The sequence below is a fragment of the Niallia endozanthoxylica genome (assembly GCF_008710145.1).
In the GTDB taxonomy this organism is placed as follows: Bacteria; Bacillota; Bacilli; order Bacillales; family Cytobacillaceae; genus Bacillus_BD; species Bacillus_BD endozanthoxylica.
In genome coordinates, this window is sequence record NZ_VYKL01000015.1 from 634,386 (window position 1) to 692,056 (window position 57,671).

The 57,671-nt window shown below is 37.6% G+C and carries 63 protein-coding genes, 3 pseudogenes and 1 riboswitch (2 of these 67 cut by a window edge); of the genes and pseudogenes, 9 read left to right on the forward strand and 57 right to left on the reverse strand.

Annotated elements, in window-relative coordinates; all coding sequences use genetic code 11:
- The 21 genes from ahrC to F4V44_RS10350 all read right to left on the reverse strand — a co-directional run.
- A protein-coding gene (gene ahrC, locus F4V44_RS10250) for a transcriptional regulator AhrC/ArgR (RefSeq protein ID WP_150439892.1) crosses the window boundary here: on the reverse strand, nt 1–11 show its 5' portion. 439 nt of this gene lie to the left of the window's left edge; only the first 11 of its 450 coding nucleotides appear in the window; its start codon is at nt 9–11; its stop codon lies beyond the left edge, outside the window.
- Between the two features lie 87 nt (nt 12–98).
- Nucleotides 99–944 carry a TlyA family RNA methyltransferase gene (locus F4V44_RS10255; protein WP_150439893.1) on the reverse strand — a complete coding sequence of 282 codons (846 nt, stop codon included), beginning with the start codon at nt 942–944 and terminating at the stop codon, nt 99–101.
- Nucleotides 945–947: 3 nt separating this feature from the next.
- Nucleotides 948–2,840 carry a 1-deoxy-D-xylulose-5-phosphate synthase gene (dxs, locus tag F4V44_RS10260; RefSeq protein ID WP_150439894.1) on the reverse strand — a complete coding sequence of 631 codons (1,893 nt, stop codon included), beginning with the start codon at nt 2,838–2,840 and terminating at the stop codon, nt 948–950.
- 270 nt (nt 2,841–3,110) lie between these two features.
- Entirely contained in the window at nt 3,111–3,998 is an 888-nt protein-coding gene (locus tag F4V44_RS10265; RefSeq protein WP_150439895.1) for a polyprenyl synthetase family protein, read from the reverse strand.
- A gap of 3 nt (nt 3,999–4,001) precedes the next feature.
- Entirely contained in the window at nt 4,002–4,235 is a 234-nt protein-coding gene (locus F4V44_RS10270; protein ID WP_150439896.1) for an exodeoxyribonuclease VII small subunit, read from the reverse strand.
- Between the two features lie 6 nt (nt 4,236–4,241).
- Nucleotides 4,242–5,585, reverse strand: coding sequence for an exodeoxyribonuclease VII large subunit (gene xseA / locus F4V44_RS10275; protein WP_150439897.1), 1,344 nt, complete (start codon nt 5,583–5,585; stop codon nt 4,242–4,244).
- Nucleotides 5,586–5,624: 39 nt separating this feature from the next.
- Nucleotides 5,625–6,014, reverse strand: coding sequence for a transcription antitermination factor NusB (gene nusB / locus F4V44_RS10280; RefSeq protein ID WP_150439898.1), 390 nt, complete (start codon nt 6,012–6,014; stop codon nt 5,625–5,627).
- Between the two features lie 184 nt (nt 6,015–6,198).
- Nucleotides 6,199–6,606, reverse strand: a complete 408-nt coding sequence (locus tag F4V44_RS10285; protein ID WP_150439899.1) for an Asp23/Gls24 family envelope stress response protein — start codon at nt 6,604–6,606, stop codon at nt 6,199–6,201.
- A 17-nt stretch (nt 6,607–6,623) separates the two neighbouring features.
- Entirely contained in the window at nt 6,624–7,979 is a 1,356-nt protein-coding gene (gene accC, locus F4V44_RS10290) for an acetyl-CoA carboxylase biotin carboxylase subunit (protein WP_150439900.1), read from the reverse strand.
- Nucleotides 7,980–7,995: 16 nt separating this feature from the next.
- Complete coding sequence (gene accB / locus F4V44_RS10295) at nt 7,996–8,508, reverse strand: acetyl-CoA carboxylase biotin carboxyl carrier protein (protein ID WP_150439901.1); 513 nt, start codon at nt 8,506–8,508, stop codon at nt 7,996–7,998.
- Between the two features lie 223 nt (nt 8,509–8,731).
- Nucleotides 8,732–9,322: a SpoIIIAH-like family protein gene (locus F4V44_RS10300; protein ID WP_150439902.1), complete on the reverse strand. Its 591-nt coding sequence runs from the start codon at nt 9,320–9,322 to the stop codon at nt 8,732–8,734.
- Nucleotides 9,323–9,997 carry a stage III sporulation protein AG gene (spoIIIAG, locus tag F4V44_RS10305; protein ID WP_150439903.1) on the reverse strand — a complete coding sequence of 225 codons (675 nt, stop codon included), beginning with the start codon at nt 9,995–9,997 and terminating at the stop codon, nt 9,323–9,325. It abuts the gene before it with no gap.
- On the reverse strand, nt 9,994–10,620 hold the full coding sequence (gene spoIIIAF, locus F4V44_RS10310) for a stage III sporulation protein AF (RefSeq protein WP_150439904.1): 627 nt from the start codon (nt 10,618–10,620) through the stop codon (nt 9,994–9,996). The genes spoIIIAG and spoIIIAF overlap by 4 nt, the downstream gene beginning before the upstream one ends.
- 12 nt (nt 10,621–10,632) lie before the next feature.
- Nucleotides 10,633–11,832, reverse strand: a complete 1,200-nt coding sequence (gene spoIIIAE, locus F4V44_RS10315) for a stage III sporulation protein AE (protein WP_150439905.1) — start codon at nt 11,830–11,832, stop codon at nt 10,633–10,635.
- Nucleotides 11,833–11,928: 96 nt separating this feature from the next.
- Complete coding sequence (gene spoIIIAD, locus F4V44_RS10320) at nt 11,929–12,318, reverse strand: stage III sporulation protein AD (RefSeq protein ID WP_150439906.1); 390 nt, start codon at nt 12,316–12,318, stop codon at nt 11,929–11,931.
- Between the two features lie 14 nt (nt 12,319–12,332).
- A complete protein-coding gene (gene spoIIIAC, locus F4V44_RS10325) occupies nt 12,333–12,539 on the reverse strand; it encodes a stage III sporulation protein AC (protein WP_009794945.1) in 207 nt (68 codons plus the stop codon).
- Nucleotides 12,540–12,556: 17 nt separating this feature from the next.
- Nucleotides 12,557–13,072, reverse strand: a complete 516-nt coding sequence (spoIIIAB, locus tag F4V44_RS10330) for a stage III sporulation protein SpoIIIAB (RefSeq protein ID WP_150439907.1) — start codon at nt 13,070–13,072, stop codon at nt 12,557–12,559.
- Nucleotide 13,073: 1 nt separating this feature from the next.
- On the reverse strand, nt 13,074–13,997 hold the full coding sequence (spoIIIAA, locus tag F4V44_RS10335; protein ID WP_150439908.1) for a stage III sporulation protein AA: 924 nt from the start codon (nt 13,995–13,997) through the stop codon (nt 13,074–13,076).
- A 359-nt stretch (nt 13,998–14,356) separates the two neighbouring features.
- Nucleotides 14,357–14,914, reverse strand: a complete 558-nt coding sequence (efp, locus tag F4V44_RS10340) for an elongation factor P (RefSeq protein WP_150439909.1) — start codon at nt 14,912–14,914, stop codon at nt 14,357–14,359.
- A gap of 28 nt (nt 14,915–14,942) precedes the next feature.
- Nucleotides 14,943–16,004 carry a M24 family metallopeptidase gene (locus tag F4V44_RS10345; protein WP_150439910.1) on the reverse strand — a complete coding sequence of 354 codons (1,062 nt, stop codon included), beginning with the start codon at nt 16,002–16,004 and terminating at the stop codon, nt 14,943–14,945.
- 169 nt (nt 16,005–16,173) lie between these two features.
- Nucleotides 16,174–16,695: a YqhR family membrane protein gene (locus F4V44_RS10350; protein WP_150439911.1), complete on the reverse strand. Its 522-nt coding sequence runs from the start codon at nt 16,693–16,695 to the stop codon at nt 16,174–16,176.
- Nucleotides 16,696–17,150: 455 nt separating this feature from the next.
- Between F4V44_RS10350 and F4V44_RS10355 the strand changes: the two genes are divergently transcribed.
- Nucleotides 17,151–17,540, forward strand: coding sequence for an SA1362 family protein (locus F4V44_RS10355; RefSeq protein WP_396897490.1), 390 nt, complete (start codon nt 17,151–17,153; stop codon nt 17,538–17,540).
- Between the two features lie 145 nt (nt 17,541–17,685).
- On the opposite strand, the gene F4V44_RS10360 is transcribed toward F4V44_RS10355, so the two are convergent.
- The 5 genes and pseudogenes from F4V44_RS10360 to F4V44_RS10380 form a co-directional block, all read right to left on the reverse strand.
- Complete coding sequence (locus F4V44_RS10360) at nt 17,686–18,591, reverse strand: patatin-like phospholipase family protein (RefSeq protein WP_150439913.1); 906 nt, start codon at nt 18,589–18,591, stop codon at nt 17,686–17,688.
- 125 nt (nt 18,592–18,716) lie between these two features.
- Nucleotides 18,717–19,838 (reverse strand): annotated as a pseudogene (locus tag F4V44_RS10365) (vitamin B12-dependent ribonucleotide reductase); the annotation flags it as partial.
- 252 nt (nt 19,839–20,090) lie between these two features.
- Nucleotides 20,091–20,711 (reverse strand): annotated as a pseudogene (locus F4V44_RS10370) (vitamin B12-dependent ribonucleotide reductase); the annotation flags it as partial.
- Nucleotides 20,712–21,040: 329 nt separating this feature from the next.
- Nucleotides 21,041–21,859 (reverse strand): annotated as a pseudogene (locus F4V44_RS10375) (ribonucleotide reductase N-terminal alpha domain-containing protein); the annotation flags it as partial.
- Nucleotides 21,860–22,218: 359 nt separating this feature from the next.
- On the reverse strand, nt 22,219–23,058 hold the full coding sequence (locus tag F4V44_RS10380; RefSeq protein WP_150439915.1) for a lipoate--protein ligase family protein: 840 nt from the start codon (nt 23,056–23,058) through the stop codon (nt 22,219–22,221).
- 303 nt (nt 23,059–23,361) lie between these two features.
- Here F4V44_RS10380 and F4V44_RS10385 point away from each other — a divergent pair, with 303 nt between their 5' ends.
- Entirely contained in the window at nt 23,362–23,733 is a 372-nt protein-coding gene (locus F4V44_RS10385; RefSeq protein WP_396897496.1) for a rhodanese-like domain-containing protein, read from the forward strand.
- A gap of 65 nt (nt 23,734–23,798) precedes the next feature.
- Here the strand turns inward: F4V44_RS10385 and gcvPB are convergent, their stop codons facing one another.
- From gcvPB to gcvT, 3 genes are read right to left on the reverse strand one after another with little or no spacing between them, the layout of a single operon-like run.
- Nucleotides 23,799–25,262, reverse strand: coding sequence for an aminomethyl-transferring glycine dehydrogenase subunit GcvPB (gene gcvPB / locus F4V44_RS10390; protein WP_150439917.1), 1,464 nt, complete (start codon nt 25,260–25,262; stop codon nt 23,799–23,801).
- Nucleotides 25,255–26,601, reverse strand: coding sequence for an aminomethyl-transferring glycine dehydrogenase subunit GcvPA (gene gcvPA / locus F4V44_RS10395; RefSeq protein ID WP_150439918.1), 1,347 nt, complete (start codon nt 26,599–26,601; stop codon nt 25,255–25,257). The genes gcvPB and gcvPA overlap by 8 nt, the downstream gene beginning before the upstream one ends.
- Before the next feature lie 20 nt (nt 26,602–26,621).
- Complete coding sequence (gcvT, locus tag F4V44_RS10400) at nt 26,622–27,722, reverse strand: glycine cleavage system aminomethyltransferase GcvT (RefSeq protein WP_150439919.1); 1,101 nt, start codon at nt 27,720–27,722, stop codon at nt 26,622–26,624.
- 270 nt (nt 27,723–27,992) lie between these two features.
- Nucleotides 27,993–28,083: riboswitch (glycine riboswitch) on the reverse strand.
- Between the two features lie 148 nt (nt 28,084–28,231).
- On the opposite strand from gcvT, the gene F4V44_RS10405 reads away from it, so the two are divergent.
- Nucleotides 28,232–29,920, forward strand: a complete 1,689-nt coding sequence (locus F4V44_RS10405; RefSeq protein WP_150439920.1) for a DEAD/DEAH box helicase — start codon at nt 28,232–28,234, stop codon at nt 29,918–29,920.
- Entirely contained in the window at nt 29,898–30,683 is a 786-nt protein-coding gene (locus tag F4V44_RS10410) for a YqhG family protein (RefSeq protein WP_150439921.1), read from the forward strand. Before F4V44_RS10405 ends, F4V44_RS10410 begins: the two co-directional genes overlap by 23 nt.
- A gap of 179 nt (nt 30,684–30,862) precedes the next feature.
- Here F4V44_RS10410 and F4V44_RS10415 read toward each other — a convergent pair whose 3' ends face one another.
- From F4V44_RS10415 to comGA, 8 genes are all read right to left on the reverse strand, one after another.
- Nucleotides 30,863–31,066, reverse strand: coding sequence for a YqzE family protein (locus F4V44_RS10415; protein ID WP_150439922.1), 204 nt, complete (start codon nt 31,064–31,066; stop codon nt 30,863–30,865).
- Nucleotides 31,067–31,221: 155 nt separating this feature from the next.
- On the reverse strand, nt 31,222–31,611 hold the full coding sequence (gene comGG / locus F4V44_RS10420) for a competence type IV pilus minor pilin ComGG (protein WP_191090620.1): 390 nt from the start codon (nt 31,609–31,611) through the stop codon (nt 31,222–31,224).
- On the reverse strand, nt 31,598–32,068 hold the full coding sequence (gene comGF, locus F4V44_RS10425) for a competence type IV pilus minor pilin ComGF (protein WP_223881847.1): 471 nt from the start codon (nt 32,066–32,068) through the stop codon (nt 31,598–31,600). The genes comGG and comGF overlap by 14 nt, the downstream gene beginning before the upstream one ends.
- Nucleotides 32,031–32,357, reverse strand: coding sequence for a hypothetical protein (locus F4V44_RS10430; RefSeq protein WP_150439925.1), 327 nt, complete (start codon nt 32,355–32,357; stop codon nt 32,031–32,033). The genes comGF and F4V44_RS10430 overlap by 38 nt, the downstream gene beginning before the upstream one ends.
- A complete protein-coding gene (comGD, locus tag F4V44_RS10435; RefSeq protein WP_150439926.1) occupies nt 32,341–32,817 on the reverse strand; it encodes a competence type IV pilus minor pilin ComGD in 477 nt (158 codons plus the stop codon). Before comGD ends, F4V44_RS10430 begins: the two co-directional genes overlap by 17 nt.
- On the reverse strand, nt 32,795–33,106 hold the full coding sequence (gene comGC / locus F4V44_RS10440) for a competence type IV pilus major pilin ComGC (RefSeq protein WP_150439927.1): 312 nt from the start codon (nt 33,104–33,106) through the stop codon (nt 32,795–32,797). Before comGC ends, comGD begins: the two co-directional genes overlap by 23 nt.
- 27 nt (nt 33,107–33,133) lie before the next feature.
- Nucleotides 33,134–34,165, reverse strand: coding sequence for a competence type IV pilus assembly protein ComGB (gene comGB / locus F4V44_RS10445; RefSeq protein WP_150439928.1), 1,032 nt, complete (start codon nt 34,163–34,165; stop codon nt 33,134–33,136).
- Nucleotides 34,152–35,222: a competence type IV pilus ATPase ComGA gene (gene comGA / locus F4V44_RS10450; protein WP_150439929.1), complete on the reverse strand. Its 1,071-nt coding sequence runs from the start codon at nt 35,220–35,222 to the stop codon at nt 34,152–34,154. Before comGA ends, comGB begins: the two co-directional genes overlap by 14 nt.
- 311 nt (nt 35,223–35,533) lie before the next feature.
- Between comGA and F4V44_RS10455 the strand changes: the two genes are divergently transcribed.
- Entirely contained in the window at nt 35,534–36,235 is a 702-nt protein-coding gene (locus F4V44_RS10455) for a helix-turn-helix transcriptional regulator (RefSeq protein WP_150439930.1), read from the forward strand.
- Between the two features lie 222 nt (nt 36,236–36,457).
- A complete protein-coding gene (locus tag F4V44_RS10460) occupies nt 36,458–36,703 on the forward strand; it encodes a DUF2626 domain-containing protein (protein WP_150439931.1) in 246 nt (81 codons plus the stop codon).
- A 208-nt stretch (nt 36,704–36,911) separates the two neighbouring features.
- Here the strand turns inward: F4V44_RS10460 and F4V44_RS10465 are convergent, their stop codons facing one another.
- Nucleotides 36,912–37,970, reverse strand: coding sequence for a class I SAM-dependent methyltransferase (locus tag F4V44_RS10465; protein WP_150439932.1), 1,059 nt, complete (start codon nt 37,968–37,970; stop codon nt 36,912–36,914).
- 341 nt (nt 37,971–38,311) lie between these two features.
- The gene (locus F4V44_RS10470) at nt 38,312–38,926 is read right to left on the reverse strand and encodes an MBL fold metallo-hydrolase (RefSeq protein ID WP_150439933.1); all 615 of its coding nucleotides are present in this window, start codon (nt 38,924–38,926) and stop codon (nt 38,312–38,314) included.
- Between the two features lie 425 nt (nt 38,927–39,351).
- Between F4V44_RS10470 and F4V44_RS10475 the strand changes: the two genes are divergently transcribed.
- Complete coding sequence (locus tag F4V44_RS10475; RefSeq protein WP_150439934.1) at nt 39,352–39,525, forward strand: DUF2759 domain-containing protein; 174 nt, start codon at nt 39,352–39,354, stop codon at nt 39,523–39,525.
- Nucleotides 39,526–39,572: 47 nt separating this feature from the next.
- Here the strand turns inward: F4V44_RS10475 and F4V44_RS10480 are convergent, their stop codons facing one another.
- The 5 genes from F4V44_RS10480 to F4V44_RS10500 form a co-directional block, all read right to left on the reverse strand.
- Nucleotides 39,573–39,887, reverse strand: coding sequence for an MTH1187 family thiamine-binding protein (locus F4V44_RS10480; protein WP_150439935.1), 315 nt, complete (start codon nt 39,885–39,887; stop codon nt 39,573–39,575).
- Between the two features lie 28 nt (nt 39,888–39,915).
- On the reverse strand, nt 39,916–41,016 hold the full coding sequence (locus tag F4V44_RS10485; RefSeq protein WP_150439936.1) for a YqgU-like beta propeller domain-containing protein: 1,101 nt from the start codon (nt 41,014–41,016) through the stop codon (nt 39,916–39,918).
- A 140-nt stretch (nt 41,017–41,156) separates the two neighbouring features.
- Entirely contained in the window at nt 41,157–42,344 is a 1,188-nt protein-coding gene (locus tag F4V44_RS10490; protein WP_150439937.1) for a M14 family zinc carboxypeptidase, read from the reverse strand.
- A 327-nt stretch (nt 42,345–42,671) separates the two neighbouring features.
- Complete coding sequence (locus tag F4V44_RS10495; RefSeq protein WP_150439938.1) at nt 42,672–44,531, reverse strand: LTA synthase family protein; 1,860 nt, start codon at nt 44,529–44,531, stop codon at nt 42,672–42,674.
- Nucleotides 44,532–44,793: 262 nt separating this feature from the next.
- Nucleotides 44,794–45,003: a YqgQ family protein gene (locus F4V44_RS10500; protein ID WP_150439939.1), complete on the reverse strand. Its 210-nt coding sequence runs from the start codon at nt 45,001–45,003 to the stop codon at nt 44,794–44,796.
- Between the two features lie 192 nt (nt 45,004–45,195).
- Here F4V44_RS10500 and F4V44_RS10505 point away from each other — a divergent pair, with 192 nt between their 5' ends.
- The gene (locus F4V44_RS10505; RefSeq protein WP_150439940.1) at nt 45,196–46,065 is read left to right on the forward strand and encodes a hypothetical protein; all 870 of its coding nucleotides are present in this window, start codon (nt 45,196–45,198) and stop codon (nt 46,063–46,065) included.
- On the opposite strand, the gene F4V44_RS10510 is transcribed toward F4V44_RS10505, so the two are convergent.
- From F4V44_RS10510 to F4V44_RS10540, 7 genes are all read right to left on the reverse strand, one after another.
- Nucleotides 46,031–47,578, reverse strand: coding sequence for a rhomboid family protein (locus tag F4V44_RS10510; protein WP_150439941.1), 1,548 nt, complete (start codon nt 47,576–47,578; stop codon nt 46,031–46,033). The genes F4V44_RS10505 and F4V44_RS10510 overlap by 35 nt on opposite strands.
- Nucleotides 47,579–47,745: 167 nt before the next feature.
- A complete protein-coding gene (locus F4V44_RS10515) occupies nt 47,746–47,940 on the reverse strand; it encodes a hypothetical protein (RefSeq protein ID WP_150439942.1) in 195 nt (64 codons plus the stop codon).
- A 95-nt stretch (nt 47,941–48,035) separates the two neighbouring features.
- Nucleotides 48,036–48,815: a DUF92 domain-containing protein gene (locus tag F4V44_RS10520; RefSeq protein WP_150439943.1), complete on the reverse strand. Its 780-nt coding sequence runs from the start codon at nt 48,813–48,815 to the stop codon at nt 48,036–48,038.
- Nucleotides 48,812–49,378 carry a 5-formyltetrahydrofolate cyclo-ligase gene (locus F4V44_RS10525; protein WP_150439944.1) on the reverse strand — a complete coding sequence of 189 codons (567 nt, stop codon included), beginning with the start codon at nt 49,376–49,378 and terminating at the stop codon, nt 48,812–48,814. The genes F4V44_RS10520 and F4V44_RS10525 overlap by 4 nt, the downstream gene beginning before the upstream one ends.
- A gap of 69 nt (nt 49,379–49,447) precedes the next feature.
- Complete coding sequence (gene rpmG, locus F4V44_RS10530; RefSeq protein ID WP_150439945.1) at nt 49,448–49,597, reverse strand: 50S ribosomal protein L33; 150 nt, start codon at nt 49,595–49,597, stop codon at nt 49,448–49,450.
- A gap of 104 nt (nt 49,598–49,701) precedes the next feature.
- Nucleotides 49,702–51,243, reverse strand: coding sequence for a glycosyltransferase family 4 protein (locus F4V44_RS10535; protein ID WP_150439946.1), 1,542 nt, complete (start codon nt 51,241–51,243; stop codon nt 49,702–49,704).
- Nucleotides 51,240–51,911 carry a DUF4912 domain-containing protein gene (locus F4V44_RS10540; RefSeq protein WP_150439947.1) on the reverse strand — a complete coding sequence of 224 codons (672 nt, stop codon included), beginning with the start codon at nt 51,909–51,911 and terminating at the stop codon, nt 51,240–51,242. Before F4V44_RS10540 ends, F4V44_RS10535 begins: the two co-directional genes overlap by 4 nt.
- Before the next feature lie 216 nt (nt 51,912–52,127).
- Between F4V44_RS10540 and F4V44_RS10545 the strand changes: the two genes are divergently transcribed.
- Nucleotides 52,128–52,508 (forward strand): hypothetical protein, encoded by a 381-nt coding sequence (locus F4V44_RS10545; protein WP_150439948.1) that lies wholly within the window; start codon nt 52,128–52,130, stop codon nt 52,506–52,508.
- A 263-nt stretch (nt 52,509–52,771) separates the two neighbouring features.
- Here F4V44_RS10545 and phoU read toward each other — a convergent pair whose 3' ends face one another.
- The 6 genes from phoU to F4V44_RS10575 all read right to left on the reverse strand — a co-directional run.
- The gene (gene phoU, locus F4V44_RS10550) at nt 52,772–53,431 is read right to left on the reverse strand and encodes a phosphate signaling complex protein PhoU (RefSeq protein WP_191090635.1); all 660 of its coding nucleotides are present in this window, start codon (nt 53,429–53,431) and stop codon (nt 52,772–52,774) included.
- 24 nt (nt 53,432–53,455) lie between these two features.
- The gene (gene pstB, locus F4V44_RS10555) at nt 53,456–54,277 is read right to left on the reverse strand and encodes a phosphate ABC transporter ATP-binding protein PstB (RefSeq protein ID WP_223881848.1); all 822 of its coding nucleotides are present in this window, start codon (nt 54,275–54,277) and stop codon (nt 53,456–53,458) included.
- A gap of 48 nt (nt 54,278–54,325) precedes the next feature.
- Entirely contained in the window at nt 54,326–55,204 is an 879-nt protein-coding gene (gene pstA / locus F4V44_RS10560; RefSeq protein ID WP_150439950.1) for a phosphate ABC transporter permease PstA, read from the reverse strand.
- Nucleotide 55,205: 1 nt separating this feature from the next.
- Complete coding sequence (gene pstC, locus F4V44_RS10565) at nt 55,206–56,108, reverse strand: phosphate ABC transporter permease subunit PstC (protein WP_150440117.1); 903 nt, start codon at nt 56,106–56,108, stop codon at nt 55,206–55,208.
- Nucleotides 56,109–56,296: 188 nt separating this feature from the next.
- Nucleotides 56,297–57,259 (reverse strand): PstS family phosphate ABC transporter substrate-binding protein, encoded by a 963-nt coding sequence (locus F4V44_RS10570; RefSeq protein ID WP_150439951.1) that lies wholly within the window; start codon nt 57,257–57,259, stop codon nt 56,297–56,299.
- Between the two features lie 268 nt (nt 57,260–57,527).
- Nucleotides 57,528–57,671: the end of a peptidoglycan D,D-transpeptidase FtsI family protein gene (locus F4V44_RS10575; protein WP_223881849.1), read on the reverse strand. 1,986 nt of this gene lie beyond the right edge of the window; 144 of the gene's 2,130 nt are visible here — the last part of the coding sequence; its start codon lies off the right edge, out of view; the stop codon is at nt 57,528–57,530.

Here is a 57,671-nt window from a genome sequence, read left to right on the forward strand (position 1 = left end):
CCCTTAGTCATTTTCTCACCTCGTATACCGTTCCCGTTCAATCTATCCCTCTTATCTTAGCTGATTTTGTCGCTTTTCACAATCAAGAGAATGAATATTTATTCATTCTCTTCTTTTTCTTTCGATTTTAATTCACTATGAGCAATCTGAACGACATCCATCGGAATTACCTTTAATTCATTTTCCCCCAGCTCTTTTTCTCCTGACCAATTTAAGTGAAGGAGAAATTCGATATTCCCTTCTCCGCCAGTTATAGGAGAAAAGGAAAGATTTTTCACATGATAGCCGGTTTTTAATGAAAACTCGATTATAGATAGAATGACACTCTCATGAACTCTCGGATCTCTGACAATTCCTTTTTTTCCGACCTGCTCTCTGCCAGCTTCAAACTGAGGTTTGACAAGTGCTACTACATCACTGCCAGGAACTAATAATGTTTTTAAAACAGGAAGAATCAGCTTTAAAGAAATAAATGAAACATCTATCGAGGCAAAATTCGGCATTCCAAAAGCAAAGTCACTTGGTGTCACATAGCGAAAATTTGTTCTTTCCATCACAATAACCCGTTCATCCTGTCTAAGCTTCCACGCTAATTGATTATAGCCGACATCTACTGCGTATGACATAGATGCTCCATTTTGAAGGGCACAGTCAGTAAAGCCGCCTGTAGATGAGCCAATATCAAGCAAAATTTTCTCTTTAATATCTACCTCAAAGACCTGCAATGCTTTTTCTAACTTCAGGCCCCCTCTTGAGACATATGGAAGAGTCTTTCCTTTCACCGAAAGCTTGGAATCATCGGGAATTTTTTCTCCCGGTTTATCCATTCGGGTTTCTTCACAATAGACAATTCCCGCCATAATGGCTCTTTTCGCTTTCTCCCTTGTTTCAAACAAGCCCTGCTCTACTAATAAAACATCTACACGTTCTTTCTTACTTTTCATATTTCATGCCCTTTTTTGTTTTTTAATTACCATCGTATTAATTTTCTTTACAACTTCTTCAGTTGTTAAACCAATCTCTTCCCATAACATCTTGACACTTCCATGTTCGATAAATTCATCAGGAATACCCATTCGGCAAATTTCTGCATCATAAAATCCATTGTCATGTGCAAATTCGAGCACTGAACTTCCGAAACCACCTTGCAGTACCGCCTCTTCAATCGTCAAGATTGGAATATTAAATTGGAGAATAGAGCTTAATAATTGTTCATCTAACGGCTTAATAAAGCGAGCATTAATTACCTTTACTGTTTTCCCAATTTTCTCTAATCGTGCAGCAGCTTCCATTGCCATCGGGATTGTTGTACCAAATGTAAGAATGGCCGCATCATGACCCTCCTTTAATACTTCCCATGAACCAATCGGAATTTTCGTATACGTTTCATCCATTGGAACACCCAATCCATTTCCGCGCGGAAACCTTAATGCAATCGGCCCTTCATCATATTGCAATGCTGTATAGACCATATGCTGACCTTCATTTTCATCTTTAGGCGACATAATGACTAGATTTGGCAGATGCCGTAAAAAGGCAATATCAAATACTCCATGATGAGTTTCACCATCAGCCCCGACTAATCCGGCTCGATCAATTCCAATAAAAACATTAAGATTTTGACGACAGATATCATGAACTACCTGATCATAAGCCCGTTGTAAGAATGTCGAATAGATGGCTAAAAATGGCTTCATGTTTTGCGTGGCAAGACCAGCCGCAACCGTTGCAGCATGCTGCTCTGCAATTCCAACATCAAACATTCGGTCAGGGAACTCTGCAGCAAAACCTTCAAGCTTTGATCCAACAGGCATGGCAGGTGTAATGGCTACAATCCGTTCATCTTCTCTTGCCAGCCTTCTTACTGTTTCACTAACAAGCTTGCTCCAGGCAGGCGGTGAGTTAACCGGTTTGAGAAAATCACCAGTGTCAATCTTGTAAGGCCCTGTTCCATGCCAATTACCCGTACGATCACTTTCTGCCGGATCATAGCCTTTTCCTTTTTTCGTAATCACATGAAATAAAATGGGTCCTTCTGTTTTCTTTGCATAATTAAGATTCTCAAGTAAATCTTCATAATTATGGCCATCAACAGGTCCCAAATAAGTAAATCCCATTTCTTCAAAAAAGACACCGGAAACTAATAAATATTTTAAACTATCTTTTACTCGTTCCGCTGTTGAAGCAAGCTTCCCGCCTACTGCCGGAATTTTCTTCAGCAACATTTCGAGTTCATCCTTAGCCCATTGATACTTGCCAGCTGTACGGAGACGGCCGAGCACACTATGGAGAGCACCGACGTTTGGAGCGATGGACATTTCGTTATCATTTAAGATGACAATCATATTTTTCTTTTCATCACCGATATGATTTAAAGCTTCCAAAGCCATTCCACCGGTAAGGGCTCCATCTCCAATAATCGGAACAATATAAGATTTCTCCTTTTTTATATCGCGAGCAATCGCCATCCCCATTGCAGCAGACAACGAGGTTGAACTGTGTCCTGTTTCCCACACATCATGTTCACTTTCGCCCATTTTCGGGAATCCGCTTAAGCCCTTATATTGTCGTAATGAATCAAACTCTTTTGCCCTGCCTGTTAATATTTTATGAACATACGATTGATGTCCAACATCCCAAATCAGTTTATCCTGTGGACTATTAAAGGCTTTATGAAGAGCAACAGTTAATTCAACCACTCCAAGATTCGGGCCAATGTGACCTCCTGTTACGGAAAGCTTACTTATTAAAAATTGGCGAATTTCCTTACTTAGTTCCTCCAATTCCTTAATAGAAAGCTTTTTAAGAAACGAGGGGTCTTTAATATCTAAAAGATCCATTTTGTGGATCACTCACTTTCATTTCAATTTATTTCATAAGCCACGGCCATAACCTTTTTCCCGAATCAAAAAAGGATATTACATCTAGGTTAGCTCAGTTATTTCAATATAACATAAGATTACATTATCAGAACCGATTTTCCAAACGATTTTCTAAAAAGCGTATAGTTACAGCTAAATGTTGAAAAAATAACCGCTAACACATATGAAGTGATAACGGTATTCTCTCATAAAATCTGCACTCATTCTATTTTAACAAATGAAATAGGATTAATGGTTTCTATTTTCTACCAAGTCCGTTATGGATTGCAATAATTGTGTATCTTTATTGATTTTCATTAGATAGTCTTTCGCAAATTGAATCTGCTTCATAAGTTCGTCTTGAGCTCCTTTTATGCCAAGCAATGATGGATAGGTTGTTTTATGATTTCCTTCATCACTGCCAACTGGTTTCCCAATCACTTCTTCATCTCCATCGATATCAAGGAGATCATCACGAATTTGAAACGCCAGACCTAAATGATGGGAAAAACGCTCCAGCCAATCATATTCTTCTTCACTGACGCAAGCTAAGATTGCACCGGCTAAAACACTGCAGGTTAGCATTTTGCCAGTTTTATGAATATGAATATACTCCAGCTCTTCCAAATTTAATTCTTTTTCTTCGCCAATCATATCAGCTACTTGTCCAGCAACCATCCCTTCAGCACCTGCACTTTGTGCTAAGAGCTGAATTAATGTCATTTTTGCCTCCATCGAAACATTCGGCGATTCTGCTATAAGCTGAAAACTATATGTTAAAAGAGCATCACCCGCAAGGATGGCATTTGCTTCACCGAATACTTTGTGATTTGTTGGCTTCCCTCTTCTTAAGTCATCGTTATCCATACTCGGCAAATCATCATGGATTAATGAATAAGTATGAATCATTTCAATTGCCGCCGCCGCATTTAAACCAATCTCAGGATCTTTTTGAAAAGCATGAAGCGTCGCAAACAACAAAAGCGGCCTTATTCTTTTCCCACCCGCTTCTAAAGAGTAAAGCATTGCTTCCTTCAGGACAGGAGGTGCCTGTAATCGATTAATACTTTTTCGTTGGTGATTTTCAAGTAATTGTTTATAGTTAGTGGCAAAGGTATCTAAATGTAGGCTTGACAATATTTACTCCTCCTCCGGAATGGAAAAGACTTCTTTATGACCATCTGCTGTTAAGATTTGCGTCAACTGTTCTTCCACATTTTTAAGCTTATCATGGCATAGCTTGGACAACTCCATTCCTTTTTTATAGATAGAAATAGCTTCTTCTAACGGCACATCGCCTTCTTCCAGCCTTTCTACTATTGTCTCTAATTGCTCCATTGCCTCTTCGAAGGTTATTGCTTTTTCCTCCGGCATTTTTCTTCACTCCTCTTTGTCAGTCACACTACACATTAGCGTTCCATCTGACAGCTTGATACGTACGGTTTCATTTATTTGCACCTGCTTCGTGCTTTTTAACAGTTTGCCGTCGTCACTATAAGCAAGGCTATACCCACGGTCCATGATCTTTAATGGGCTTAAAGCTTCAAGCGTAGAAACTAGATTTGAAAAATCAGCTTCTTTTTTGGCGAGAATGGACTTCATTGCCTTTGATAATGATTTCATTGACTTTTCATAATATATCGATGCTTCCGCAAGCCTGACATCAGGATGATTACGAGCGAGCCTTTTTTCCACCTGCTCCAGCTGTGTGCTTTTGACAGCAAAAAGCTTTTGGGAATTGTATACTAGCTGCTCTGTTCTTTTATCGAGCTGCTCAAGCTTCTGCTCATACAGTCTGTGTGGATAACGAAAAGCATAAGACTTTTCAATTCGTTCCAGCTTGCTCGTCTGCAGACTTAGCTTCTCTTTAATTGCTCGAATGAGGCGAGTTTGTCTTGTTAAGACTCTTTCAGCCCATTCATCTACATGAGGAACAGCCAATTCAGCAGCACCGGTTGGAGTTGGCGCCCTGAGATCAGCAACAAAATCCGCAATCGTAAAATCTGTTTCATGACCAACAGCGGATATTATTGGCACATGGGATTCATAAATAGCTCTTGCAACTATTTCTTCATTGAATGCCCATAATTCTTCAATGGAGCCTCCACCGCGGCCAATAATTAATACATCTACTTGATTTACCTTGTCATTAGCCTGTTTAATAGCAGATACAATCGAAGGAGCGGCCTGTTCACCTTGTACAAGAGCAGGAAAAATCAATACTTTTGCAATCGGATATCGTCTTTTAATTGTCGTTAAGATATCACGGATAGCAGCACCTGTTGGTGACGTAACGACACCAACTGTATTAGGAAATTTGGGCAGTCTTTTTTTATGTTCTGCTTCAAAGTATCCTTCTTTAGCCAGTCTTTCCTTCAGCTGTTCATAAGCTAAATACAGGTCACCAATTCCGTCCGGCTGCATTTCTTTCACATAGATTTGGTATTGACCGCTTGACTCAAACACAGTCACACTGCCGCGAATCAAGACCTTCATTCCATTTTCAGGTGAATATTTTAATTTCTTATTCGCGCTTGAAAACATAACGGCCAAAATTCTAGCCTTCTCATCCTTCAATGTAAAATACATATGGCCGCTCGAATGCTGCTTATAATTTGATATTTCCCCTTTGACATACACGTCTTGGAGATGGGGATCAACATCAAATTTTCTTTTTATATATTTGGTTAACGCCGTAACCGTTAAAAAGCGCTGCTCCATCAAAAAAAACTCCTTCTACCTGAACTAGACAATCTGAAGTTCTTATAGAGAGTTTTTCACCTTTGAAAGAACTCCGTTAATAAACTTACTTGATTGATCATCACCGTATATCTTCGCAATTTCAATTGCCTCATCCATAATAACATTTGCCGGTACATCATCTTGACAATAAAGCAGTTCATAAACAGCTAACCTTAATAGATTGCGATCAACATTTGCTAAACGTTCAAGTGTCCATTTTTCTAAATGGTTAGAAATAATTTTATTTATTTCCTCCATATGATCTACTACACCGTTCACAAGTTTTATCAAATAAGGATCGTTTGGCTCTCCTTCGAGTACATGTTCAAGTGCATCATCGATTGTTGGTTGACTCATTTCAATTTGAAAGATTGCCTGTAACGCCTTTTCTCTAGCAGTTCTTCTTTTCATTACGTTCTATAACTCCTTTAGTATGTAATGTGTAAACACTTCATTCATCTCTGTTTATTCTGTCTACACTTCATGTCCAATTTTCACATAACACGATAATAGCATATCTAGAAAGTATTCGCACTTCTCTCAGGATTTTATGAAGAAAAAATACCAAAGACATTGTGTCCTTGGTATCTTCTGATTACATTTCGTCTTCTATTTCTGGTTCTTGGCTGCTATTTTCAAACTGAATTCCTACCACGTGAACATTTATCTCAACTGTTTCCAAAGCTGTCATATCTAATAAAGCCTGACGAATATTATCTTGGATACCTTGTGCAACATTTGGGATGGAAACCCCAAATTTCATCACACAATAGATATCCACCTTAATTCCTTCCTCAAGCAATTCCACCTTAACACCTTTTCCATGAATCTTTTTTCCTAGACGTTCAACAACTCCAGAAGCAAAATTTCCTCTCATTTGCGCCACACCTTCAACCTCTGATGCAGCGATTCCAGCGATTACCTCAATAACTTCAGGCGCTATTTCCACTTTACCAAGATTATTGCTTCCCGGACTCATTTCTAGAATGTTATTTACGCTCATTCTGGTACCTCCTATTATTACACTGATTTCATTACATCATGTAATTCCAAGAATTTTGTGTTAAATTCGCCATTAATAAACTTTTCATGGCTAAGCAATTTAAGATGGAACGGAATAGTCGTATGAACACCTTCAATGACAAATTCACTTAAAGCCCTTTTCATTCTGGCAATAGCTTCTTCACGAGTTTTTCCATATGTGATTACCTTTGCAATCATTGAATCATAGTACGGCGGAATGGCATAACCTGGGTAGGCTGCAGAATCAACTCGTACTCCTAATCCACCTGGTGCTAGATACATGTTAATTTTTCCTGGAGAAGGCATAAAATTCTTTTCCGGATTTTCTGCATTGACCCGACACTCAATCGACCATCCGTTAAACTCAACATCCTCTTGCGTTAAACTTAACTTTTCTCCGGAAGCAACTAAAATTTGTTCTTTAATTAAATCCGTTCCAGTCACCATTTCCGTTACAGGATGTTCAACCTGAATGCGTGTATTCATCTCCATAAAATAAAACTTGCGATTGCGGTAATCATAAATAAATTCTACCGTGCCTGCGCCTGTATAATCAACCGCTTTTGCAGCTTTTTTCGCTGCTGTACCCATTTCTTCACGAATTTCACCATCTAAGGCTGGTGATGGTGTTTCTTCGACCAGTTTCTGAAGTCTTCTTTGGATGGAACAATCTCTTTCTCCTAAATGAATCACATTTCCATAATTATCAGCTAATACTTGTATTTCAACGTGCCGGAAATCCTCGATATATTTTTCAATATATACACCAGGGTTTCCGAATGCCGTCATCGCTTCTTGTTGCGTAATGTTTATTCCCTTGACTAACTCATTTTCATCACGAGCAACACGAATGCCTTTACCGCCTCCGCCAGCTGTCGCTTTAATAATCACAGGATACTCAATTCTATTAGCAAGTTCAATGGCTTCATCAATTGTATTAATAATTCCTTGAGAACCAGGAACAATTGGTACACCAGCTTCTCTCATTGTTTCACGAGCAACATCCTTTGTACCCATTTTAGAAATGGCTTCAGGGGTAGGTCCTACAAAGATAATATTACAATCACGGCACAATTCCGCAAAATCAGCATTTTCTGCTAAGAACCCATATCCTGGATGAATGGCATCACAGCCCGTTTTATTTGCTACACTAATAATGTTCGTTACATTTAGATAGCTGTCTTTTGATGCAGTTGGTCCGATACAGTAGGCTTCATCTGCAAGCTGAACATGAAGTGCTTCTTTATCAGCTTCAGAGTATACAGCTACTGATTCAATCCCTAGTTCACGACAAGCACGGATAATTCTTACCGCGATTTCCCCTCGGTTAGCAATCAATAATTTCTTAATCATATTTCTGTGCAACTCCTTATTCAGGCTTAACTAGGAACAACGGTTGTCCAAACTCTACCAACTGTCCATTCTTAACTAGTACTTCTACAATTTCGCCTTCCACTTCCGCTTCAATTTCATTGAACAGCTTCATCGCTTCAACAATACAAACAATGGAATCCTTTGAAACCTTTGAACCGACTTTTACATATGCATCTGTATCAGGTGTTGGTGATTCATAGAAAGTTCCAACCATAGGCGAAGTAATTTTATGTAGATCTGTTACTGATTCGATTTCTACTTTCTCCTGTATAACTTCTGCATTTACCGTTGCAGCTTTTTCAACAGGCACCTCTTGTACAACCGGCTTGTGTACAACCTCCGCTGAAGGTATTTCCACTGGTTGTCCAACCGTTTTAACCACACTAACTGACGTGCCTGTATTTTTTTTCATTTTGATTTTTGAGCCGTCATGTTCAAAAGTAAATTCTTCGATTGATGAGTGATCAATAAGCTTGATTAATTCTCTGATTTCCTGCACTTTTAACATGTTAAAATGCCCCCTGTTCAAATAGTCGCCTGTCTTTAGGCAGACCATAAAATTCTAATTCAGCCTTATGTAACCAGATACTAATATCATACGATAAGACCTGCTAAAAAGACAACTCTTTCTGATTATGAGTCTATCTTCGATAAATCGTGTCATATTCCTTTTTAAAATTCAAAAAAGAGAGAAAGTTCTATCCTTTCTCTCTTACATATAAAAATGAAACTTATTTTGCCATTTGAAATTCAACGACTGCGTGTAAAGGCCCCAATTCACTTCTAACTGTTTGGATGATTTTATTTGCTTCTGTTCGCGATTGTTTTTCAGCTTTCACTGTAATATTTACTTGGTCACCATCAGCACGAACCAATACATCCTCGTAATTCATTGATTTAATTAATGTTTCTAGTAAAATTTCCTTTTGAGCAATTTCGTTTAACTCATCCATTTGTTCTTTTGCTTCACTGCGGTCCTCTACAGGAAGATCCGTGGATGCAATCCTTTTTGTTAAATCCTCTTTCATTTGACTGCGTTCATCCTGCAGCTGCATACGCAGTGTTTCAAAAGCCTCATCTCCGGCAGCATTTGTAATAATTTCTGCATCCTCTTGTGCACCGCTCGATACTGCATCACCGGTACTTTCCTCATTTGTCTTATTTGTCTCTTCTGCACTCTCTTTCTCCTCTGTACTCTCTTTCTCCCCAATGGCCGCTAGCTCATTTTGCTGCTGTTCAGGTGAGGTAAGGTAATAAACCGATAAAACTACAACCAAACTCAGCATTGTTAATAACCATACTGTTTGTTTTTTTAATAACATTTACGAATCCCCCTTCGTTTTCTTCGGTAAAACAGAAACGCGATGATCCGGAACATCTAGTACTCTAGTTACAGCCTCTTTTATCCACTTTTTCACTTGAATGTTCTCAGCACCTTTTGCCACTACGAGGACACCCCGAATTTCCGGTTTTTTCGTTTCTATGACAATCGGAACCTCTTTTTCTCCATCCTGAATGATGACAAGCTGTTCATCAGAAGAAGTGTCCTCCACTTTTCTCTTACCGCCTTCTCTATCTGTTTCATCTGTCACTTGAGTCTGGGTCTTTGTATTGGTTTCAAACACCTTTTTCTCCGTTGAATCTACGTTTACTACAACCGTTACATCACTGACACCAACAATGGAATCAAGCGCCTCTTTTATTTGAGTTTCATAAGCTTGTTCGTAATCCTCTATTACACTATTACCCGAAGATTTACTTTGACCAAATGTTTCAACATCCTCTTGTTGATTTTCATTATTATTACTATTATTAAAAGCCGGCAGTGCATTCTGGCCTGATACACCACCCATAAAAAGATTACCAACAAGCATAATCCCTGCCCCGAATAAAACGACTAGAACTAGATAGGGATATTTGCCCTTTTTATTTTCTCCCTGTGCTTCTTTTGAAAATTGTTTTTTCAACCATGAGAAAGGTCCTTTTTCTTGTTTCATTCCGATGACTTGCCCCCCCCTTCTATTTGAAGCTCAATTACTTTCTCATCAATACTCCACTTTTGGGAAAGGAGTTGAAGTATATTTTCGCTGTTTTCTGTTTTTTCTTCCGGTACAAGCGGTTCAGTAGTATTAATCTCTACTGGCTTGACTGCTTCTACTACTTCTGTTTCTTCACTATGTTCCTGCAGCTGTATGACTACCTTCTGCAAATTCTCAGGGAAAGGGCGTTGATTATCTTCATCTGTTAATAAGTTAAGATCTGTAATCACTAAACCGTATTGATCCATCAACTCCTCCTCTGCGTCCTCTTTCAGCTGGACAGCCATTTGTTTTAAAATATATGCATCTTGTGAGGCTTGTATTTCATTTTTCTGTGAATCTATTAAATTTTTTATCTGATTCTCACTTGTCTCTCCCCATTCTGGAATAGAAGCCATCGTTGTCTCAAACTCCTGGGAAATCAATTTAAAAATGGGGGTTAATATAATAGCGATTAACAACAAACCAATGACCATTTTTGTATATTTTTGAAACTTTGAATTGGGGAGCAGCATGTCGATCATCATCGCAAATAGTACAAATAAAATGATGTTCGTTACCCATTCTTTAATAAACTCCATGCAGCACCTCCCTTACCTAACCATTATGGTCAAATTACCCGCAGCAACAATGACCGTTATACTTAGAAAGAACATAAGAGAAACAATTGATAGAGCGGCAAATACATAAATAATACTTTTCCCGATAATATCAAGACACTTAATAATTGGACCGCCGCCCAGCGGCTGCAAAATGGCGGCTGCAAACTGATAAATTAAGGCAACGATCAATATTTTCAAAGCGGGGAAAGCAACAATGATTAGTAAAATAGCAACACCAGCTATCCCAACCGTATTTTTTAACAACACCGAAGCACTAAGGACCGTATCTGTCGCATCTGTAAACATCCGGCCGATTACTGGAATAAAGTTGCCGGTAATAAATTTCGCGGTCCTGAGTGTAATCCCGTCTGTAACCGCTGCTGATGCACCCTGAACGGAAATAACACCAAGAAACACAGTGAAGAATAAACCTAAGAGGGCTATACTTCCATTACGAAGCAAGTTAGCAAGCTGTGTCACTTTATATTGATCACTTAATGCACTGACAACACTTAAAAGCGTTGCGAGAAATAATAAAGGCAGCACAACATATTGGATGAAAACTCCGCTCATATTCATTAAAAATAAGATGATGGGGTGAAAAAAGGCCGCTGACACAAGCCCTCCTGAAGCGGCAATTAATGCAAGCAACATAGGGATGAGAGCCATAATAAAGCTGGTCATCGTCTGTATGGCTTCCATCGCATAAGTAACTGCCACATGAAAACTGTTCAAAGCAATAATGACTAATACCATGAAAATAACTGCATAGGCTACTTTACTGATGGTCCCACTTTCAAATGCATTTTGTAATGACTGTAAAAACATACTAAAAACAGTCAGCATGACAAGAGTCCCGAGAAGCTTTCCATTGGCAATAAATTCATGAAATGCATATTTCATAGCACCGGTGAACCATTCCTTTAATGAAAATTCCTTCTCTCCTTTTACAAAATCATAAAGACTGCCTTTTTGACTTTCTGGCAAAAACCCGCCATACTCGTTCATGATGTCTTCCCAAAAACCTTTCAGTTCATCCAAATTTAAGGATTCCAACTGGGAATCAACCATATCCTGGATGCCAGATTCCGTGATTGGACTCTCTTCCTGCGGTGAGGCTTGTACACTAGGGATGAGGAGAAAGGACGAGATGATATAGAATAGTAGAATGATGGCTAACCGCTGCTTCATTTCTTTCACCTCTCTAGAAACTCTCGGGACTCCTTGAAGCTTCTGGTCTCCAAGGAAACCCCCTGAGCAAATTCAAGTAACGCTTTAAATCACTGCTTAATTGGGTATTAAACTGATAATGGTTTCTACCAAAACAGTCAAAATAGGGATAGCCATAGCAAGGATTAATATCTTTCCACCTAGCTCAATCTTAGAAGCGATTGAACCTTGTCCGGCATCCTTCGAGATTTGGGCAGCAAATTCTGCTATATAAGCGATTCCGATTATTTTTAAAATAGTCTCTACATACACAGAATTAACTCCTGCATTGAGAGCCATTTTCTCAATCATGGAAATAATGGCATAAATTTGATCGACTAAAAATAAAAAAATGGCGCATCCAGTAAAAACAATCAGAAGAAAAGCAATATTAGGTTTCTGTTCTTTTATAATTAAGGCAAGGAAGGTCGCAACAAGAGCGATTCCAATTATTTGAAAAATTTCAATCGCAAATCCCCCCTTTAGCCTTGGAATAGGAAGACCGATTTAATTTTTTGAAATAAATCATCCACAATGGATGCCACCATAAATAAAATGTAGATAAAACCAAATAAAGTCACCCATTGGGCATACTCTTTTTTCCCAACCTGGTCAAGGATTGTATGTAAAAAAGCAACTACAATCCCAACCCCAGCAATCTTAAAGATAATATCAACCTCTAGCCCCATTCTTTTTCCCCCTCATGCTACATTAATAAAATGCTTAGTAATAGACCCGCTAGAAATCCAATACTTTTGACCATTTTTTCATACCTGGCTTGCTTTTCGCGCGCTTCACTTTCCTCTCTTTCTAGATGGGTCAAGGTAAGCATAATTTGTTTCTGCTGGGATAGCCGATCATGCCGCCCTAATGTCTCACCAAATTGCTTCATGATTTCAAATTCATTTTTCTTAAAAGCAGTCTGCCCCCATACTTCTTTTAAGCTGCCTTCCCAAGCATCACGGACCATCGTTTCAGATTCCGTCAGTTTTATAGAAAATATTGAAAAAAAATCATTGATTGGACGAGGAAGCTGGGCCGCTAATCTCCTTGATGCTTCATGGAGAGGCGTATGGCCGTACATAATTTCAGCCTCTAATGATTGAAGTGCTGTTTTTAACGCACGAAGCTGCCTCGGGCGTTCTGATAATTGTTTAGCCGCTTCAAAACCGGTCCAGGTCGTTGCAAGAATGATTAAGATAGCTCCAATAATTTTTAGCACCTTAGGTCACTCTCACTTTAGAGCTTAACTCTCTGCCATCCTGATCCATAATACTTGTAATCGTGCCAGGTCCGTTATCACGGCTTAATATAATAAAGCGCTGAAAAATCCCTTCTTGTAAAATGGCTTTTAATGTTGGGCGCTTGTGAATTTCATTAAATGAGTCACCATGAGTCGTCATCATAAGCTTAATCCCGGCATTTACAGCCTCTAGTATCGCCTCTGTATCCTCTTTCCTGCCAATTTCATCAACAATAAGGACATCTGGGCTCATGGAGCGAATCATCATCATCATTCCTTCTGCTTTCGGGCAAGCGTCTAGAACATCTACTCTAGGACCAAAAGACATTTGCGGAATCCCGGCCACACATCCGGCAATCTCTGAACGTTCATCGACAATCCCGACCTTTGCTGCTTTAAATCTGCCGTTCTCGTCACCACTTGAAATGATCCGGGCAATATCCCTTAACATTGTCGTTTTACCTGTTTGCGGCGGACCGATAATCATGGTATGAAGCCAGTTCTCCGCATAGATTTTATTTATAAGCTTATCAGCAATGCCGATTTTTTCATTTGCAATCCGAATATTGAAGGATGAAATCTCTTTAATCGCTTTTACCCTGCCGGCTTCCAGAACCACTTTACCTGCAAGCCCAACCCGGTGTCCCCCTTCAATCGTTATAAACCCGCGCTTTAGTTCCTCTTCAAGAGCATAAATGGAGAAATGACTAATTTTATTGAGTAAATGTATCGCATCCTCCGGTCTAACAGTATAGGGAAAGAACCGCGCAGTACCTCTTACGGAAATTTCCAAAGGCCGATTAACTCGGACACGAATTTCTTCTATCTCTTTCATTTCGATAGGAGGGATTTGCTTGATTTGATTGGAGATATTTTTAGGTAAAAATGACAGAACTACTTCCACTTTGACTTTCCTCCTCCTTTACTTGAATGAATGGCACTCATTAAAATGTATGCCTGCTTGACCACAATATGACCTTGTTTTATAAGAGTTCTTTTTTAAAAGCTGTATTTATTAACAAGGTTGATTTTTGACTCATCTAAAGCTGTATGGTTATGAAGTGACCTTTCAGCTGTGCTGAAAGGCGTGAGAAATGGACATTTCTCACGGATGAGTCAAAAATCTGACGTATCAACAGTATTCGTTAACATAACCTTTTTAAAAGGAGAAGAAGAGCTTGTAATCAAACACTACATATATAAATAAACCAAAAAAGCAACGGCCTTATTAGGCTGTTGCTTTTTTGGTTTATTTATATTTAATTAAGCTCTTGAAACGTAGCTTCCATCAGTTGTGTTAACGATTAAACGGTCTCCTTGGTTAACAAAGAATGGTACTTGTACTGTAAGACCTGTTTCAAGTGTTGCAGGCTTTGTACCACCAGAGGCAGTATCACCTTTAATACCTGGTTCAGTTTCTGTTACTTCCAATTCCACTGTGTTTGGAAGTTCCACACCAAGAGATTCACCTTGATATAACATAATGTGCACTTCCATGTTTTCTTTTAAGAATTTTAATTCGTATTCAATTGCTGCAGCTGATAATTCAATTTGATCATATGATTCTTGGTCCATGAACACATGTTGATCACCATTTGCATAAAGATATTGCATTCTGCGATTATCAATTTGAGCTTTGGCTACTTTTTCACCCGCACGGAACGTTTTTTCCTGGATAGCACCATTACGTAAGTTACGAAGCTTAGAACGAACAAACGCTGCACCTTTACCCGGTTTAACGTGTTGGAAATCTAATACACGCCAAATCCCTCCGTCCACTTCTATTGTTAAGCCTGTACGAAAATCATTAACTGAAATCATATAAAAAAATCCTCCTAAAATAATGAAGTTATAGTATAATGAGTTCTTTTTCTGAATGGGTCAGCGTTTCATTCCCTTTTGAGGTGATCACGGTATCGTCTTCAATCCGAACACCGCCTAATCCCGGAATATAAATACCTGGTTCAACTGTCACGACCATCCCTGGTTCAAGGACAAGATCCGACTTGAACGATAAGGCCGGGCCTTCATGTACTTCCAGTCCAATTCCATGACCAGTTGAATGACCAAAATATTCCCCGTATCCTTTTTCCGTAATATAATCTCTTGTTATAGCATCTGCTTCTTTTCCGCTCATTCCCGGCTTAATACCAGCAACACCACGTTTTTGCGCTTCTAAAACAATTTCATATATTTCCTTTAATTTAGCATCTGGTTGTCCAACCGCTATCGTTCGCGTAATATCTGAGACATATCCATGATAATAAGCACCAAAATCTAATGTAACAAAATCGCCAGATTCAATGATTTTATCTGATGCCACTCCATGCGGAAGAGCAGAACGATAACCTGATGCTACAATCGTATCAAAAGAGGATGAAGCAGCGCCTGCTTTTCTCATAAAGAACTCCAATTCATTCGATACCTCAAGCTCAGAAACTCCTGGATGAATAAATTGTAAAATATGCGTAAATGCTGCATCGGCAATCTCGGCAGCTTCCTTTAATATCTTAATCTCTGCTTCCGTCTTAATCAAGCGTAATTTTTCTATAATCCCAGAAACAGGTACCAGTTCAGCTTGAATCACCGATTCAAATTCTTTAAAGGTGGAGTATGTAACATAGTCTTGTTCAAATCCAAGCTTTTTAATCCCCATAGAAGCTGCCTGGCTGGCTATTTCTTCAGGAATACTATTTTTTTGCTGGACAATGTCAAAACCTTTACATTGTTTAGAAGCTTGCACTACATAACGAAAATCTGTAATAAAAACAGCTTTATCGAGACTAATTAAGACAACGCCGGCAGTACCTGTAAAATTAGATACATAACGCCGATTATACGGACTTGCAATTAATATGCCGTCCAATCCTTGAATTTCAATCGCAGCTCGGAGTTTTTCTATTTTTTCCAATTAATCCTCTCCTTTAACGTACAAAGGTGTCTTAAAATGCCGGCTCCACTGTTATGGATGCCGGACATCTTAAAGGACACCCTCATTGTCAATTCTTACTATACACATTTTACCATAAGACATTTCATTCACAATATAAAAAGGATTGCCCTCATGATGGAAGCCTTCTTTATGTTGCCGTTGCTTCTTCTTCTTTTTCTTCTTTTTTGCTGCTGTTAATTTCATTTTCTTCATATGAAATGGTGTAGCCTACAAATAGACCAAACAATGCATACAAACAAATGGAAGTAACCATCGTATTTAAATCAATCTTATTAAATGGATGAATCCCAGGAAAAATGGGGTTTAATACAAAAAATACAAGGAGAAAAAGAACAAGTCCGTAAGCAATCCCAGCCCAGATATTGTTGAACTTTCTTAAGGTTGCATAATAAAGAAGTGCCGCAACAATCGAAAGGACCCCAATTAAAATAATGGCAATGACCGTTCCAAGCCACCTTTTTTTCCAGTCCCCTAATGCCCAAGGTTCTAATATGACACGGGGCGGAATCTCCGTAAAGTTAAAGACATAAGCTAAGTATGCTAAACAAGCAAAAAAAATACCGCCTATTAATCCTGTTAGTACAACAAGTGTCATAAACGACATTGGTTTTTCTTTCATTTCCTCTCTTGCTAACTTTTCTTTAGCCATTGAAAACACCTCCAAACTTAGTATGTCCCATATACTGTTATCCTTACATCTTCTGGAATAAAATAATCGTTAAATAACGAGAAATTATTATTTTTATATACTTATTTCTTTATAGCCCAAAATACAATCAGAAATTATTTTGATTTGACACAGGTGATGGTAGTTTTGGAATTTTTGATGTAAAATATATATATAAAATAAGATGAATCTTCTCACAAACCCCTGATTTCTTTATATTATGTATATTATAAATCTTTCCTTTTATCTATCTTGTCATACCTCTAAAAAAAGAATTAAAACTTCATTTTTTTAAAGGGTTTTTAGTTGTTTATTCCGAATATTCTTATATAATAAAGAGAAACATAAATAAATCAGAATTATTTGTATAAATATGGTGTTTTCTACTTAAATGAAGTTTAAAAATCAGAAAAAGTGCTCATCATGCTCATAGGGAGGTGGCTTTCTTGAAAAATCGGATTTCGTTTTCTATTGTTATTGGGCTTATTATGTTGGCGGTCATTGGGGTGGCATCTAAACTCTTTACAGATCCTGCCGGTTTTTTCCAAGGAATCGCTGTCATGCTCGTGATTGGAGCTGTCATATTCTTTCTGATCAGACGCTTATACAAACCAAGCCCTGCTAAACGTGAGCAACGAGCTTTTGTTAAAGCGGCGAAAAGATCTGTTAAAAGACATAACCAGAAGGAACCAAGTCAGCCTAAGAAAAAAGCAAATAATTTAACTTCTATTAAAAAATTAAGAGCAAGAAAAAATCAGTCTAATCCTCAACTGACAGTCATTGAAGGAAAAAAAGGAAAAAAGAAAAACCGAGCCTCATTCTTTTGAGACTTGGTTTTTTATTTTAGCAAATTCGAGACATTTACCGGAGACTTAACTTTATTCAGCAAGGGTTTTACCCCCCACCTGTAAATGTGGAGGATTTCTGTACCTGCCGCAAGCTTTCGGTACAAAAAACATTTGCTGAATAAAGTTAAATGACTTTAAACTTTCGATCGTATCTCCAAGAATTGAAAAATTTAATTGCACACTCTCTTCCCTGCTGCACAAGACGCTGTTTCATTTCATCTGTTAAATCAAATTCAATTGCAAACACGCCTGTGGAAGGAATAAAAATAATATCTTTCTCCTGTTTGCTGGCTATGTGGCGTGCATCGTGGGCATCCTTCATTGTTTCAAATAAAGCCTTAAATAATTGAATGGCATTTTCAATCTTATTTTTTGGTATCTCATCCGTTTTGGGACTAAGCTTGATGCCAATGATTGGTCTTTCTCTTTGATTGTGCTCATCCTCAAACAGCCAGATAGGAAAATTACTTAATACTCCACCATCTACGATAATATTGGTTTCCCTGTCAACCTTTAAACGTACTGGTTCGAAAAAGTAAGGAATGCTGCAGCTCATACGAACGGCTCTGGCAACGGAAAAGGATTGAGGATCTAAGCCATATTTTTGTAAATCATCTGGTATGACTATAAGCCTGCCATTTGTTATATCAGATGCGATGAATCGTAATTTCTGGTCTGGTAAATCAGCGAACGTACGCACTCCTTTTCTTGCTAATATTTCTTCCAGCCAAAACTCAAGTGCATCTCCTTTATATAGTCCAAGTGTCCAATACAAAGCAACCCATTTTGTTATAGAAAAAGGCAGAAATGATTTACGTTCATCCAACAGATTAGTTAAGTCCATTTCTGCAATAAAATTATAAATATCCTTGCTGTTATAGCCAGCCGCAGTAAAGGCTGCAATAATGGCACCTGCACTAGCTCCCGCTAGACGTGCAAATTGGTATCCTCTTTTTTCAATTTCCTCGATTGCACCGATTAAGGCAATTCCTCTAATACCCCCTCCAGAAAAGACACCATCTATATACATGTCAGCCACTCCTATTTTGTATTTGTTACTACATTTTTAATCTGGAGTTGGTATGGATAGTACCATGGACAATCAAAAAAAAGAAAAAGGACGGAAATTCCGCCCTTTCTCAAAGTATTAACTTATTATAAACCACACTTCAATTGTGCATTGCAGTTTGTACAAGTATTGCAGCCGCCAATTTCTTCTACTGTGCCTTTGCGGCAAACAGGGCAGGTATCGCCAACCTCTGATCCAATCGTTACAGATGTTGAGCGTAAATCGTTGATTGTATCAAGTAATACCACATGCTGCTTTGGCTTTTCTTTTTTATGCTCATGTGTATCATCGAAATGGTTTTCTTCCGCTTTTAGTGTAAGAACCTGTGCATCACGAGAACCATCAACATATACGGTTCCGCCTTTTGCACCGCCTCGGTATAAACGCTCGTACACTTTTTCTACTTGTTCAACGCTATATCCTTTTGGTGCATTAACCGTTTTACTGATGGAGCTGTCAATCCAGCGCTGGATGACACATTGTACATCAGCATGTGCTTCTGGATCAAGCTCCATAGCTGTGACGAACCAATGTGGCAGATTATCCTCATCTGCTTCTGGATGCTCCGCTAAATATTCCTGAACAATATCAGCTTTTACTTCAATAAATTTACCCAATCTTCCGCTTCTGAAATATGAGAAGGAGAAGTAAGGCTCTAAACCAGTTGACACACCTACCATTGTACCTGTAGACCCAGTCGGAGCAACAGTTAATAAATGGGAATTACGAATTCCGTGCTCTAGAATAGATTCTCTAATGTCTTCAGGCATTTTCTTCATATAGCCTGTATCAATGAACGCTTGACGCAAACGGTTTGTTTCTTCTTCTTTTTCATCAGTTAAGAATGGAAAGCTGCCTTTTTCTTTCGCCAGCTCTACTGATGCACGATAAGCCGTCGTCGCAATCGTTTCAAATACTTCGTCAACAAGCTTATTACCAGCTTCAGAACCATATTCTGTCTCACAGTAAATCAACAAGTCATGTAAGCCCATGACGCCAAGGCCGACACGACGTTCGCCAAGTGCTTGGCTTTTATTTTCTTCAAGGAAGTATGGTGTCGCATCGATAACGTTATCCTGCATACGTACGCCTACTTCAACCGTTCTCTTTAACTTTTCAAAATCAACTGTTTTTGTTTCTTTATCAGCCATTTCTGCTAAGTTAACCGCAGCAAGGTTACAAACAGAATATGGTGCAAGAGGTTGTTCCATTATTGTTATCCTAGAGGCTTTTTATCCCCTAGTTCTTACAGTTGAATTTCTGTAAGATCAGCATATATTTTCATTTCCCAAAAGAAAAATGTTGCGGCCTCGTGGATCGATTATATTCTGCTTTGCAGGTTCACGATCTATGCGTTGCCCCTGACTAACACTTTACTGCTAGCCTTCGGTTCGGATTAGCAATCTCAGCCTTCCCGCTTTATTCCGCAATTTTTAACGTGAGGCAAACTAAGCTACTCTACCACACGGATTTGTTGCAACTACCTTTTGACCATAGCTTTGAGCATTTGTCATATCATTCGCATTATCGATGAAGAAAATGCCTGGCTCTGCTGAATAAGTTGCGCAAATATTGATTAGATTCCAAAGCTCTTTTGCTTTAATCTTTTTATACGTACGAACTTTATGGCCCATCTTTTCCCACTCGCGAACATCGCCTACTTTATGCCATTCTTCATTATAAATTTTCATTTCTTCAGCGCTGTAGCTTTCCGTATCAGGGAAACGAAGCTCATAATCGGTATCATTTTCAACAGCTTCCATAAATTCCTTTGTTAAACAAACGGAAATATTTGCTCCTGTTAAGAACTCAGGATTATTAACCGAGTATGTTCCTCCAACAGCTAATGTTTCTTCTGCATGTGCAATAATGCTTTCACTGAAGCCGCCGTAACCAGGAATATTTTTATAATTGATAATTCCTTGGTACATCGCTTTTTCTTGCTCTGTTAAGCGAGTAAATTTCAGCTTGTCCTGTGCAAGCTTCTTAATTTTGTCATCTTCGGTACTTTCAATTAAGAATCGCAAAATGCGTGGATTCTGCATTTTCGAGATAATAAATTCCATAATGTCTGGATGCCACGTAATTACCGTCCTTTTCAGGATATTTATTCTGCATTAGCAGACGGACTAGACTATATCATCACCCTCAGCTTTACCTGTTAGGGGTCGGGCGCTTATGAGAGTTTATTGTTGGGACTCACTCTCTAGTCGTTGAACCTTCGCCATAACCTTTAGCCCTATGACGCTTGGCTGCAGATTTTCCAATACTTACGTTTTTTAAGCATTCACGCTCACCGTTTCCAGTCACGTTGTAGCACGTAAGTCTCTAAGGATTTCCCTGCAATTCACCCGATTTTCTAGCCGTTCATTTTCTGAACGACGCGGACTAGTGCATCAACACTGTCTTAATCCGCTAACATTATCATCTGGGCTCCTCTACGGGACCCGCCCTGCTCAACTAAATGAGTCAATTTCGCAATATCATCTAGCCATGATACAGATCCAGAGGATTTGCCGTTTACACCTTTTGCCAGCGTGTTGCGTGGTCTTAGGGTTGAACCGTTTGTCCCAACACCGCCGCCGCGGCTCATGATTTCCATTACCTTTGTGCGGTGTTCTGAGATACCGCCGCGTGAATCTTGAACAAATGGCATCACATAGCAGTTAAAATACGTTACATCTGTTCCAGCACCAGCTCCGTATAATACTCGTCCAGCCGGAATAAAGTTTAGACTCACTAATTCTTGATAGAACTTTTCAAACCATTCTTGTCTCTTTTCTTCTGTTTCTTCTACTGAAGCCAAACCGGTTGCATTACGCTTTGCGATTTGCTCGTAGTAGACTTCAAGCGGCTTCTCAATCACATCTAAAGGACGTCTGATAATCCCTGTCTTAGACTCTTCAGGATCATCGAGAACCCCTCTGAATTCTTCTTCAACCAGCACTCTTGCAGTCTTCTTTTCCCAATCAATATCAAGAATATAACCTAGACCACGGGCAGGAAATTTAGGATCTTCTTTGATGGTGAGGACAACAAAGTCTCCACTTGCTAAAGTAATTTTCTCAGTATCCTTGAACGTATAACGATCAAGCATAACAAGACGGGAGACCCCTTTGTGAGTAATTTTCATATCTGGGGTAATCGGATGAACTTGAGGAAAAAGCTCAATGTCTTTGTTTAATCGTTCTGCATCCAAATTCATTTTTTTTCCTAGGGCAACAGACATATATACAACTCCTTAAAAATAGATTCAATGTTAATTCTCGTTGCTATCAACCAATTGAATCTCTTGTTAGTCATTTTAATCAAAGTAATCTAAACTTATCATACGACACTCGCAAAATCAATATATAGTGTTATAAATATTTTATACGACACAACATATTGATTTAAGGTCAAGTAAGCTTCATTTTGTCAAACACAAAATAAAAGAGAAATGAGAGAATAATAGAGTTTGTGTTCAATTTCTGCCTAAATATAATAAATTTCGCCTTATTTTCAAACTTGCACTTCTTTAAACCAATCGAACCCACAGATACCTTTATTTTCCATTCAAGAGGGACTTGCAAATATGCAGGTCCCTCCTTATCTCATAAAATTCCACTCATCATTTTCATAACGTTCGGAAGCAATTTTCTTCACATAATCCATTTCTGTTTCAGACAGTTCATATGGCTCGAGCTTGATATTTAACCCCTCTTCAAAACCTGCTTTAAAAGCGACCTTTGCCTGCTCTAGAGAAACCCGCACAGAACTTATATCATTAACTGCAACAGCCTTGCTTTTAAAAGCCTTCTGCATACGTTCCTTCACACGGTCATTAGGATAAATAAAAAGACTAAAAAGCTTATCCTCATCCAAATCAAGTAAAATGGAACCATGTTGAAGAATAACTCCTCTCTGTCTTGTTTGTGCACTCCCAGCGACTTTACGACCTTCAACAACAAGCTCATACCAGCTTGGTGCATCAAAACATACGGCAGACCGAGGATTTTTTAATGACTCACGTTCTTGTGAAGAGGTTGGCACAGCAAAATATGCTTCTAATCCAAGCTGATGAAACCCTTTTAAAATTCCCTCTGAAATAACACGGTAAGCCTCCGTAACGGAATGCGGCATTTTCGGGTGTGATTCCGGAACAATGACACTATACGTAAGTTCATGCTCATGCAATACACCTCTGCCTCCTGTCGGACGGCGGACAAAACCGAGTTTTTGCTCTCTTACAGCCTCTATATTGATTTCTTTCTCAACTTTTTGAAAATATCCGATAGAAAGAGTTGCTGGATTCCACCCATAAAATCGGATAACCGGAGGGAACTCACCCTTGCTGTTCCATTCAAGCAATGCCTCGTCAAGCGCCATGTTAAAAGCTGCTGATCCGTTACCTGAATCAATAAATCTCCATACTTCCTCCATTTTCATGCCACCATTCTATCTTTTTTTCAACCTTTTTAGTCTAACAAAATTACCATTAAAAACAAAGAGGATTACCTGTTAAATTTTTTTGTATTCTCCTTTACTAGTATAATGAAAGAACTATATAATGATAAAAGAATCTTTCATTGATGAGGTTCTCTATTGCCTCTGACAATGAATTGAACCTTTATCAAACCAATTACGGGTAGTTATCTTCCACTTTTCCTCACATCTACAGTCGACATACTGCCCGTTAGTGAGAGATAAATTGCATAGCTTAGCTTGAAAGGAGAAAACACTTTGGATACAATCTATATCCTACTCATTCTTATTGTTGCTACCTTAGCTTATATTGGCTTTAATTGGTTTCAGCAGCGAAAAATCCTAAAAACGTTAACTGAGGAACAGTTTCGAGAAGGGTACCGAAAAGCACAGCTGATTGACGTTCGTGAGCCAAATGAATATGAAGCTGGACATATTTTAGGTGCGAGAAATATTCCACTATCACAACTAAAAATGCGAATGAAAGAATTACGTCCGGACAAGCCTGTTTATCTTTATTGCCAGAGCGGGTCAAGAAGTGCCCGTGCAGCTCAATTTCTATACAAAAAGGGTTATAAGGATCTTTCCCATCTCCAAGGCGGGTTTAAAAAATGGACGGGAAGAATTAAAGCAAAATAACAAAATAATGTTTCATTACAAATAAAATATGGCTGACTCTATGAATCGAGTCAGCCTTTTATCTTTTATTCTTCTCTTTTATAACGGAGCACAGGTTTTCTAGCTGCTAATGTTTCATCTAGTCTACTGACAACTGTCGTATGCGGTGCTTCTTGAACGATTTCAGGGTTGCTTTCAGCTTCCTTTGCAATTTGAATCATCACATCAATAAAGCTATCCAGCGTTTCTTTCGACTCTGTTTCTGTCGGCTCAATCATGATACATTCTTCCACATTGAGCGGGAAATAAATGGTCGGCGGATGATAGCCAAAATCAAGCAAACGTTTGGCGATATCGAGAGTACGAACTCCAAGCTTCTTCTGACGTCTTCCGCTTAGAACAAACTCATGCTTACAATGCTTATCATATGGCAGATCATAGTATGGAGCGAGTCTTCTCATCATATAATTTGCGTTCAAAACGGCATTCTCTGTTACAGCTTTTAAACCATCCGGACCCATTGAACGAATATACGTATAGGCACGAACATTAATACCAAAGTTTCCATAATAAGGCTTTATGCGGCCAATAGATTGCGGACGATCATAATCAAGAACAAATTGATCCTTAACCTTTGCAATGATCGGCTTAGGCAAAAATGGAACCAGTTCATTCTTAACACCGACCGGACCCGAGCCCGGACCGCCGCCGCCGTGGGGACCTGTAAAGGTTTTATGGAGATTTAAATGAACAACATCAAAGCCCATATCACCAGGACGCGCTTTTGATAAAACAGCATTTAAATTTGCACCGTCATAATAAAGCTTCCCGCCGGCACCGTGTACAATGTCAGCCATTTCAAGAATATTCTCTTCAAATAACCCCAGCGTATTTGGATTTGTCAGCATTAATGCTGCCGTATCATTCCCCACCACTCTTCTTAAATCATCTAAATCAACAAGTCCCTCTTCATTTGATTTAACTGTCACTGTTTCAAATCCGGCTACAACTGCAGAAGCAGGGTTTGTTCCATGTGCCGAATCGGGAACAATCACCTTTACTCTCTCAAAATCCCCATTGGCTTCATGGAAGGCACGAATCATCATCAGTCCCGTCCATTCACCATGGGCACCAGCTGCGGATTGAAGTGTAACAGCATCCATACCGGTAATTTCAACGAGATGCTCTTGAAGATCATACATTAGTTCAAGTGCACCTTGGACAGTCCTTTCTTCTTGTAATGGATGTACATGAGCAAACCCATCCATGCGGGCAACCTCTTCATTTATCTTTGGATTGTATTTCATCGTACAAGATCCGAGTGGATAGAAGCCTGAATCGACTCCATGGTTCCTTTTTGATAAAGCCGTATAATGGCGCATGATATCTAACTCAGAAACTTCAGGAAGCTCCGGCTCCATTTCACGAAGATACTCTTTCGGAATCAAGTTCTCTAAATCAACTTCCGGAACATCGAATTCAGGAAGACTATAACCGATTCGACCAGGTGTACTGCTTTCAAAAATTAACGGTTGATTTTCTTTATGCATGATAATCCCCCAATTCCGCCACTAATGTATCTATTTCTTCCTTCGTTCTCAACTCCGTAACAGCAATTAACATGTGATTAGACAATTCCGGATACTCCCGGCCTAAATCATATCCGCCAATGATATTCTTTTCCATCAGCTTTTGATTCACTTCATTAACAGGACTTGTTAATTTCAAGACAAATTCATTAAAGATTGGGCCTTCAAATGCAATTTTTGCGCCATTCTCCCTCAGCCTGTTTTTAGCATAGTTTGCTTTTTGAATATTCGCTGCAGCCATTTCCCGAATTCCCTTTTTTCCAAGTGCAGTCATTGCAACTGAAGAGGCTAAAGCATTTAGAGCCTGATTAGAGCAAATATTGGATGTTGCTTTTTCACGGCGTATATGCTGCTCACGTGCCTGCAAGGTCAATACAAATCCTCGCCGTCCTTCCTCATCCACCGTTTGCCCAACAATACGCCCAGGTATTTTTCGCATCAGTTTACTCGTTACAGCAAAATATCCGCAATGAGGTCCTCCAAACTGTGCGGGGATACCAAACACTTGTGTATCACCCACAACGATGTCTGCACCTAACCTGCCCGGTGGAGTTAGAATTCCTAAAGCAAGCGGGTTACTTGAAACAATAAGTAATGATTTTTCTTTATGTGTCAGTTCTTCAATTTCTTTTAATGGTTCAATTCCGCCAAAGAAATTAGGACATTGAACGATAACAGCTGCCACATCCTCATTCATTAATTCATTTAAAGCAGCAGCATCTGTTAAGCCATTGTTAGATGGAATTTCGATGACCTCTAGTCTCTGTCCTTTTGCATAAGTGTTTAAAACCTCTCTTGATTGAGGATGTACCGTGCTTGAGACCAACACCTTTTTTCTCCGAGTATGGCCTGCAGCTAACATAGCTGCTTCTGCCATGGAAGTCCCGCCATCATACATAGACGAGTTTGCCACCTCCATGCCGGTTAACTCACAAATCATCGTTTGAAATTCAAAAATTGCCTGCAATTCACCTTGAGAAATTTCCGGCTGATAAGGTGTATATGCGGTATAAAATTCAGAACGAGAGATAACATGATCAACAATGACTGGAATATAATGATCATAAACTCCAGCGCCAAGAAACGATGTATGCGTACGTAAATCAGCATTTTTTGCTGCTAATTGAGCCAGTTCCTTTAGAAGTGCTGATTCTGACTTTGCCTTTTTAATCTGATATTCTCCCTTAAAACGAACCTTTTCAGGGATATCACTAAACAGTTCATCTACAGAAGCAGCCCCAACAGCTTCCAACATAGATTCTCGATCCTGCTCTGTCATCGGTAAATAGCGATGCTTCATCCTTCTCTCCTCCAATTTCGTTACTTCTCTCTTTTGTAAAAAGGTGTTTTGACAATCTTTGCTCTCAATCGCTTCCCGCGAATTTCTACCAATAGTTCATGATCAAGCTGTGCATATTCTGTTTTTATTAATGCGAGACCAATATTTTTCTTTAATGTCGGAGATTGTGTACCGGTTGTGACTATACCAATTTCCGTTTCCCCTGCATATACAGGGTATCCATGACGCGGAATGCCTCTATCAATCATTTCAATACCGACAATTTTTCTCTGTAATCCATTATCCTTTTGTGCTTTTAAAGCAGCCTTACCAATAAAATCGGCTTCTTTATTCAACTTAACAGCAAAACCAATACCCGCTTCAAATGGAGTGATATTGGGCGAGAGCTCTTGACCGTATAAAGCTAAATTCGCTTCAAAACGAAGGGTATCACGAGCTCCCAGTCCACATGGCAATACACCCTCTTCACTTCCAGCAGCTAAAATAGCCTTCCATAAGTCAACAGCATCTTCTCGGTCACAATATAATTCAAAACCATCTTCACCTGTATATCCTGTCCTCGATACTAGTACTTTTTTCCCTGCAATTAGTACCTCTTTTTGAAATTTAAAACTAGCAATATCTATTGCCTTCTCTTGAGTCAATTGTAATAAAACCTTTTCTGAGTGCGGCCCCTGCAAAGCTAACTGTGCTGTTCCTTCCGAAATATTTTCAAGCTTTACATCTCCTTCAAGATGCTCCATCAGCCATTTGAAATCTTTCTCAGTATTAGAGGCATTGACAACAAGCAAATAATCATGCTCATTTATTTTATAAATTAATAAATCATCAACCGTTCCCCCATTTTCGTAACACATAGCCGTGTACATGGCAGAACCGAGTTCTACTTTGCTTACATCATTTGTCATCATTTTTTGTAAGAATCCCAGGCTTCCAGATCCCTGTACAGTAATTTCTCCCATATGAGAAACATCAAATAACCCTGCTTTTGTTCGAACAGCTTCATGTTCTTCCTTTATGCTTGAAAACTGAACTGGGAGCTCCCATCCTCCAAAATCGATTATTTTCGCTCCATATTCCTTATAGACATCATAAAGAGGTGTACGTTTTAATTCAGCCATTTTTCAAACTCCTTTCCTCTAATAGAATGATTAACAGATATCCATATTAATCATGGAAATCATTCGTTTCATTACTTTTCCTATATATATTAGAAAATTACTTATGAAGTTCATGTTAGGCTGCTGTCATTGTTGTTGTTTCTTTCTGAGACAAAAAAAGGACAGAAACCCCCCTATAGAAAATAGGTTGGTCTCTGTCCTGGAACCTGAAAGTTTACCTGTAAAGGCTTTCCCCTTTGGCGGCCTAAAAATAAGCACTCTCCAGAGATGCGTCAAATAAGAGTTCTTTTGCCTGAGAGATTCACAAATCCTTGTTTGCTCCTTCGGCGCTACATAACGTAGTCTCTCCCCTTATTCTCATCCGCATTTATATTTTATTAAAACATGGTCATACTATGCATAATTAAAAATAAGAGCACTGTAGAAAGTTTCTAAACTTTCCATTTACATACATATAGCCTACCATGCCGAACGGATTTCAGCAATACCATTTTTGAGGAGTGTTAGCGATGACAGTGAAGATAGAGTTTGACAATTCATGGCAAGATGAATTTATCACCCGGTTGAATCATGATGGACCTTGGGGAAATTGGGAATTATATAAATTGGCTGTTGAAGTGGAAAAGCATACTGTCATTTCAGAATTTGAAGGACTGCTTGCACCAAAGCATTTATCAGAGTTAACCCCACTTCCGCATCAACTTGAGGTAGCGAAACAAGTCGTTGAAAATATGAATGGTAAAGCCATTTTAGCGGATGAAGTCGGTCTTGGAAAGACGATTGAAGCCGGATTAATCTTAAAAGAATATATGATAAGAGGTCTTGTCAAAAAAGTACTAATCTTAGTTCCCGCTTCACTTGTATCTCAATGGGCAATGGAGCTTAACAGTAAATTCTATATTCCTGCTGTTGCCCAGCGGAAAAGCTATGTTTGGGAGCAATGTGATGTTGTCATTTCTTCAATTGATACAGCAAAGCGAAGTCCACATAGAGAAATTATAAATGAACAGGATTATGATCTTATTATCATTGATGAAGCACATAAATTAAAAAATAATAAAACTAAAAACTATGAGTTCGTGCAGAATCTAAAAAAGAAATTCTGTCTTTTGTTAACAGCAACACCGATACAAAATCGAATCAGTGAAATCTTTAACCTTGTATCATTATTGAAACCTGGCCATCTTGGAAGCGAAACAGACTTTTATGATAAGTACAAAAAAGATTCTCGTTCATTAGATGATGATGAGCACTTAAAAGAACTAGTCAATAAAGTAATGATTCGAAATCGTCGTGCAGATACTGGAATCGAGTGGACAAAGCGGATTGTTGAAACGATTCCAATAGAATTTTCTGAGAAGGAAAGAGAACTATATGAAAATATATGTTTAATGGGCGGGAAAAGTGACTTGATAAATAAAAGTCAATTCTCCGTCATGACTTTACAACGGGAAGCCTGCAGCAGCAGAGAAGCCGTCTATTATACTTTAAAAAACATGCAGCAAAAGGAAGAAAATGCTTCTTCCGTCTTCCAAGAACAAATTCAGTACTTAATAAAGAAAGTTGAAGAAGTACAATCAAATGCAAAAGCGCAAAAAGCACTTGAACTGATTAAAGCGATTGATGATAAGGTCATTATCTTTACGGAATACCGGGCAACACAGCTATACTTACAATGGTTTCTTAAACAGCATGGCATCACCTCTGTTCCATTCAGGGGCGGTTTTAAACGAGGGAAAAAAGACTGGATGAGAGAACTATTCAAAAACAATGCCCAAGTATTAATTGCTACAGAAGCTGGAGGAGAAGGAATAAACCTGCAGTTCTGTCATCATATTATTAACTTTGATTTGCCTTGGAATCCAATGCGACTGGAGCAGCGGATTGGCAGAATCCATCGACTTGGTCAAGAGAAGGATGTTAAAATATATAATTTTGCCATAAAAGACACGGTTGAGGAACACGTACTAAAGCTGCTTTATGAAAAAATTCATCTTTTTGAAAAAGTCATTGGAGAACTTGACGACATTCTAACAAAATTAGAATTTGGAAATGTTGAGGAACATTTAGTAGATATATTTAATTACTCCTCTTCAGAGGGAGAAATGAAAATTAAAATGGATAATCTTACATCAATGATTCAATTTGCCCAAGAGATGAAAGGCGGAGTCCAGCATGCAGCAACAGGAAATTCATGAATTTTTAGAGGGTTATTTTCTTGCCAATGATTGTGAAATAATAGAAAACAAGTCTGGATACATGACTGTCCAATTAACTATCGATCTCGATAAGGAGCTGATGAACCGCCCTTTTTACTGGCATTACCTTGAAAAAACAGGAGGAGTGCCAAATCCAATGAGCCTCACCCTTATCACAGATCCAAAAAGAGCTCCTAGCAATCTTAAAGGAGAGAGTATTCATTTCGGCTCTCCCCGGCTTCACCAAATTTTTCAATCAACAAAAAAACTGGCTAGCTTTATCAGGCTATATGAAAAAGGTCCAACCATTACAGGACAACAAACCCCATTAAAGCCATGGCTATGTTTAAATGTAAAAGTTTCCTATCAATGTGATCGAAAAAAAGATATATTTCAATCAATCGGACTGCAGTTAATTAATGGACAAACAATCGAAAACTTTCATGATAAACTGCTCGAGCTTGAGCTAACACCGAAAATACCGGACTATTCTTTTACCCTTTCTCCGCTTATCATGCCAAAAAGCGGTTTAAAGCGAATTGAACATTATCTTATCTCAAAGATAGAGACTGAAAATCATTCATGGGCAGATGATGCCAGAAAGCGTTGGCAGAAAGATTTGAATTTACTGGAGCATTTCTATAAAGATACAGAAGAAAAAGGCGAAAGCTATGAAATGGAAAAACAAGCATTAAAGGATCAGTATGAACCAAAAATAAATATATCTATTATTAACGGCGGGATTTTCTATCTTCGAGACTAAGAAAAGCGCAGGTGCCTTTCTCAGCCCCGACCAGCATAAGCTACTCCTGAATAGAAGGCGTTTTTTGCCTTCTATTCAGGTGTGACTTATGACCTCGAGGGGCTAAGCGCTGGAGCTAGACCACTATCAAATTTTAACAGTTATACTTTCTTCCCTTGTAACGGACAACGAGAAGCAGATTAGTCTGCTTCTCGTACTTTTTGTTCTCTTCTTTCTCTTAGCTTTAACATCAATACATATGGAATAATCCCAAACCATCTGTACATAAATGTAGCTCTACGATCCTTTTTTTCTTGACGAAGCTTTCTTCGTTCATCTTTAGGCTGGTCAATATATTGTACAACCGTTTGTGTGACATATTTTACATAATCATTTGTTTTCATAGATACACCTCTTAAAAAGTACAAACCTTACGGCAGCATGTACTTGACTAACGCTTTAATCATAATGACAGCTAAAGTCTTACACATTTCTAAGAGTAAGTATATCCCTATCACTTTTTTTCAAACCTATATATTGAATTTCTTCCCTGCTTTACTCAGCTTTTTTCTACCCACTTAATGATTTTCTTATAATCGGTATCATAAAAAGCAGTACCACTAAACTGCCGACTATCTATACCCGTCTTAATTTGAAGCTTGATTTCCCAGAGACTTCCTGTAATCTCTTCAATCACATATTCTGCCTGACCATCGTAAAATTCGATGGAACCGGTATGGTTCGTTCTGCCCTCAACTGCTAAACTTTCTTCCATTGTTTTCAGTGTACTTACGATATAATACTCCTGTTTCAATATATTTTCCGTTTCTGTCAGCATTCTTTTTTCTGTAAGATACTGCTCTAAATAAATCGCCAATATGGTTGAAAAAAGGATCAACATACATAACGTGAGCGGATAGGTAAAACCCTTTTGGTTATGGCGCAGCATATAAACTTTCCTCATCAACAACTGACCGAATGATAACAGATTCACTTTGATTATATTTATCCTCTACAGAAATCCGCACGCCTTTTATTACCTTTTCAAACATGACTGTTTTGATGTCTTGCAGCATAATTTCATGTCCTGCTGCATCAACTCGTCTCCGAATATTCGTTCCATATCTTTCATACATAATACTCTCCTTTCCTATTTTCAGCATAATTCTGTTATTTTCAATTTTTAGACTGTCACTCATTCTTACTTCCTTTTTCACCTGAGCAATAAACACTTCCCATTCCATCTTTTGTATTCTTTCTTCTACAAAACCATTTTGTGATATGACTTGAAAAAATAGCGGAAATAACGAAACAATGATGAGAAAGATAGAAAAGGCCAATATCATTTCTATAAATGTAAAACCTTTGTTATGGAGTCGTTTCATGTATTTCAACTGTGCGCCCAAACACATCCTCATAGGTTATCATTACCGCCTTCTTGTCATCACCCTGCCAAATAACGGTAAATTGCTTATCTCCTTTTGTGATGACATCATTTTCTCTTTCAGGATTTTCAACTATTACTTTTTGTATATATTCATATAATAGATGCAGTGCTTCCGATTTTTCCTCTAATTGCATGAGTTGGCTTTGCAGCTGAATGTAAAACGGAACAAAAACACTTGTAATGAGCAGCCACCCCGATAGACTTATAATTAGTTCTGCCATATAAAAACCTTTATTCTTCAACAACATATAATCGCCCCGCTCCTAATTGAAAGGTAACTTTATAGCGTTTATTATCATCGACCAAAAAATAAAATGTTCCAAATCGATTAGTTCTGCCATTCGTCGCTAAGTTAAAATCCATATAGACATTTCCAACAGCCGGAAATGTCCCTTTTTCTATTCTAATAGACTTAGGAATTTCACGAACAATAACAGGTTTATACGTCGTCGTCCATTCTTTTACTTCATATCGGTTCTCTTTAAGATAAATCTTTACGTTCAGTTGTTTTTGTTGTGAAATGGCATACTGCTGGGAATAGAGCATATCCGCTTTAAATTGGGAAAAGAAGCGTTCCTTTTCATATAATAAATATTGGGGACTTACAAGAATGGAAGAAATAAAAGAAATCAGAAGAACTATACTTAATACCAATAGCATTTCGATTAAGGTAAAACCTGATTGGTTACTCCTCTGTAGATTTTTCAAGAGACACTACACCTTCTGCTGAAATAGCTACCTTTTTTCCTTGTGGGCATTGATTATCTTCAATATAATCATCATCAATCAGCTGCTGAACAGTAGGAAAGGCATGATTCTCCATTTTATAGGATTGCACCTGCCCTTCAACCATTTTTAAGTAAGCTTCACAACCCTTTTCATTAATAGTTGAATTATTTTTTGTCACATTTGGTACGGTAATCATAAGTAAAATCGAGATAACTAAGAGAACAATCATCATTTCAATTAATGTAAAACCTTTCTGACTTTTCAACATTGGATAGATTCCCCTTTCAAAATTTGCTTACATTCCATTCATTAAATGAAACATGGGTAATAAAACAGCTAAGTACATAGAAACAATTAACACGCCTATCAGACCGTATAAAATAGGTTGAACCCTTCTAATCAAACTATCCACTTTTTCCTCCAAGCTGCTCATACATCGGTCGGCAAAAAATAGCAATTCCTGAGCAAGCTTCCCATTATCCTGTCCATGCTTTACGACCAAGGCCAATTCCCGTTCAAAGAACGGATAGTTCCTGAGTATATCCTCGAGTTTTTCCCCTGTCATTAATAACCTCTTCATTTCTATTCCAAGCTGCCTATAAAAAGGTTGATTTTCATTTTGTTCAAACGTTGTAAGAGATTCGTTAACAGAAAGCCCCCCTTCCAACAAAAAGCCTAATTGAATAGAAAAATAGTGGGTATAAAAAAGTCTAAAAAGACTGGCTGCCATGGGGATTCTCATCATTTTCTTTTTCTGCTCAATCGAAGTAAGTTTTTTGAAAGACAAAAAATAATATAGTAGAGAGAAGATGAACAGGAGGAGAAAAAGAAGGACAAGAATGGGAAAAGCCTCACCAGCAATATAAACGAATTTTGTAAAAAAGTTCGCTTGTAATTTCATGGAAGTAAATAATGAAGAAAATTGTGGCAGCAAATATTTTTGCACAAAGAAAAATAACATGATTGTCGTTAACGCAAGAAAAAGTGGGTAAGACATTAGTTTTTTTAATCTAGAAAAGTCTTTTACACGTTTCTGCAGCATTTTACTTCCTTCAAGAAATGCCGTTGCTAAACTGCCATGCTGTTCAGCAAAATAAATATAGCCAATCACATCTTTATTAAATGCTAGTTTTTGAAGAACCAAATAAAATGGATACCCCTCCTTTAAGCTGAAAAGACATTCCTTCATTTGTGCGTTTCGATTTTTCGGCAAATGATAGGTGATGGAATCTAATGCTTCTGCAAGCGGATAACCTCTTATTAATAGTTCTCCTATCATTTTTAAAAAACTTGCCTGCTCCTCAAGAGACCATTTACTCCTTTTCATTTATAAACACCCATCTGTCAAATTCACTTTCCTTAATATATCCTAATGCAATTCCTTTTCGAATTTCTTCCCGTAATGTTTTATAATGAAACTTATTTTGTTCACCACGTGCCTCCCCCAAGGCAGAGGTTAGATTTCTTCCAGATAAAAGTTCGAATACGCTGGCTCTTTTCGGGCGTTCATGACCAAAACAAGCCGGAGAGCAATGTTCTTTGCAAATGGGACATGTTAATTCCACCAATCTTTGTGCTGTAATAGCAACCAGCGTTTGCTCAATCTCCTGCCAGCTTACGCCAAATTCAATGAGTCTGTAGATAGCTCCTTTAGAATCCCGAGTATGCATGGTAGTCAAAACTAAGTGTCCCGTAAGCGCAGCCCTGACAGCAATTTTTGCCGTTTCGGCATCACGAATCTCTCCAACCATAATAATATCCGGATCATGCCTTAATATCGCTTTTAATCCAGTTGTATATGTGACACCGGCTTTTTCATTCACCTGAACCTGCAGGACTAAATCATTTTCTTTTTCAATGGGATCTTCTAATGTAATGACATTTCGATTATAGTGATGTGAGGTTTCATTTAATAAGGCATATAAAGTGGAGGTTTTTCCTGATCCAGTCGGCCCGGTCAGAATAATAAGACCATGGGAATGCTTTAATAAAGCTAATAATTTTCTCGTCATATTTGGAAAGAGTGAAATTTGAAAAAAAGGCATATTTTCTTGCTGGGGGAGAATTCGAATGACCAAGCTTTCATTTTGACTAGCTGGGAGAGTTGACAAGCGCAGACCTATCATTTGTCCATCCACTCTAAAAGAACAGGCACCGCTTTGGGGTCGTCTTCTTTCGCCAATATCCATAGATGCTGTAAATTTAAAATGGGAAATTAATCGGTCACATTCTTCTTTGGGAAGCTCGATTTTTGGAACTAATTTGTTTGAGATTCTCAGTTGTACAAGGGTATCATTTCTTCGGGGAATAATGTGGACATCTGTTGCATGACTTTTAACAGCTTCAGTAATAATTCTGTCAGCCAGTTTTTCGATTGAACTCAATGGCTGTACACCACCTTTCATTTTTCTACTTGATTAGATTCGTCTCCTTTTAATAATCTCCTGCATATCAAAAAGATTATTACATAAAAACTTTCGTGTTATCACAAATTATTCATAATTTGATTAATAACTCTCTGTTTGATGATAGATCTATCTGTATTTATCTATAAATGTTTCTTTTAGTTCCCTCTTTAAATACAAATACTAACATTTGTAATTTGTGAACATTTTATAAACTTATAGTGAATATAGTGTTAACCTATTTCTAACAGTATTATAATAGAATAAAGTATAGTATGAGGTGAGCTTCTTTGGAACAAACACTGAAAATAACAAATGTATTATCCGATCCAACTCGTTATTATATTTATCAATATATCACGAACAGACATCAAGAAGTAACAGTCCAGGAAATAGCTGATCAGTTTGATATTCATCCAAATGTTGCCAGACTGCACTTAACCAAGTTGGAAGATGTCAACATGCTTGTCTCTGAAACAAAGAAAACCGGTAAAGGCGGAAGACCAAGCAGACTTTATCGACTATCAAGCGATGTGATTCAACTTCATTTCCCCTATCGTGATTATCAACTTTTATCTAAAATTACACTGGAAACAATGGCATCACTAGGAGAAGCTGGACAAAAGGCACTATATGAAACCGGGAAACGGTTTGGCCTGGAATTAGTAGAACAGGAATTAGCAAAGAATATGCAAAGTATTGATCATCTATCCTTTGATCAAAAACTGAATATGATTCGAAATGCCGCTTCATTGGCTGGATTATCTCCAGATTTTCAACCAAGTGAGGATAAAACAAAAATATATTTTAAAATCTTCAATTGTCCGTTTAAGGAAGTAGCACAAGAACATATGGAAAATGTTTGCAACATGCATGCACAATTTTTAAAAGGGATGTTTGAAGCTTTATTTGCAGAAATTGAATTAGTGGAGGGAGATAATTTACTTGCTGGCTGTGAGGCTTGCACGTATAGTGCAAACATCAAGAATTAAATATCTTTCAGAATAGATGATAGAGGCAATCATACGAAAATTGCCTCTATTTTCTTAACCCATGCAGCCCTATCCTTTCAATAATATGTAATCTTCCACTTTTTTAAAGAAAGTTCAGAAAAGTTTTACTTCTAATCTTTTTAAATATAAAGAGTTATTTACTTTTTCAGAATACTTCATTATAATAGTGATGAAACTCACAGTGCAAAGGGAGGGATACAGTTGGAACGAATGTATCGAGTATTGGGATTTTGGACGGGCATTTTTGCAGTTATGTTTTATTTAGGAGATATGTATACTACGTCCTTAATATTCTTCGGTCAAACAGGGTTCTTTCTGCTTCTCAGCTATTTAAAACTTACTGAACGTATGTACATTTACATTTTTGGGGCTTATTTAACAGTATTTTTCGTCGGTTTTACATACTGGACAACTTTTATGATGATACCAGGTGCGGGCGGACATTAATAAGTTCTAAATAAAAAAGCGACCAATTGGATCGCTTTTTTATTTTGTAACCGTTTCAACTATTGCTGCACATTACAAACCGACTACGCTTTTAATTGTATCTAGCTCCGTCGGATAGGGTCTCGAGGTCTTAAGCTGAGACATTGAGAAGGTTACAGAACAACCTTCTCCCTGCCCCAGCTTAAGCTTGTCGCCCCTTACAAACCGACTACGCTTTTAATTGCACCAATACTTGAAAAGACGGGCTCATTCCAGAAGGCATAATGAGACTTCGGATGGCGCGGTTTCGTTTATTTACTTCTGAAAATGGATTGGGATCCTGATGGTTTTCAAGTTGATCTAATATCCCAATGGAAAGAAGAAATTCATCTTGACGTTTTTTTTCAACCGTATGAATTCCATACTTATTTCCCATATTCACAAGAGCGTCCCAATGAATATGGCTGGTAATATCCATTTCACCCGGATGTTCTAACACATTCCTAATAAGCTCGTGCCGGTAATAGCCCCTTAGGCTTCCATCCTTTCTTATAGGTTCCTGCCATTCTTCATTTGAATAACCATAATCAATAGTTACAATCATCCCTTTAGACAGTGCCTTCTCCATCTTCAAAAAAACATCTTCCATATAGAGCGGAATTTCTATTCGATGCCCTTCAGGAATGACTACCTTATGCTCCTTTAAGAAAGAAGTAATTTTGTGATTAGATAGAAGACAAAGGGTTTCAACCAGTTCTCCATTTTCAACAGTCACCATTACTTCATATAAATGGCCTTGCTGCATTGTAACTACATGTACTGGCAGCGCATCAAATAATTCATTTGAAAAAATCAGGCCGTTATCATTCTTTAATTCAGTTAAATCCTCAATATACTGAACGTACCATTCTTCTTCAAATTTTTCTTTTTGCAGTTTAATATGATATGGGCTTTTTTCTATGATCGTATAGGTAAGCTTAGGATTATCTAAAGCATACCATTCACTTAAAAATGCATGAGCAAACCGGCCATTTCCTGCACCTATTTCACAAAAATGGGGAGAAACTTTTTGTTCCTTTACTAAATCTGCAAACCATTTGGCAAAGGTTTTACCCATCACATTAGAAATATTACTTGATGTAATAAAATCGCCGCTACGACCAATTTTTTCTCGCTCTTTCATATAATAGCCAAAACGAGGATGATACAGCACAAGATCCATGTATTCGTCGTATGATATCATTTTCAATGGTTTTTTGTTTATATATTCTATAAGGTATTTTTTCATATTAGCTCCACTTTTCATATTTAACACTATTGACAAAGTGTTAAACTTATTATATTGTTTATATCAAGTAGTAGTTTAACAATAACCTCCCATTACTAGAATTCGAATATCCCCCAGAAAAACCCTTCTCAAACGAGAAGGGTTTTTCTTTTTTATCAAATTCGCTCGTCAAATTTGCGTCTGGATTTTTATCGAGCTCGCTCGATAAATTGCCCTTAAAAAATCGCAAGACTCGCTGAAGGCTTAACTTCATTCAGCTGGTGTTTAGCCCCCGCTGAATCAGAGTGCTTTATTGTATTCATCCCTTAACCTTAAAAGTGAAGGATTTCTGCTGAATGAAGTTAAAATCCGTTTAGAAAAGGATTTGAATCAATCTCTTTTCCAATGGTTGTAATGGGTCCATGTCCAGGAAGGACAGTCGTATCTTCAGGAAGTGTTAAGATTTTTTCACGCAGACTATTCATCAAATCTTGGTGATTACATCCAGGTAAATCCGTACGCCCGATACTTCCATTAAATAGTGCATCCCCAACCAGTACTAGCCCTGCATCCTTAAAATACAGTGAAACGCTTCCTGGTGAATGACCCGGAGTTTCAAAAAGCTGAAAAGTGAAGCTTCCTAGCGTTAGTTCCTGCTCTCCGCTGAAAGTAAAATCAGGATCTCTGGCAATTACCTGTCCCAAATTTAAGGATGGTGATGATAACCATTCTTTTTCATTAACATGAACATAGGCTGGTATGTTATATTCATCCCTTATACTATCGACAGCTCCAATATGATCATAATGGGCATGTGTCAGGACGATAGCAGTTGGCTGTAAATTTCGTTCACGTAGAACGCCAATCAGCTTTTCACCCTCATTTCCAGGGTCAACAATGAGACATGTTGAATCTTCCTTCATCAACACGTAACAATTTGTCTGAATTGGCCCAAGCGGCATTTGTATCCATTCCATAAGATGATTTCCCCCTATATCAAATTCGCCCCGTCGAATTTGCGCCCGAATTTTTATCGAGCTCACTCGATAAAAATTCGTGGCATCCGCCGGAGCCTTAACTTCATTCAGCATAAGTTTGAACCTTCACTGAATCGAAGAGCTTTTTACATCCATCCCTTAACATTAGAAGTGGAGCACTTCTGCTGAATGAAGTTAAAACATTCAAAGTTATTTTACACTATAAAAGAAATAAAAACTAATTATTTGGCAATATTATTGATATACTATTGCGAAAAGTCTCTTATTTCACCTCGACAAACATTCAGAAAAATTATAAAATATTAGAAGTAAGTTTGCATTTGTATTACATATTATACTAATACAAGAAAGCGCTTATTTTTCAAATGCATATGAACTATACATCGAACAAGGGGGATTATGTAATGGGCACTGTCATTATTTTTGCATTAGTTTCAATATTAGCTGCTGTTGGTTCCGTTAGTTCACTAAAAAACAAAAACCTTCTTGGTGTACTATTCGCAGTTGGAAGCTTTGCAATATTTGGATGGTTTGCAATCATGACTTTTATTAACAGCGGTTTTCCTGCGACCCATTAAAAATGGGAAAATAAAAAGCACCATAGGTGCTTTTTATTTTCCCATTTTTAATCTTTAAGCAGACTGTTTACCTTCTCCACTTTATCCTCCATGTTTCGCTCTATATCACGGCGATCATCTATGCGGATATTGGTACACACTCGGACAAGACCTTTCTCAAAAGGAACTTCATGCATCGCCTGAATGACTTCAAACAAAAGTGATAATTCACCTTCAATAATCGTATTCATAGGCGTTAATTGATAACGAATGCTGCCTGTTTCTTCGTATTTCTTTAATACTTTATGTATATCTGCCACGTAAGCACTAACGCTTGCTGTTTTTGTCCCTACCGGAATTACTGTTACATCTACTATTGCCATGATAATCCCCCATCCTTTGTTTCTGAATTCAATACAAATGTATTATTTCTTTATTCTTCATATCAATTAGCTTTTCAAAAAAATAGCCATATAAACATAGATTTCCTTCTTGATTACAGCTTATCGGTTCATTATTTAATCCATCGATTATTACTGTATTCGTTTCACTCCCCATTTTATATTGAATGAGCTGAAAATCCTCATTATAGGAGTCCACTGTCCCACTTTTTAATGGTTTAAAGGAAATAAATGTTTCTTTCTCCTCGTTATAATCATAATACGGAATTAGCCAATCGGTAAAACTTGCTAATTTCGGCATGGTAATGGAGCCCGCAAACTTTACCTTTTGATTATAAAAGCTGTAAATTACATCATTTAGATTTTCTTTATCAGCAGTAATGGTAAGAAAGAAATGATGAAAGGAATCTAGTTGAAAAACATCCGAAAGCAGCCTAATTTCTTTTCCATTTGATAAGTCTTTCATGACAACATCTGCAAATCCTGATTGATCTTCCAAATGCGAATTTAAATAGATAAGCTTATTCTTTGATATCCAGTAGGAAAAAGGATTTACCACATCAAGCTCTGTCATTTGCTGCATTTTAATTGATAAAATAAACGTAGTTTCCTGCCAATCATCTGTAAAACTCGAAATTAGAACCTTGTCCTCATCATAAGGATTCCATACGACAGCTGCATCAAAGGCATTCTCCAATACTTCTGAAAACACAATTTTTCCTTTATTGGTGATGACCGTAATCTTGCTGGGAGATGCTTCCGAAGTGGAACGAATTAATAAATAATTTCCTGAATGGCTAATATGAATAGAGTCAATCATAGACTCCACTTTTAATAATAACGTACTGGTCCCCGTTTTCAAATGATAGGCATAGATATTGGAACTATTCTGCAACATTGTCGAATATACAAGAGTTTGGTTATCTAACCAGCCATAAACCTTACCAAAATTCCCTTCTTCTATTACAAGAGGGAGAAACTCCTCAATATCATAAATCGATAACAGAGATTTCCCAACTTCCGACTCCTGTTTTTCCTTAACAGCCTTCGAACTAGAATCGCCTTTTTCACATCCAATTACCAAGAGTGCGGAAACCAATATTAGACACAAAAAAAAAGCCTTCCTTTTCAATATTTTTTCCACACCCGCCTTTACTCAATCGCTTAGATGTAATAATACCCCCATATCTTTGCAGCCAGAAAGAACTAAAAAATACGGAGGTATTTCCATCAATCTAATCATTCATCCTATTAAATATACAGGCTTGAAAGAAAAATTCCAAGTACCTCCTCGTAAATTTCATTGAATTGTGTCAATGGCAACGGATTAACCCCATATCCCAATTCAACGGTGAACCCTGGCTTTCGAAATTCCTGAATAAACCAATCTTTATAGCCAGCATGACTGTCAATCGATCGCACGGCCTCATAACCGCTAACCCTCTCAAACTCAGCTGCCAGTATACTTGACTCAGGAGGTTCCAGTCCTTCATATCCCCAATAAAATTCCTTCCCCTGTGTATGGAAAGCAAGCAGACGGTCAAATGGATTATTTCTTGCTAAAGCAGCCATCACTCTTGCTTCTGGCTCTGTCAGCGGTGCATCACCAGGGTAATCTCTTGGTGCCGGCGCTTTTGGTTCCTTTCTCTCCTTTTCAATTTCCCAATTTGCCGGGAATTGATTATTTAAATCAACCCCTCTTATATTCGCTTTCCAATCTCTAAAATCAGTACTGCCTTTGTTCATCGCAATTAATTCTTCCCTTAATGCAGGCGGCGGTCCATTTAGAACTAAATCTACTCCATCAGGATTAACCATCGGTACAATTGACAAATCAACTGACTGATACAAAGGATTGGTGACTAGTCCTCTAATAGGCTGGCTATTTGTCAGGGACAATAAAAATGTATTTAATAATGCCATTAGGATTGGTGTTGTTATCCATTCATTCGCATGAAAGGAACCGTTAAAGTGGACCCTTTTCGTTCCCTTACCAAGCCTGATTTCTTGAATAGGCTTTCCTTCCACACTCCTTCCGATTGTTCGAACTTGAATGAAAGGAAATTGGTTTTTTAATGTTTGAATATCTCTCGCTAATAGGGCAGAATTATATGTTACATCCCGTCTCATAAAAGGCGCAATCGCACGAGCAGGAAGATAGATGGTTTGACCAATTTGCAGACTGCTTGGATTTATATTCTGGTTTAAAAGCATTAGTGCATCTATTGAGATGTTTCGCGCTGTTGCGAGTCTCCAAAAGGAGTCTCCTCTTTTCACCGTATAGGCTTGGCTTGTAAATCCAGGTATTTGAATTTCCTGCCCAATCTGTAAATAGGAACCATTAAGACCGGGGTTTGAATCAATAATTAATGGCAACGGAATCATAAATAAGCGACTATAGTACCATAATGTATCACCAGACCGAATATTGACCTTCACCAATTTTCCTCCTTTCCATCACATCATACATATGTTGCTGCAATAGAATTATGACAACCATCATGCGACTCACACACATAAAGTGGAACTTCCATCAGTGGGGGTTTTCTTCATCCCCCACTGATGGTTAGTCACGCAGAGCCTGATTGGATTTTCTAAGGGCTGAAGCCCAAAGAAAATCCTTATCTCACCAATCGGACCTTTTCGGCAGTTGATCCCCACCTATCTTCTTTTCTATACTCAGAACTTTGAGGTGGGGGTCTTACTGCCCGTTAAGAGTGGGATAAAAAAAGACTTGCTCATTTTGCAGCAAGTCAGTCATAATCCTTATTTATTATTTCTGCCATAGAATCTTAACAAATCGCCATAAATAATACGATCAGAGTATTCAAGTTCATTTTTAGCTTTTTCTGCATATAGCTCACAAGCATTTTCCTCTAGAGCAGGTTCACCAGTATTTTTATCAAAACAAATTTCTCGGGTATATACATAATCCTTTGTAATAAAACTTCCATCACGGAGTACAGCGAAATCCGTTGTATCTTCTGAAAATAAATCTCTGCCAAATTCTATATCCTGTTTTGTATCCACACCTAGCAAATGAAGGAGCGTTGGTTTAATATCAATCTGGGCAGAAACGGTTGAAATGGTTTTTCCTTTTTGTCCCGGAATATGAACAATAAACGGAACCCTTTGAAGCTGTGTACTTACAAATGGGGTCACCTCTTCACCAAGGTACTCACCCATTGCTTTATTATGATTTTCAGAAATTCCATAATGGTCCCCGTAAAGAATGATAATGGAATCCTCATATATCCCTTCATCCTTAAGGCTTTGAATAAAATACTTTAATGCCTCATCTTGATAACGAACCGTCGTAAAATATTGATTGAGTGTTTTACTGCTGGATGTATACGGTTCTATTAATATATCTTCTGCACCCAATTCAAAAGGAAAATGGTTAGTTAAGGTGATAAACTTTGCGTAAAACGGTTCAGGCATGCCCTTTAAATGCTGAATGGATTGCTGGAAGAAATCATCATCCTTTAGCCCCCAGCCAATAGAATTTTCATCTGTTACTTCATAATCGCTTAAAGAATAAAAACGCTGGTAGCCAAGAGATTCATACATAATATCCCGATTCCAAAAGCTCTTATTATTAGCATGTAAGGATGCTGTAAAATATCCTCTCTCACGCAAAACCTCTGGTGTTGCATGATACTCATTACCGGAATGAGTAAAAAAAACAGCTCCTCGACTTAATGGATAAAGTGAATTTTCCACAATAAACTCAGAGTCGGAGGTCTTGCCTTGTCCTGTTTGATGATAGAAATTGTTAAAGTAATAACTTTCTTGGATAAATTGATTTAAAAATGGAGTAATAACCTCTCCATTCACTGTTTGATTGAGAACAAAACTCTGCGTTGACTCTAGTGAAATGAGAATGACATTTTTTCCTTTGGCTATGCCAAACATCTCATCATTCAATTTGTTATAATTCGCATTACGGTAGTTCTCAATATCCACAAGTTCCCCGCCGTCTGCTAAAGCTCGTTGTGCAGATGATTTTGACTGCAAAAACACATCATAGATATGATAATTATAGGTACCAATATTACGAATAAGCATCTCTCTGTCAAAGGTTCTTGTCAACAGCTCCGGCCGCTCTGTCTCAGCCCAGCCAAGATTAAAAAAAGCAATAGATAAAGTAACAAGTAGATATGCTTTTCTCTCTGCTCTTGTATATTGACGAAAAGAGACCATCTTAGGTTTTCTTTTCATTAATACAAGCAGCAGGAAAAAATCTGTAAAATACAATAGATCCGTCCAGCTTAGCAATTCACTAACACTGCTCCCCAAATCACTCATATTACTCGTTTGAAATAGAACCGGAATGGTTAAAAAGTCATTAAAAAACCGATAAAATACAACATTAGCGAATAAAATGGAGGAGACAAAAAAACTTGAAAGGATGATATAGCTTTTCTTATTTTTTTCTTTTAAAAACATACTGACCCCAAAAATCAGCATGAGAAAACTTAAAGGATTAATAAACAAAATAAACTCTTGTCGCCAGTTTTCTATTTTTATATCAAAACTAGTTTTATAGACAATATATGTCTTTAGCCAAAGTAAAACCGTTGCAACCGCAACGAGTGAAATCCTTGACCGGTTAAACTTTCTCATTATGTATGTACCCTCCCCTTTATCTTAAAGAGATACCATTTTCTAAAGTCTATAGTATGCAACCCTTTATCCCATATTTACAATAATTTAATCTAGTATAAAAAAAAAGGGTATTGACTACTATCTTGTCAAGTCCCTTTATAATAAGACGATTCTGTTATAAAAAAGTTTCACTTTTTACTAAATGAGCTATAGATGTTACCGATTAATTCCACTGATTTACTTAACTAGACAGCCTGTATTCTTATCCATGCGGCCAAACCTAATACGATTGTTTTCCTTCCTTTAACATTTGAATCTCATGCCGCAACAGTAAAACGGCTGACTGGTAATCACGTGTCTCCATTAATTGGGAGCGATATAGTTCATGAACCTCTGATTCCATTAATTCAAGATCAGCAATTCGGTCCCCTATATAGATAATTGTTCCAAACTTTTTTAAATATTGTTGTATATCATAAATCGTTTTCATAATTATTTCCCCATCTTTTTTAATATAGCATCAGTATAAAGCAAAATGAACGTCCCCTCAAGCATGTTCAATCCCGCCAAATTACCTCATCTAATTATCCGATATAGTCATCTTTCAAGTAATTGCCGAATATATTTGAAGCGGACAACTTGTCTTTAGAATAGGCAAAAAACGGATAAGGAGGCTGGAGCATTGAATAAAATCATCCATCTTTTTGCCATGATTATTCTTACAATTATCACTTTAAATATTATTAATCATGCTGTAAAAACCGAAGAAAGCTTTACATACTTTCCTCCCGACAAAGATGCGACCTTTCACTCAGCTAATACATCCCTTACCTTAACAGGTGAAACGAATAATGGATATGCCATTCTATGGAAAGCTGATTCTATTCTTGATCGCAAAGCCTATTTAAGACAGGATATAAGCTTTTTATATGCTAATGGAATCTTAATAGGAACAATGGGAAGAGAATGGAAACAAGAGGCGGACACCATTCAATTGGATAAAAAAATCTTGCAGCAGGATAGTGCCAATTTTAATGCTATAAGTTTTCATCATGCGGAGCTTCATAGTAACGGAAAGATAACTAGTACACAAAGAATGACTCATGACGAGCTCTATGTCCTTTTTTCAAAGTATGCTCCGCTAGTCTCCTTCCGTCAGCCAAAGGGAAAGGAAGAAAAGGAGTGGAAGTTCGTAATCGACCAACTAATCGAAGAACGCTTAAACAATTCTCTTCAAAAAGCCGAAAAATCCTTCAACATAAATAAAGAACAATATACTGTTTTTCCTCTAACAGATATGTACCAATTTGAAGATTCGTCACTTCCTGGTTTTAATAAACAAGAAACGAAGAAACTATTAGGACGTTTATGGGAAGGAATGTATAAAAATTATCTTCTTGGGATCAAAAAAACAGATGGTACTACTGTAGACCCTATTGGCAGCACCATCCCATTAATATTGATAGCAAATGATCAATCACATCTGTTCGTTATTAGTGAATTAAAGAACGGAGAAGCTATGATTCTAAAGCAGCAGATTCCAGCTCATTAATTTTTTGAATTAATTGATTATAATCCTTATTTCTCGGCTGCAAAGCCAGCGCTTCCTTAGCATATTCTTTCGCCTGATTATAATTACTTTCATTCAAATAAATGAGCGATAAATTATAAAAGGCCTCGTGATAGTTTGTATCCATGCTAATGACTTGGTGTAAATGTTCCTTTGCTTCATCCATCCGATTTGTTTTAATCTCAATATAAGATAATAGAAAAAGGATATTGACTGTACTGGTGTTTGGGTTTTCATATTCCTGTAAAAAGGCATAGGCCTTATCATATTCTTCTTTTTCCACATACACTTGTACTAAAACCAAAGCAGATTGCTCATCAATCAGCTTTCCTTTGTTCAAGTAGCTATATTGAAATAGACCAAAAATAAGTGCTGCACTCGCCAAAAATGTTGAAATCTGAACAACCGTTCTTTTTTGTTTCGGTAAATGAACCATTGAAGCAGCAAGAAATCCACCCATTAGACCGCCAATATGCCCGGCATTATCTATTCCAGACATAGAAAAACCGAAGGCTAAATTAATGGCTATGATGACTAGAATGTTCATTCCCATCGTTCGAAAAAACAACTTAGGATAGGCTGTGCCAAAATACAAAAGGGCGCCGAAGCAGCCAAATATCGCACCACTAGCTCCTGCAGAGATATTCTGACTAAATAGAAGGCTTGCCAGCGAACCGAAAAAACCAGCAAATAAATAGATGAAAAGGAAACGCCCGTTACCGAACAAACGTTCAACCATCAATCCAAGGTAATATAAGGCCAACGTATTCATCAAAAGATGCAAAATGCCGATATGTAGAAAAATAGGAGTAAACAGTCGCCACCATTCCCCCTCCAAAATAAACAAATTTGACTTTGCTCCAAATTGGATTAAGACGGACGGATCAGTGCTCCCACCTGCTGTCTCCATAAGCAAAAACATAATTATTTGAACAGCAATAAATAAATAAGTAAATCGTGGTTTCCCGTTTTCAAATAAAGCTTTTTCGGACAAGACCTTTTTTCTTGCAGAAACTAACGCAGCTTGTTTCTCAGCCTCGATGTCATGTACCTCATATTCTTCCTTCCAAATGATAGGAACGGATCCATTTATCACTTTTTCAATGGCGTTTACTTGATTCTGCCGGTCGCAAATCAGCGAAGTCATTCTGGTTTTTTCACCTTTTGGATGTAATAATGGCTGACCTATATAATCTTCATAATCATCGACCGGAGGGTATGCCGTAACATATATATTTAAAACATCTAACGACCTTTTATGGAGCTGCTTGCGAATACTTTCACCATTTGCTAAGGTTAGTCGAATATCCCGCTGCATCCAATTGCTCCAGTCCAAATTATAGAGAAGGATTCGAATAACCTGCGCTTCCTTATTTTCCATTTTCTCAAGCCAGAGCTCTTTTTGACTTTTTGAAAGCTGGATAATTCGATATTCATGCTCACTTATGAAGTAATTCGCTAGTCTCCAGAATATAAATTCCTCTTGAAAACTCAAATTTCCCCCTTCTTTCTTTGTTGCCTTTACTAGTTTATTTTTACTATAGGTAATTTCCAACCGATTTGTAAAGGATAATGTGGAAATGTGTTAGGATTAAAGCCATAATCTCTTATTTTATTTACATTAAAAAAGACCCAAAAGGGCCTTAAGTCGAATGAGAATATTTAAATTGGCTTTGGACCCTGCGAAAAGACAGAACCCATCATACGGTTTCTAATCGCAGGAATATTCATGAGTGACCGAACAAAAAATCTTCGCATCATTGAATTACCAAGAACAGCGTTTATGACACGAAAACGTTTTTGAAATAAATAGTATCCACCCATTCCTATTGCTAATATTGATAAAACTCTGCCCATAATCATCCCTCCTTCCACTAGTGTGAGATAAAAGGATGGCAATTATCCAATGGTGATTCAGGAAAAAAGAGGTATTTTTCATTGGGCTCTCTAGCCTAATACACCTCCCATACGAACCTGCTGATAAGTAAAATAAAAAATACAGAGAAAAAATTTACAACATCATTATTTAAGATGGAGTAACCTTTTATCAGTCTTGTATTTTGCCCGCAATGGATAATCTTTTCAGTTTTTAACCCGCAATGCGGACATTGATAACCCGCTTGAACAAACGCTCCAAGTAAAGTATCAATGATATTTCCGCTAAAGCCTAGAATGAAAATAAAAAGGCATTCATCCAACTGCAGACGAAAAAAAGTAAACGCTCCAAAAGCAATCAAAAAAGAGCCTGCTGCTGCTGCAAACGTCCCTAACAGACTGACTGCTCCTGAAGTTCCTCGAGCAACCCGTTTGAATGATTTAATATCGACCGGTTCTCCCTTACTCATTGAACCAATTTCAGATGCCCATGTGTCAGAATTGGAAGCAGCAAGACAAATACAAAATCCAATAATCCAGAAAAAATCATCTGTAAGGTAATACATCGCACTAGATAGAGCGGCAAGCCCGCCATTTGCGATTACCTGCTGCCAATCCCTCTGGGAGCCTTTTAAAAGCAGTTCTTCCGCTCTTTCTTTCTTGGCACTCTTTATTTTGGACCATAGACTTGAACTGCAAAAAAATAAACCGAGTATAATGAGTCCTTTTACTCCAAGACCTAAAGCAATCAAAGAACCGACCACAAAAGCAGCAGCAGCACCTGAAATGGTTAATAATCTAGAAAAATATCCTGCTATGGCCATTATTAAAATGATGAACACAGTAACGAACATCATGAAGTAAAAAAGCTCCCTTCATTCGTTATCAGCTTTTCAACCGGCAGATCATGAGGTTCCTTTGGAAGATCATTCACTATTTGTACTTGAAAAGCAAGGGATAACGTTTTTCCTTTAAAACTTTCCAAAAAGCGGTCATAATATCCTCCACCAACACCTAATCGATAGCCGTCTTTTGTAAAAGCCAACCCTGGAACGATAAGCAATTCAATCTCACTTGGATTCACTCTTTTTGTTTTCTCTGTTATCGGCTCAAGTAAGTTGAAATAAACGGACTCTAACTGATCGAAACGCTCTAAAATTCGAAAATCCATCCTTTTTTCTTTTGGCAGACATTTAGGAATCACAATCGTTTTTCCTTCGTTCCATGCTTGACGGATAATTTGGTATGTATCAACTTCTGGAGGATTGGAAATCGTAATTCCGATTATTTGAGCCGACTTCCATAAAGAATCTTCATAAAGTCTTTGAGCAATCTGATAAGAATAATGTTCATAATGAGCTTTTGAAATAGCCTGTAATTTCCCTTTCATCTCCTTACGGCATGCGCTCTTTTCAATCATCTATTTCATCCTTCCTCATCTAAAAATAGCATCGATGAAACACAAAAAAACAGCAGGAAATCCTGCTGCTTATTTTGTTTCACGATGTGTAGTTGTACGCTTTTCTCTTGGGCAATATTTTTTCAGCTCAAGACGATCTGGATTATTCCGTTTATTCTTTTTTGAAATATAGTTACGGTCTCCACACTCAGTGCAAGCTAACGTAATATTTACACGCATGTTTATTTCCCTCCAAACTATATAAAGCTCGTTCGTTCATACGACTTTTCTATAATATCATTTTTTATTTAGAAATGCTAGTGTGTTTTTAAAATGCAGAAGCATTATTGATGATGTTTTCTATTCTGCAGAATATTATTATATAAATAAACCGTTTCTGCTGCCGCCAATTTCCAATTATATTGACTTTCAATGGCCTTTTTTCCATTTTCTCCAATTTCCATTGCCATTTCAGGGTTTTCTAATAATAACATGATTTGTTCTGCAACATTTTTGCTATTTTCCGGTTCTATCAGCAGACCTGTTTCCAGATGTTGCACAATACCTTTTAAGCCTCCTGTATTTGATACAATCGTTGGCTTACCGGCCTTCATTGCTTCCAGTGCAACAATTCCGAACGGTTCATAAATACTCGGAAAAACGGCCATCTCACAAAGCTCTAACAGGGCATCTCGCTTATCATCATCGATAAAACCAATAAAACGTACAGTATCTGTTAGTTGCATCTCCACCACTTTACGGCGATAAACTTCAAGCATTGGACCTTTCCCAGCAATAATAAAACAGATATTTGCTCCTAACCCCTTTAAAATAGCTGCTGCTTCAATCAGTGTATCAAACCCTTTTTCCTTCACCATTCTCCCAATTGAAAAGATCATTTTACGGTCGGAATCCATGTCATTCTCTGCAGAAAAAGGATTTATAGCTTGTCCCTTTTCCCTCTCGCAGTCTATTCCATTTGGAATCGTTGCCAACTTATGAACGGTTGGCTTAAAAAGCTTCAATACTTCTTCCTGCATAAAATTACTGCAAACAACCACTCGATCTGATTGTTCAACAAGCTGTCTCTCCTTCCCATGAATAAAACGCTGCATTTCGGTATAGATACCATTATTTCGACCATATTCAGTAGCATGGATGGTAGTAACTAAAGGAAGATCTAAATTCTTCTTTAATGAAACAGCTGCTGCTCCGACAAGCCAATCATGCGAATGAATACAATCAAAAGATTTATCTGTTAATAATGCTGCTGCCTTGTCTGCTATCGCAATATTTAAGCCGCCTATCCAAAGTAGAAAGTCCTTTTCACTTACATTTAATGGATGTACCCGATGAACGATTACATTATCCACTTTTTCCAGCACAGGCAAAGTATCTGATCCTGTTGTAATCACATGTATTTCATGACCTTTCTTTGCCAAGCTTTTGGTTAATCCATGAACATGTCGTGATAATCCCCCGACAATACAGGGTGGAAATTCCCATGTCAAGAATAGAATTCTCAAATGTTCCTTAGTCAGCTGCTTCTCCAAGCTGTTTTCGGCAGCGTTATTTTTGTCCGCAATCCTCTCAAATTCATTCTCTTCTTTCGTTTCCACAATCTCCTTTACCGTTTCAGATAAAAGAGAATTCATCCAGCGCCATTGTGATAAATAGCTTTCAGAAAGAGGATAATTTGATAACATAGTCGATAATTTTATCCATTCTTGAAATAGTTGTGTCATTATTTTTGTTTCTTTCATTAGAAACTCTACAATCGTGTCTGTAATCGAATATATCTGGGGCTTATCCTCTTCGTGCATACGACCGTAATTAATGAATGTAACATCATTATTCATATTACTTGGTAAAAAAAGGTTGTTCATGACCTATCATCCTTTTTTAAAATACTTTCGTAATAGCTATACGTACTGACATGCTCAATCCATTTAGGAGGTGTATTCTTGATTGTATTTACTTCTTCATTCTCCAACTTATTCTGATTTTCATTTCCTTTTGGGAAATGGATGGGATTAGAGCGTAGTAATGGAAAAAATTTATGTCCTGAAATAAGAATGCCTAACTCGATTATGTAACAGCAATTGGGCTCCAGCTTCCTCAGAAGAGATACACACTGTCCGTTCTGAAGCTTCACCTCTTGAATCAAATGCTGGCCATTAAAAGGGGTATGTGTCACATGATATATCCGCAATACCTTTTGAAAGCTCTTAAAGGGCTGATCAAAATAATTTGACACAAGATCTTTTTTTAGACCAGATAGTTTCCAAAAAACAAATAATTTATTTTCAGCCAGATTCCATGATGTAAGATGTTCCTTATCTTCTTTCAGCCTTCCTATATTCAAATAACGAGATTTATTAGATATTTTTATAAATACTTTACTTTTCTTTCTCTGTTCAACTATTTTAGCTTCTTCCATTTTTTTGTATTTCTTCCATTGATACTGTACTTTTCCAACGGTTGTATCTAGTTCATCAGCTATTTTGCGAAAGGAAAGGCCTTTTCTCCTTAGTTTCATAATTTCTTTTATCATGGCGCACCTCTTTAAAAAAGAACGAATTCATTAAATATCAGAATATAATTACTATTCCGCTTAATGGTATCAGATATTAAGGCAGCCTTCAACAAATGGTTTTATTGAAAGCTTGATTACAGACTTTTTTCATTTGACTGGATAATGAAATGGTCGAATTACGTGAAAGATAATGATAAAATGGGGTTTGTTCAGTTAATAGAATGAGGTGACAGAATGAATACACTCTTTATCAGTCTATTTGGTATTTCCATTTTACTAATGATCCTGTCTTTTTTTCTAAAAGACCCATATAAACAGCTTCGGGAAGAAATAGATGAGCTCAATATGCAACAGCTTCAGGAAATGTATCAAATAAAAAAGAAATTAAAGGTTCTAGAAGAAGAACTTCTTGTTAATGACATTGAACTGTCACCCCCTTTATCAAAAATCGATTCAAATCATACAACGGTCCATGAAATCATAAAAAATCAAGTGCGTTCGTTAGCAGGACAAGGGACACCGATTGAACAAATTGCCCGCCAATCATCATTGCCTGTCAAGGAAGTACAAGCGATATTAATGGAATCTCGTTTCCGAGGTGAAAAATATGAATAAACGAAGTGTACGATCATTCGCCTTGGGTATTTTCATGACTACCAACTTATCTGGGCTGGCTTCCATTTACTTAATGAACTGATGAAGGAAACAAATTCAATTGACATTGTAAGGACCTTTTTAGAAAAATTGGGTTATGTAGCATTACCTGAAAAGAACTATAATCAATTACTAGAGAAAACAGCTGTGACGGACAACGAAGAGTTACTACAACAAAATAAAAGATAAGAAGCATGCTCCGCTGCTCCTTATCTTCTAAATTATTAATTATTAAGATCGTAGTGTTTCCCTTTTATTAAATAAAAAACATATTCCGCTACATTTGTCATATGATCTGCTGCTCTTTCTAAGAAGCGGCAAATAAAAAGAAACTGTGTAACTTGGGTAAGATTTTCAGAACTCTCACTATTCAACCTAAAAAGTTCCTGAATCGTTTCACCATACAGTCTGTCTACTTCATCATCCATTTCAGCCACTTTTTTAGCCAACTGTGTATTTTCTTCTTTATAGGCTTCTAAGCCATCTTTTAACATAACAGCTGTGATTTCATACATTCTTTTCAAGTTACTAATTGGTTTGATATGCGGTTCCTGCCCGATTCTAATCGTTGATTTTGCAATATTTACAGCAAAATCGGCAATCCGCTCAATGTCTGTTGCGATTTTAATCGCAACAATAATACGGCGTAAATCAATAGCAACCGGCTGCTGCTTTGCGATTAACAGGATGGCAAATTCATTAATTTCCTCATAAAGAATATCTGCCTTCGTATCATCATCCATAATTTGTAACGCTAAATCAACATTATGAGTTTCTAAAGCCTCAACGGATAGTGCAAGAGCATTATCAGCAAACTTAACTAGCTCAACTAATTTATTCTGCAATTCCTTTAAATCATCTTCGAATTTTTCTCTTACTACCACTGCATTTGCTCCCTTCATTCATCCTTATCCAAATCGTCCTGTAATATAATCTTCTGTCCTCTGATCAGAAGGGGTAGAGAAAATTTTATCGGTTTTATCAAACTCGATGACTTCACCATTTAAGAAAAAGGCCGTTTTATCTGAAATACGAGCAGCCTGCTGCATATTATGCGTCACAATGATAATACTGTATTGTTTTTTCATTTCTTGAACCAGTTCTTCTACCTTTAACGTAGAAATTGGATCAAGCGCTGAAGTTGGTTCATCCATTAAAATCACATCAGGTTCGATTGCCAGACAGCGCGCAATACATAGACGCTGCTGCTGCCCCCCAGAAAGACCGTAAGCATTTTCCTTTAATCGATCCTTTACCTCATCCCAAATAGCTGCTCCTCTTAAGCTCTTTTCTACAATTTGGTCAAGAATCTTCTTATCACGAATTCCATGTATTCTTGGCCCATATGCTACATTTTCATAAATGGACTTTGGAAATGGATTTGGTTTTTGAAACACCATTCCTACTTTTGTCCGTAATTCTTCTACTTCATAGGATTTATCAAAAATATTTCTTCCTCGATAGTTAATTTCACCTGAAGTTCTGACAATTGGTACTAATTCAATCATCCGATTCAATGTTTTAATATAAGTTGATTTTCCGCATCCAGAAGGACCAATAATGGCTGTTACTTCATTTTCCATAATATCAAGATCAATATTTTTTAATGCATGGTTCTCACCGTACCAAAGATTTAATTGACTTGTTTTATAAACAACCTGTTTGATTCCTTTGTCCTCCTTTGCACCAGCCAAATTCGCATTCTTTTCTCTTTCAATCGTTATATTCATATGAAATCCCCCTTCATCCTGTTACTTCATCCAATAATCAAATGATGATTACAATCTCTTTTGAAATTTATTACGAATAATAACTGCAATGGAATTCATCGCAATTAATAAAACTAGTAAAACAAGAATAGCTGCAGCAGCTAGTGCTTGGAACTCTACTTGCGGGCGGCTGGTCCAATTATAAATTTGCATCGGAAGAACCGTCAGCGTATCTAAAAATGAATTTGGTAAAAAGGCAAGGAAAAGCGGAAGCCCTAATACAACTAATGGCGCTGTTTCACCAATTGCACGTGAAAGAGCCAAAATAGCACCCGTTAAGATTCCTGGAATAGCTGCAGGCATAACAACCCGAACGATGGTTTGCCATTTGGTTGCTCCCATTCCAAAGGAAGCTTCACGCAGTTGTTTAGGAACTGCACGTATTGCTTCTTGTGCCGCGACAATAATAACAGGAAGAATTAACAAGCTCATTGTCAGCCCGGCTGCCAATACACTTGTTCCTAATGCAAGCGCACGGACAAAAATAGTTAACCCTAATAGACCAAATACAACAGAAGGAACACCAGCAAGGTTTGAAATATTTATCTGGATAAACGTTGTGAAACGATTCTTTTTGGCATATTCCTCTAAATATATAGCTGTTCCCACACCTAGGATAAGCGAAACAGGAGCAACGACAAACATTAACCAAATTGTCCCATTTAAGGCTGTATAAATACCAGCTTCTTCAGGTTTTCTAGATGGTAAACTATTCATAAATTGCCAATCTAGATAACCAATCCCTTGTGAAATGACTCGATATAACAAAATTCCTAATACAAGTAAGCCAAATAGCGTTGCAAGGAGAAATATTCCTTTGAAAACTACATTCATATATAATCTTGATTTCATCTTTTGTTTAACTATCTCATGATCGACTAATTTCATCTTAATATTCCTCCTTGTAACGGCGAGAGACATATTGAGCTAAGAGATTCATAACAAGTGTAAAGAGGAAAAGTGTAAAGCCTACTGCATAGATACTGTAATAAATCGTTGTACCATAACCGGCATCCCCTTGGCTGACCTGCACAATATAAGCAGTCATTGTTTGAATAGAACTTGTAATGTCCAAGCTTAAATTTGGCGTAGATCCGCCGGCAACCGCAACAATCATCGTTTCTCCAATGGCACGAGAAACACCTAATACAATCGATGCGACGATTCCGGAAATCGCAGCAGGAAGTACTATTTTAAAAGCAACTTCTAGCTTTGTTGATCCTAAACCTAACGCTCCTTCTCGCATTGCCTGAGGTACAGAAGACATCGCATCCTCTGAAAGGGAGGCAATCGTTGGAGTAATCATGATACCGATCACTATTCCTGGGCTTAATGCATTGAATATTTCAATCGAAGGAAACAATTCACGTAAAATAGGCGTAACAAATGTTAAAGCAAAGAAACCATATACAATAGTTGGAACACCGGCAAGAACCTCCATAATTGGTTTAATAATACGGCGTGTTCTGTCGGATGCGTATTCACTTAGGAAAATAGCCGTTGCCAGCCCGATTGGAACTGCAACAATAACCGCAATAAGTGTAACCTTTAATGTCCCTGAAATAAGAGGCAGAATCCCAAATGAACCTGGGTCTGAGAAAGGATACCACTTCTGTCCCGTTAAAAATTCACCAATTGATACTCTTTCAAAGAAGGAAAATGTTTCAAATAAAAGTGTAAATAAAATACCAAGCGTAGTTAATACTGACACACAGGCAGTTAGTAATAGAACAACAGGCATGATTCTGTCCATTGAAAAAGCTTTTCTTTTCTTTCTTTTTTCCACAATCATTTCTTGGACAGATAACCCCTGATAATCTTTAGCATCCAAAATAAAAAACCCCTTTCATCCACATGACAATATGAGAAGCACCATGAAAATGCTTCTCAGAACAATAGCAAGAGATAATCCGCTCTAGGATAGGAACCATTTATCATTCGAGCGGACTCACCACTTTTAAAACTATCAATCTTTGAATCTTATTTTAAACCTTCAAGTGTTGATAATGCTTCATCATATGAAGGAAGCTTTACATAACCAACATCTTCCGAAAGTTCTCCAGCATTTTCTAAGGTGAATTTCACGAAATCATAAATTTCTTCTTTTTTCACAGATTCATTTTTTACATAGATGAATAATGGACGTGACAATGGAGAATATTCACCGCTCTCAACTGTCTTGTTTGTTGGTTCAACAGCACCGTTTCCGCCATCAATTGGAACAACCTTTAAATTATCTTTGTTTTCAGCATAATATGCATAGCCGAAGAATCCGATTGAGTTTTTGTCCCCTGTCACACCTGTTACAAGAACATTATCATCTTCTGAAAGTGTTGCATTTTCAACGATTGGCTGTTCTTCTAAAATTACTTCATTAAAGTAGTCATATGTTCCTGAGTCTGTACCAGGAGAATAGAACTTAATTTCTTCTTCCGGCCAGCCTTCACGAATATCTGACCATTTTTTCACTGATCCATCTTCAACCCACATTTTCTTTAATTCATCAACTGTTAACGAATCAACCCAGTCATTCTCCTTATTCACAACGATTGATAAACCATCTTTAGCAATTTCAAATTCAGTATATTCAATTCCAGCTTCTTTAAGCTTTTCTTTTTCTTCATCTTTAATTGGACGTGATGCATTACTGATATCCGTTTCCCCTGCAATGAACGCTTTGAAGCCTCCTCCAGTTCCAGAAGATGCTACTGAAACCTTCATACCAGGTTGAACTAAATTATATTCTTCTGCAACAGCCTCCATAATCGGAAATACAGTTGAAGATCCATCAATACTTACTGCACCTTCGAATTGTTTGCTTTCACTTGACTGTTCAGTCTTGCTTCCCTCTGATTCTGAACCAGTATTCTGCGGTCCACATGCTGTTAATGCTAATGCCCCAGAGATAGCAGCTGTCAGTGCTATGTACTTAAAACTTTTCATTTTTGTATTTCCCCCTAATTGTTCTTTAATTTTGTTTTGTCTCACAAGTTATACAATAAAGGTTTTCTGTTAATGATGTTTTAATGCATTGTTAAGCTTTTGTAAATTCACAGAAACTTGTATGAATTTGTCGAAGATAGGCACCTGTTATTCCATGATTCAAAAATATCTGCACTTACCTCTCAAATAAGTAAGTATATTTTTATTCTGCACAAAAAAATCCTGCCATTCCATATGGCAGGATTTCTTAGCAGTATTAATTATTTGTTTATTCCTCTTCTTCACTATTCTCTGTCTCTGTGTTCTGTTCAACGTCTAAGCCGGCCGCACGCTGTGTTTTTAATTCAAAATACGCATCAAGAACTCTTTCACCAATTTTCAAATTAGCCCTATTGTCTGTTCCACCCGTATA

Coding starts and splice junctions, on each gene's coding strand:
- F4V44_RS10285 (WP_150439899.1), bottom strand. CDS start 6,606: ATGAGCGTAAATAACATTCTAGAAATGAGTCCGGGAAGCAATAATCTT.
- F4V44_RS10480 (WP_150439935.1), bottom strand. CDS start 39,887: ATGGCAATAGTAGATGTAACAGTAATTCCGGTAGGGACAAAAACAGCA.
- F4V44_RS10415 (WP_150439922.1), bottom strand. CDS start 31,066: ATGAAAACAAATGATTATGTAAAATATGTCACACAAACGGTTGTACAA.
- rpmG (WP_150439945.1), bottom strand. CDS start 49,597: ATGCGTGTAAATATTACGTTAGCTTGCACTGAGTGTGGAGACCGTAAC.
- F4V44_RS10465 (WP_150439932.1), bottom strand. CDS start 37,970: ATGAAAAAATACCTTATAGAATATATAAACAAAAAACCATTGAAAATG.
- F4V44_RS10525 (WP_150439944.1), bottom strand. CDS start 49,378: ATGATTGAAAAGAGCGCATGCCGTAAGGAGATGAAAGGGAAATTACAG.
- gcvPB (WP_150439917.1), bottom strand. CDS start 25,262: ATGCATAAAGAAAATCAACCGTTAATTTTTGAAAGCAGTACACCTGGT.
- dxs (WP_150439894.1), bottom strand. CDS start 2,840: ATGGATCTTTTAGATATTAAAGACCCCTCGTTTCTTAAAAAGCTTTCT.
- pstB (WP_223881848.1), bottom strand. CDS start 54,277: ATGAATATAACGATTGAAAGAGAAAAGAATGCGAATTTGGCTGGTGCA.
- spoIIIAF (WP_150439904.1), bottom strand. CDS start 10,620: ATGGAGTTTATTAAAGAATGGGTAACGAACATCATTTTATTTGTACTA.
- accB (WP_150439901.1), bottom strand. CDS start 8,508: ATGTTAAAAGTGCAGGAAATCAGAGAATTAATCAAGCTTATTGATCAC.
- gcvPA (WP_150439918.1), bottom strand. CDS start 26,601: ATGAAGCATCGCTATTTACCGATGACAGAGCAGGATCGAGAATCTATG.
- F4V44_RS10255 (WP_150439893.1), bottom strand. CDS start 944: ATGAAAAGTAAGAAAGAACGTGTAGATGTTTTATTAGTAGAGCAGGGC.
- F4V44_RS10570 (WP_150439951.1), bottom strand. CDS start 57,259: ATGAAAAGTTTTAAGTACATAGCACTGACAGCTGCTATCTCTGGGGCA.
- F4V44_RS10350 (WP_150439911.1), bottom strand. CDS start 16,695: ATGGCTAAAGAAAAGTTAGCAAGAGAGGAAATGAAAGAAAAACCAATG.
- pstC (WP_150440117.1), bottom strand. CDS start 56,108: ATGATTGTGGAAAAAAGAAAGAAAAGAAAAGCTTTTTCAATGGACAGA.
- F4V44_RS10545 (WP_150439948.1), top strand. CDS start 52,128: ATGAATACACTCTTTATCAGTCTATTTGGTATTTCCATTTTACTAATG.
- F4V44_RS10360 (WP_150439913.1), bottom strand. CDS start 18,591: ATGTATATAGATGGTGTCTTTTCTGGAGGGGGTATTAGAGGAATTGCC.
- accC (WP_150439900.1), bottom strand. CDS start 7,979: ATGATTAAGAAATTATTGATTGCTAACCGAGGGGAAATCGCGGTAAGA.
- F4V44_RS10535 (WP_150439946.1), bottom strand. CDS start 51,243: ATGAACAACCTTTTTTTACCAAGTAATATGAATAATGATGTTACATTC.
- comGB (WP_150439928.1), bottom strand. CDS start 34,165: ATGAAAAGGAGTAAATGGTCTCTTGAGGAGCAGGCAAGTTTTTTAAAA.
- F4V44_RS10300 (WP_150439902.1), bottom strand. CDS start 9,322: ATGTTATTAAAAAAACAAACAGTATGGTTATTAACAATGCTGAGTTTG.
- F4V44_RS10495 (WP_150439938.1), bottom strand. CDS start 44,531: ATGAGAAAGTTTAACCGGTCAAGGATTTCACTCGTTGCGGTTGCAACG.
- spoIIIAC (WP_009794945.1), bottom strand. CDS start 12,539: ATGGGGCTAGAGGTTGATATTATCTTTAAGATTGCTGGGGTTGGGATT.
- F4V44_RS10515 (WP_150439942.1), bottom strand. CDS start 47,940: ATGGGCAGAGTTTTATCAATATTAGCAATAGGAATGGGTGGATACTAT.
- gcvT (WP_150439919.1), bottom strand. CDS start 27,722: ATGGCTGAATTAAAACGTACACCTCTTTATGATGTCTATAAGGAATAT.
- F4V44_RS10430 (WP_150439925.1), bottom strand. CDS start 32,357: ATGTTGTTGAAGAATAAAGGTTTTTATATGGCAGAACTAATTATAAGT.
- spoIIIAG (WP_150439903.1), bottom strand. CDS start 9,997: ATGAAACAAGAAAAAGGACCTTTCTCATGGTTGAAAAAACAATTTTCA.
- comGG (WP_191090620.1), bottom strand. CDS start 31,611: ATGCTGCGCCATAACCAAAAGGGTTTTACCTATCCGCTCACGTTATGT.
- F4V44_RS10410 (WP_150439921.1), top strand. CDS start 29,898: ATGCAGCAACAGGAAATTCATGAATTTTTAGAGGGTTATTTTCTTGCC.
- nusB (WP_150439898.1), bottom strand. CDS start 6,014: ATGAAAAGAAGAACTGCTAGAGAAAAGGCGTTACAGGCAATCTTTCAA.
- F4V44_RS10270 (WP_150439896.1), bottom strand. CDS start 4,235: ATGCCGGAGGAAAAAGCAATAACCTTCGAAGAGGCAATGGAGCAATTA.
- F4V44_RS10475 (WP_150439934.1), top strand. CDS start 39,352: ATGGGCACTGTCATTATTTTTGCATTAGTTTCAATATTAGCTGCTGTT.
- F4V44_RS10470 (WP_150439933.1), bottom strand. CDS start 38,926: ATGGAATGGATACAAATGCCGCTTGGGCCAATTCAGACAAATTGTTAC.
- F4V44_RS10540 (WP_150439947.1), bottom strand. CDS start 51,911: ATGATAAAAGAAATTATGAAACTAAGGAGAAAAGGCCTTTCCTTTCGC.
- comGC (WP_150439927.1), bottom strand. CDS start 33,106: ATGTTGAAAAGTCAGAAAGGTTTTACATTAATTGAAATGATGATTGTT.
- F4V44_RS10380 (WP_150439915.1), bottom strand. CDS start 23,058: ATGAAAATGGAGGAAGTATGGAGATTTATTGATTCAGGTAACGGATCA.
- F4V44_RS10520 (WP_150439943.1), bottom strand. CDS start 48,815: ATGATGTTCGTTACTGTGTTCATCATTTTAATAATGGCCATAGCAGGA.
- F4V44_RS10405 (WP_150439920.1), top strand. CDS start 28,232: ATGACAGTGAAGATAGAGTTTGACAATTCATGGCAAGATGAATTTATC.
- spoIIIAE (WP_150439905.1), bottom strand. CDS start 11,832: ATGAAGCAGCGGTTAGCCATCATTCTACTATTCTATATCATCTCGTCC.
- efp (WP_150439909.1), bottom strand. CDS start 14,914: ATGATTTCAGTTAATGATTTTCGTACAGGCTTAACAATAGAAGTGGAC.
- F4V44_RS10500 (WP_150439939.1), bottom strand. CDS start 45,003: ATGAAAACGATTTATGATATACAACAATATTTAAAAAAGTTTGGAACA.
- pstA (WP_150439950.1), bottom strand. CDS start 55,204: ATGAAATTAGTCGATCATGAGATAGTTAAACAAAAGATGAAATCAAGA.